At 57.8% G+C, this 48,851-nt stretch carries 51 protein-coding genes and 1 pseudogene; 34 read left to right on the top strand and 18 right to left on the bottom strand.

What is annotated here, in order from left to right; translation table 11 throughout:
- Positions 1–71 precede the first annotated feature (71 nt).
- Complete coding sequence (locus QMM04_RS03220; protein WP_282995625.1) at positions 72–1,448, top strand: aldehyde dehydrogenase family protein; 1,377 nt, start codon at positions 72–74, stop codon at positions 1,446–1,448.
- Between the two features lie 53 nt (positions 1,449–1,501).
- On the top strand, positions 1,502–2,086 hold the full coding sequence (locus QMM04_RS03215; RefSeq protein ID WP_104187654.1) for an NTP transferase domain-containing protein: 585 nt from the start codon (positions 1,502–1,504) through the stop codon (positions 2,084–2,086).
- A gap of 21 nt (positions 2,087–2,107) precedes the next feature.
- Here the strand turns inward: QMM04_RS03215 and QMM04_RS03210 are convergent, their stop codons facing one another.
- The 4 genes from QMM04_RS03210 to QMM04_RS03195 form a co-directional block, all read right to left on the bottom strand.
- A complete protein-coding gene (locus QMM04_RS03210) occupies positions 2,108–5,674 on the bottom strand; it encodes a molybdopterin cofactor-binding domain-containing protein (RefSeq protein WP_282995624.1) in 3,567 nt (1,188 codons plus the stop codon).
- The gene (locus tag QMM04_RS03205; protein WP_058780989.1) at positions 5,671–6,204 is read right to left on the bottom strand and encodes a (2Fe-2S)-binding protein; all 534 of its coding nucleotides are present in this window, start codon (positions 6,202–6,204) and stop codon (positions 5,671–5,673) included. Before QMM04_RS03205 ends, QMM04_RS03210 begins: the two co-directional genes overlap by 4 nt.
- Before the next feature lie 37 nt (positions 6,205–6,241).
- Positions 6,242–6,703, bottom strand: coding sequence for a MarR family winged helix-turn-helix transcriptional regulator (locus tag QMM04_RS03200; protein ID WP_021508807.1), 462 nt, complete (start codon positions 6,701–6,703; stop codon positions 6,242–6,244).
- Positions 6,704–6,781: 78 nt separating this feature from the next.
- Positions 6,782–7,834 carry a 2,5-dihydroxypyridine 5,6-dioxygenase gene (locus QMM04_RS03195; protein WP_136546994.1) on the bottom strand — a complete coding sequence of 351 codons (1,053 nt, stop codon included), beginning with the start codon at positions 7,832–7,834 and terminating at the stop codon, positions 6,782–6,784.
- 322 nt (positions 7,835–8,156) lie between these two features.
- Here QMM04_RS03195 and QMM04_RS03190 point away from each other — a divergent pair, with 322 nt between their 5' ends.
- The 8 genes from QMM04_RS03190 (at position 8,157) to QMM04_RS03155 (ending at position 16,731) form a co-directional block, all read left to right on the top strand.
- Entirely contained in the window at positions 8,157–9,305 is a 1,149-nt protein-coding gene (locus tag QMM04_RS03190) for an FAD-dependent monooxygenase (protein WP_282995623.1), read from the top strand.
- Positions 9,302–10,123: an alpha/beta hydrolase gene (locus tag QMM04_RS03185; RefSeq protein WP_282995622.1), complete on the top strand. Its 822-nt coding sequence runs from the start codon at positions 9,302–9,304 to the stop codon at positions 10,121–10,123. The genes QMM04_RS03190 and QMM04_RS03185 overlap by 4 nt, the downstream gene beginning before the upstream one ends.
- 47 nt (positions 10,124–10,170) lie before the next feature.
- Positions 10,171–10,872, top strand: coding sequence for an Asp/Glu racemase (locus QMM04_RS03180; protein ID WP_199188990.1), 702 nt, complete (start codon positions 10,171–10,173; stop codon positions 10,870–10,872).
- Positions 10,873–10,881: 9 nt separating this feature from the next.
- Positions 10,882–11,520: an isochorismatase family protein gene (locus QMM04_RS03175; protein ID WP_282995621.1), complete on the top strand. Its 639-nt coding sequence runs from the start codon at positions 10,882–10,884 to the stop codon at positions 11,518–11,520.
- Between the two features lie 108 nt (positions 11,521–11,628).
- Positions 11,629–12,939, top strand: coding sequence for an MFS transporter (locus tag QMM04_RS03170; RefSeq protein ID WP_021508813.1), 1,311 nt, complete (start codon positions 11,629–11,631; stop codon positions 12,937–12,939).
- Positions 12,940–13,449: 510 nt separating this feature from the next.
- Positions 13,450–14,724: a nucleoside permease gene (locus QMM04_RS03165; protein ID WP_031279949.1), complete on the top strand. Its 1,275-nt coding sequence runs from the start codon at positions 13,450–13,452 to the stop codon at positions 14,722–14,724.
- Between the two features lie 17 nt (positions 14,725–14,741).
- Positions 14,742–15,764: an ADP-ribosylglycohydrolase family protein gene (locus QMM04_RS03160; protein ID WP_215481406.1), complete on the top strand. Its 1,023-nt coding sequence runs from the start codon at positions 14,742–14,744 to the stop codon at positions 15,762–15,764.
- Positions 15,751–16,731: a PfkB family carbohydrate kinase gene (locus QMM04_RS03155; protein ID WP_150360121.1), complete on the top strand. Its 981-nt coding sequence runs from the start codon at positions 15,751–15,753 to the stop codon at positions 16,729–16,731. Before QMM04_RS03160 ends, QMM04_RS03155 begins: the two co-directional genes overlap by 14 nt.
- Here QMM04_RS03155 and QMM04_RS03150 read toward each other — a convergent pair.
- The 5 genes from QMM04_RS03150 to QMM04_RS03130 form a co-directional block, all read right to left on the bottom strand.
- Positions 16,718–17,458: a GntR family transcriptional regulator gene (locus QMM04_RS03150; RefSeq protein WP_058770409.1), complete on the bottom strand. Its 741-nt coding sequence runs from the start codon at positions 17,456–17,458 to the stop codon at positions 16,718–16,720. The genes QMM04_RS03155 and QMM04_RS03150 overlap by 14 nt on opposite strands.
- A gap of 92 nt (positions 17,459–17,550) precedes the next feature.
- Complete coding sequence (locus tag QMM04_RS03145) at positions 17,551–17,946, bottom strand: GFA family protein (RefSeq protein WP_059011473.1); 396 nt, start codon at positions 17,944–17,946, stop codon at positions 17,551–17,553.
- Between the two features lie 25 nt (positions 17,947–17,971).
- Positions 17,972–18,409, bottom strand: a complete 438-nt coding sequence (locus tag QMM04_RS03140; protein WP_238562187.1) for an acetyltransferase — start codon at positions 18,407–18,409, stop codon at positions 17,972–17,974.
- Between the two features lie 8 nt (positions 18,410–18,417).
- The gene (locus tag QMM04_RS03135) at positions 18,418–18,987 is read right to left on the bottom strand and encodes a GNAT family protein (RefSeq protein ID WP_211727212.1); all 570 of its coding nucleotides are present in this window, start codon (positions 18,985–18,987) and stop codon (positions 18,418–18,420) included.
- Between the two features lie 35 nt (positions 18,988–19,022).
- Entirely contained in the window at positions 19,023–19,463 is a 441-nt protein-coding gene (locus QMM04_RS03130; RefSeq protein ID WP_031279954.1) for a VOC family protein, read from the bottom strand.
- 269 nt (positions 19,464–19,732) lie between these two features.
- Between QMM04_RS03130 and gcvA the strand changes: the two genes are divergently transcribed.
- The 9 genes from gcvA (at position 19,733) to QMM04_RS03085 (ending at position 27,761) form a co-directional block, all read left to right on the top strand.
- Positions 19,733–20,617: a transcriptional regulator GcvA gene (gene gcvA, locus QMM04_RS03125; RefSeq protein ID WP_275029606.1), complete on the top strand. Its 885-nt coding sequence runs from the start codon at positions 19,733–19,735 to the stop codon at positions 20,615–20,617.
- A gap of 96 nt (positions 20,618–20,713) precedes the next feature.
- Positions 20,714–21,343, top strand: a complete 630-nt coding sequence (locus QMM04_RS03120; protein WP_282995620.1) for a LysE family translocator — start codon at positions 20,714–20,716, stop codon at positions 21,341–21,343.
- Between the two features lie 198 nt (positions 21,344–21,541).
- Positions 21,542–22,399, top strand: coding sequence for a MurR/RpiR family transcriptional regulator (locus QMM04_RS03115; protein ID WP_282995619.1), 858 nt, complete (start codon positions 21,542–21,544; stop codon positions 22,397–22,399).
- A gap of 127 nt (positions 22,400–22,526) precedes the next feature.
- A complete protein-coding gene (locus QMM04_RS03110; protein ID WP_058758950.1) occupies positions 22,527–23,855 on the top strand; it encodes an aspartate aminotransferase family protein in 1,329 nt (442 codons plus the stop codon).
- Positions 23,852–24,406 carry a carboxymuconolactone decarboxylase family protein gene (locus tag QMM04_RS03105; protein WP_176428143.1) on the top strand — a complete coding sequence of 185 codons (555 nt, stop codon included), beginning with the start codon at positions 23,852–23,854 and terminating at the stop codon, positions 24,404–24,406. The genes QMM04_RS03110 and QMM04_RS03105 overlap by 4 nt, the downstream gene beginning before the upstream one ends.
- 127 nt (positions 24,407–24,533) lie before the next feature.
- Positions 24,534–25,286: a glutamine ABC transporter substrate-binding protein GlnH gene (glnH, locus tag QMM04_RS03100; protein ID WP_058781013.1), complete on the top strand. Its 753-nt coding sequence runs from the start codon at positions 24,534–24,536 to the stop codon at positions 25,284–25,286.
- 51 nt (positions 25,287–25,337) lie between these two features.
- The gene (glnP, locus tag QMM04_RS03095; protein WP_021508828.1) at positions 25,338–25,994 is read left to right on the top strand and encodes a glutamine ABC transporter permease GlnP; all 657 of its coding nucleotides are present in this window, start codon (positions 25,338–25,340) and stop codon (positions 25,992–25,994) included.
- A gap of 2 nt (positions 25,995–25,996) precedes the next feature.
- Complete coding sequence (gene glnQ, locus QMM04_RS03090; protein ID WP_282995627.1) at positions 25,997–26,719, top strand: glutamine ABC transporter ATP-binding protein GlnQ; 723 nt, start codon at positions 25,997–25,999, stop codon at positions 26,717–26,719.
- A 19-nt stretch (positions 26,720–26,738) separates the two neighbouring features.
- Positions 26,739–27,761 carry a C45 family peptidase gene (locus QMM04_RS03085; protein ID WP_104093459.1) on the top strand — a complete coding sequence of 341 codons (1,023 nt, stop codon included), beginning with the start codon at positions 26,739–26,741 and terminating at the stop codon, positions 27,759–27,761.
- 92 nt (positions 27,762–27,853) lie between these two features.
- On the opposite strand, the gene QMM04_RS03080 is transcribed toward QMM04_RS03085, so the two are convergent.
- Complete coding sequence (locus tag QMM04_RS03080) at positions 27,854–28,252, bottom strand: tautomerase family protein (RefSeq protein WP_021508831.1); 399 nt, start codon at positions 28,250–28,252, stop codon at positions 27,854–27,856.
- Between the two features lie 5 nt (positions 28,253–28,257).
- Positions 28,258–28,560, bottom strand: a complete 303-nt coding sequence (locus QMM04_RS03075; RefSeq protein WP_088517450.1) for a carboxymuconolactone decarboxylase family protein — start codon at positions 28,558–28,560, stop codon at positions 28,258–28,260.
- A gap of 99 nt (positions 28,561–28,659) precedes the next feature.
- On the opposite strand from QMM04_RS03075, the gene QMM04_RS03070 reads away from it, so the two are divergent.
- Positions 28,660–29,568: a LysR substrate-binding domain-containing protein gene (locus QMM04_RS03070; protein ID WP_282995618.1), complete on the top strand. Its 909-nt coding sequence runs from the start codon at positions 28,660–28,662 to the stop codon at positions 29,566–29,568.
- Positions 29,569–29,593: 25 nt separating this feature from the next.
- On the opposite strand, the gene QMM04_RS03065 is transcribed toward QMM04_RS03070, so the two are convergent.
- Positions 29,594–30,448: a LysR family transcriptional regulator gene (locus tag QMM04_RS03065; RefSeq protein ID WP_104093456.1), complete on the bottom strand. Its 855-nt coding sequence runs from the start codon at positions 30,446–30,448 to the stop codon at positions 29,594–29,596.
- Positions 30,449–30,566: 118 nt separating this feature from the next.
- Here QMM04_RS03065 and QMM04_RS03060 point away from each other — a divergent pair, with 118 nt between their 5' ends.
- From QMM04_RS03060 to QMM04_RS03050, 3 genes are all read left to right on the top strand, one after another.
- Positions 30,567–31,313 carry a glucose 1-dehydrogenase gene (locus tag QMM04_RS03060; RefSeq protein WP_282995617.1) on the top strand — a complete coding sequence of 249 codons (747 nt, stop codon included), beginning with the start codon at positions 30,567–30,569 and terminating at the stop codon, positions 31,311–31,313.
- A gap of 12 nt (positions 31,314–31,325) precedes the next feature.
- Positions 31,326–31,628: an EthD family reductase gene (locus tag QMM04_RS03055; protein ID WP_088517447.1), complete on the top strand. Its 303-nt coding sequence runs from the start codon at positions 31,326–31,328 to the stop codon at positions 31,626–31,628.
- A 214-nt stretch (positions 31,629–31,842) separates the two neighbouring features.
- The gene (locus tag QMM04_RS03050; protein WP_264240605.1) at positions 31,843–32,154 is read left to right on the top strand and encodes a cupin; all 312 of its coding nucleotides are present in this window, start codon (positions 31,843–31,845) and stop codon (positions 32,152–32,154) included.
- Between the two features lie 19 nt (positions 32,155–32,173).
- Here QMM04_RS03050 and QMM04_RS03045 read toward each other — a convergent pair whose 3' ends face one another.
- Positions 32,174–32,659: a helix-turn-helix domain-containing protein gene (locus QMM04_RS03045; protein ID WP_104093453.1), complete on the bottom strand. Its 486-nt coding sequence runs from the start codon at positions 32,657–32,659 to the stop codon at positions 32,174–32,176.
- A gap of 127 nt (positions 32,660–32,786) precedes the next feature.
- Between QMM04_RS03045 and QMM04_RS03040 the strand changes: the two genes are divergently transcribed.
- Both QMM04_RS03040 and QMM04_RS03035 read left to right on the top strand, forming a co-directional pair.
- The gene (locus QMM04_RS03040; protein WP_282995616.1) at positions 32,787–33,998 is read left to right on the top strand and encodes an MFS transporter; all 1,212 of its coding nucleotides are present in this window, start codon (positions 32,787–32,789) and stop codon (positions 33,996–33,998) included.
- Positions 33,995–34,909 (top strand): EamA family transporter, encoded by a 915-nt coding sequence (locus QMM04_RS03035; RefSeq protein WP_282995615.1) that lies wholly within the window; start codon positions 33,995–33,997, stop codon positions 34,907–34,909. The genes QMM04_RS03040 and QMM04_RS03035 overlap by 4 nt, the downstream gene beginning before the upstream one ends.
- A 50-nt stretch (positions 34,910–34,959) precedes the next feature.
- Here QMM04_RS03035 and QMM04_RS03030 read toward each other — a convergent pair whose 3' ends face one another.
- Both QMM04_RS03030 and QMM04_RS03025 read right to left on the bottom strand, forming a co-directional pair.
- Positions 34,960–36,732: a methyl-accepting chemotaxis protein gene (locus QMM04_RS03030; protein ID WP_282995614.1), complete on the bottom strand. Its 1,773-nt coding sequence runs from the start codon at positions 36,730–36,732 to the stop codon at positions 34,960–34,962.
- 387 nt (positions 36,733–37,119) lie between these two features.
- Positions 37,120–38,058, bottom strand: a complete 939-nt coding sequence (locus QMM04_RS03025; protein WP_282995613.1) for an aromatic alcohol reductase — start codon at positions 38,056–38,058, stop codon at positions 37,120–37,122.
- A gap of 71 nt (positions 38,059–38,129) precedes the next feature.
- Here QMM04_RS03025 and QMM04_RS03020 point away from each other — a divergent pair.
- A pseudogene (locus QMM04_RS03020) lies at positions 38,130–38,444 on the top strand (helix-turn-helix domain-containing protein); the annotation flags it as partial.
- Between the two features lie 83 nt (positions 38,445–38,527).
- On the opposite strand, the gene QMM04_RS03015 reads toward QMM04_RS03020, so the two are convergent.
- Positions 38,528–38,944, bottom strand: coding sequence for a helix-turn-helix domain-containing protein (locus QMM04_RS03015; RefSeq protein WP_282995612.1), 417 nt, complete (start codon positions 38,942–38,944; stop codon positions 38,528–38,530).
- An 18-nt stretch (positions 38,945–38,962) separates the two neighbouring features.
- Here QMM04_RS03015 and QMM04_RS03010 point away from each other — a divergent pair, with 18 nt between their 5' ends.
- The 4 genes from QMM04_RS03010 to QMM04_RS02995 all read left to right on the top strand — a co-directional run bounded on the left by QMM04_RS03010 (position 38,963) and on the right by QMM04_RS02995 (position 42,814).
- Positions 38,963–39,772, top strand: coding sequence for an SDR family NAD(P)-dependent oxidoreductase (locus tag QMM04_RS03010; protein ID WP_282995611.1), 810 nt, complete (start codon positions 38,963–38,965; stop codon positions 39,770–39,772).
- Between the two features lie 242 nt (positions 39,773–40,014).
- The gene (locus QMM04_RS03005; protein WP_282995609.1) at positions 40,015–41,031 is read left to right on the top strand and encodes an ABC transporter substrate-binding protein; all 1,017 of its coding nucleotides are present in this window, start codon (positions 40,015–40,017) and stop codon (positions 41,029–41,031) included.
- On the top strand, positions 41,028–42,059 hold the full coding sequence (locus tag QMM04_RS03000; RefSeq protein WP_282995608.1) for an iron chelate uptake ABC transporter family permease subunit: 1,032 nt from the start codon (positions 41,028–41,030) through the stop codon (positions 42,057–42,059). The genes QMM04_RS03005 and QMM04_RS03000 overlap by 4 nt, the downstream gene beginning before the upstream one ends.
- Complete coding sequence (locus QMM04_RS02995; protein WP_215787973.1) at positions 42,056–42,814, top strand: ABC transporter ATP-binding protein; 759 nt, start codon at positions 42,056–42,058, stop codon at positions 42,812–42,814. The genes QMM04_RS03000 and QMM04_RS02995 overlap by 4 nt, the downstream gene beginning before the upstream one ends.
- 12 nt (positions 42,815–42,826) lie before the next feature.
- Here QMM04_RS02995 and QMM04_RS02990 read toward each other — a convergent pair whose 3' ends face one another.
- Positions 42,827–43,012: a tautomerase family protein gene (locus tag QMM04_RS02990; RefSeq protein ID WP_021508848.1), complete on the bottom strand. Its 186-nt coding sequence runs from the start codon at positions 43,010–43,012 to the stop codon at positions 42,827–42,829.
- 200 nt (positions 43,013–43,212) lie between these two features.
- Here QMM04_RS02990 and QMM04_RS02985 point away from each other — a divergent pair, with 200 nt between their 5' ends.
- Genes QMM04_RS02985 through QMM04_RS02970 form a run of 4 tightly spaced genes read left to right on the top strand, consistent with a single transcriptional unit; the run spans position 43,213 to position 47,852 of the window.
- Positions 43,213–44,745: an ABC transporter substrate-binding protein gene (locus tag QMM04_RS02985; protein WP_282995607.1), complete on the top strand. Its 1,533-nt coding sequence runs from the start codon at positions 43,213–43,215 to the stop codon at positions 44,743–44,745.
- On the top strand, positions 44,738–45,673 hold the full coding sequence (locus QMM04_RS02980; RefSeq protein WP_282995606.1) for an ABC transporter permease: 936 nt from the start codon (positions 44,738–44,740) through the stop codon (positions 45,671–45,673). Before QMM04_RS02985 ends, QMM04_RS02980 begins: the two co-directional genes overlap by 8 nt.
- 2 nt (positions 45,674–45,675) lie before the next feature.
- A complete protein-coding gene (locus QMM04_RS02975) occupies positions 45,676–46,452 on the top strand; it encodes an ABC transporter permease subunit (RefSeq protein ID WP_081049434.1) in 777 nt (258 codons plus the stop codon).
- Positions 46,452–47,852 carry an ATP-binding cassette domain-containing protein gene (locus QMM04_RS02970; protein WP_282995626.1) on the top strand — a complete coding sequence of 467 codons (1,401 nt, stop codon included), beginning with the start codon at positions 46,452–46,454 and terminating at the stop codon, positions 47,850–47,852. Before QMM04_RS02975 ends, QMM04_RS02970 begins: the two co-directional genes overlap by 1 nt.
- On the opposite strand, the gene QMM04_RS02965 is transcribed toward QMM04_RS02970, so the two are convergent.
- The gene (locus QMM04_RS02965) at positions 47,849–48,370 is read right to left on the bottom strand and encodes a GNAT family N-acetyltransferase (protein WP_211726805.1); all 522 of its coding nucleotides are present in this window, start codon (positions 48,368–48,370) and stop codon (positions 47,849–47,851) included. The genes QMM04_RS02970 and QMM04_RS02965 overlap by 4 nt on opposite strands.
- Positions 48,371–48,851 lie beyond the last annotated feature (481 nt).

Below are 48,851 nucleotides of genomic sequence, written 5' to 3'. Positions count from 1 at the left end.
TTTCATCTCCTGATGGCTGGCGTAAGGTAGATCTCACTCTGAACAACCCGATTTTGTGACGAAGGCATCCTATGACTGATCAAGTTATTTCTCGTAATCCCACCAGCGGCGAAATCATTGCCACTTATCCCCTGCAGAGTGCAGCCGAGCTGGAAACGGCTTTACAGCAAAGCGCCAGCGCCTTTGCGCAGTGGCGTAAGACAGAGATGGCACAGCGCGTGAAGGTACTGCGTCAGCTGGGTGAGCAGCTGCGCCAGCGTCAGGATCAACTGGCTACGCTCGCCACGCTGGAAATGGGTAAACCCATTGCGCAGGCGCGTGCCGAAGTCCTGAAATGCGCCAGCCTGTGTGACTGGTATGCTGAACACGGGCCGGCAATGCTGGCCGATCAGCCCACGCTGGTGGAAAACCAGCAGGCCTGGCAATCGTTTCGTCCACTCGGTGTGATCCTCGGGGTGATGCCGTGGAATTTTCCCTACTGGCAGGTTCTGCGTGGCGCGGTCAGCATGCTGCTGGCGGGCAATACTTACCTGCTGAAACACGCTCCGAGCGTCATGGGCTGCGCCTTGCTGATGCAGGAACTGTTTGCCGCAACCGATTTGCCGCGTGGCGCATTCAATGTGATCAACGTCGATAACGACGGTGTCTCTGCCGCCATTAAAGATCCGCGCGTCGCGGCCATCGCCGTGACCGGAAGCGTGCGTGCTGGTGGGGCTATCGCCGCTCAGGCCGGTGCGGTACTGAAAAAAACCGTGCTGGAGTTAGGCGGCGCCGATCCTTTTATCGTACTGGCGGATGCCGATCTGGATGCAGCAGTGGCCTCAGCGGTCACAGGACGCTACCAGAACAGCGGGCAGGTGTGTATGGCAGCCAAACGCTTCATCATTGAAGAGAGCATCGCAGAAGCGTTTGAGGCGCGTTTCAGCGCAGCCGTGCAGGCACTGAAAGTGGGCGATCCGCTGCAGGAAGAGACTTATATCGGTCCGATGGCACGCTACGATCTGCGTGATGAACTGGATCATCAGGTGCAGGAAACCCTGCAACAGGGTGCACGTCTGGTGCTGGGCGGCCACAAGATCGAGGGCGTCGGCAACTATTATGCGCCAACCATTCTTGCCGACGTCACGCCCGCGATGACCGCTTTTCGTCAGGAGATCTTCGGGCCGGTGGCGGCGATCACCGTCGCGCGCGATGCGCAACATGCACTGCAGCTGGCGAATGACAGCGAGTTTGGCCTGAGCGCCACCGTGTGGAGCGGCAATGAAGCGCTGGCGCAGGAACTGGCAGAGCAGCTGGAAACCGGCGCGGTGTTTATCAACGGCAACGGCGCCTCAGATCCGCGCGTCGCTATCGGTGGCGTGAAGAAGAGTGGTTATGGCCGCGAACTCTCCAGCTTCGGCGTGCACGAGTTCTGTAACATCCAGACGGTGTGGAAAAACCGTCGCTAACCCGGTCGGGGCGCGCCATACTGTGCGCCCCAACTTCCGGAAGCCATCCTTGTATGCAGACGCCAGGCATCCTCATTCTTGCTGCCGGTCTCGGCAGCCGCTTTCGTCAGGCCGGCGGTACCGGGCACAAACTGCTGGCACCGTATCCTGACGATAATGACGTACCTCAGCCGCTGCTGAAGCTGACGCTGCAGCAGGCGCAGCGCAGCGGTTTGCCGCTTCTCCTCATTATTCGGCCGGAAGATCGCGCCATTCAACAGCTGGCACAGCAGTGCGGCGTCGCGACCTGCACTATTGCCAGCGCCGGCAGCGGTGAAAGCATTGCCGCTGGCGTGCGGGCCACCGCCCACTGGCATGGCTGGCTGATCGTACCGGGTGATATGGCGTGGGTGAGGGCGGAGGATCATCAATGCGTGGCGCAGGCGCTGCGCAACGGCGCGCCGCAGGTACGGCTCAGCTGGCAAAACCAGCCGGGCCACCCGGTGGGATTTGCCGCGCACTATGGCGCGGCGCTCGCTCAACTGCAGGGCGACAGCGGTGCCCGCGCGCTGCTCGATCCGGCCATTCTCATCACTCTGCCGGCCCATCAGGGCACGATCCGCGACGCGGATCTGCCACGATCCGGGGCAAGCCGCTGACCGGCAGCGCGCCTGAATGGGTCAGTGGCTGCCGGGATTAGCGCGTACCTGCGCCACTTTTTCGCTCAGATTCTGCCACGCCGGTTGGTCAGATGCGTAGCGCTGGCGCAGCCAGGCGGCAATATCCGCAACCTGCTTATCCGACAAACTGGCGGCAAAGCCGGGCATATAACCGAGCGCATCGGTTGCCGGTTTGTCGATACCGTGCAATACCACCTGTAACAGATTATCCGGCGTCGCGCTGGTTATGCTGCTGCTGTTGGCCATCGATGGGCTGACGCCAAACAACTGCGGTCCGCCCTCGCTGGCGCTGTGGCAGGCCTGACAGGCACCTTTAAACAGCCGTTCCCCTGCGGCAGTGTTCCATGCCGGTTTTGCCGCCGGTGCAGCGACAGGGCGCGCTGCCTGACCATTGATATCCGCCAGATAGCTGGCCATGGCGCGCACATCGGCTTCCGGCAGGGTGGCGAGATGGCTTACCACCGGAGCCATTGGTCCGGCGGCAACGCCGTGCTGCGCATCGTAACCACTGCGCAGGTAGTTATACAGCGACTGCGCCGTCCACGGCTGCGGGGCTTTACTCAGCTGATTAAGCGCGGGCGCTTCCCAGCCGTCCACCCAGCCACCGACGAGGAAATTGTCCCCGCGTTTTTCCGCGCCCAGCAAATTACGCGGCGAGTGGCAGGCACCGCAGTGTCCGGCTCCGTTCACCAGATAGGCACCGCGATTCCATTCGGCGCTTTTGCGGGGGTCAGGCTGGAATTCGCCGCGCCCGAGGTAGAGCGCGTTCCAGCCTGCCATCAGGAAGCGCAGGTTATAGGGGAAGCGCATCTGGTTTTCTGCTGGTGCCTGCTGTACCGCCGGCTGCGACATCAGCCAGGCGTACAGCGCCTGCATATCGCCTTCGCTCAGCTGGCGAAAGCTGGTGTAGGGAAACGCCGGATAGAGATGATGGCCGTCGCGGCTGATGCCCTCGCGCATGGCGCGATCGAAGGCGTTAAATGACCAGCTGCCGATGCCGGTCTGTTTATCCGGCGTGATGTTGGTGGTGTACAGCGTGCCAAACGGCGTCTCCATCTTCAGGCCGCCGGCATTGGTCGCGCCGCCTTCCGTGGTATGGCATACCGCGCAGTCACCGGCGGCGGCCACCTGACGGCCACGTTCCAGCATCTCCGCCGACCAGCTTCCGGCGGCCGGGGGTGTCACGGGCGCAATCGGTGCGCGCCACGGCAGCGCGTTAATCGCCACGCCAGCGGCGAGACCGAGCAATCCTGTTACGCCACCCAGCGCCCATTTTCGGCTGCGGCGGCGGACGGTTTGGGCCGGTGCGGCCAGCTGTGGCTCCGGCTGCGGATCGGGGCCGTTCAGCGCCTGACGCAGTTTGTCAGCAGTAATGGGCAATTCGCGAAAACGGATACCGGTGGCATCAAACACCGCGTTAGCGATGGCCGCGGCGCTGGGCACCGACGCGGACTCCCCCGCGCCCAGCGGCGGTTCGTGCGGGCGCGGCACCATCATTACGTCGATATCCGGCACTTCCGGAAACGTCAGGATCGGGTAGCTGCCCCATTCCTGGCTGGCGATCAGGTTGCTTTCAATCGTCACCTGTTCTTTGAGCACCCGGCTGGTGGACTGAATGACATTGCCGTGAATCTGATGCTTTACCCCTTCCGGGTTGATCATCATGCCGGCATCATGGCCTACGGTGATGCGCGTAACGGCGATCTCGCCGCTCTGCTTATCAATCGCGACATCCGCGACCCAGGCAGCCCAGGCGGCGCCGAAGCCGGGAAATTTGCTGTGAATATAGCGTGCGTAGGCAAAACCGCGTCCGCGCAAAATGCCGGGTTCGCTGGCGGTCTGCTGAATGGCGGTGCGCGGCGTCCAGTCTGCGCGCGCAGCGGTGGAGCGCATTAGCTCGGCGGCGCGATCGTCCTGAATGTAGCGCAGCCGGTACTCCACCGGATCGACGCCTGCCGCGTGGGCCAGCTCATCCATATAGGATTCATGGGCAAAGGTGTTGGGCAGGGCTGAAACGCCGCGCATCCACGCGGCGCGTACAATCGGCGCCACGTCCTCAATGGTGACGCGCAGATGGGGAAAATCGTAAGGTGGAATGGAGGTGCGATCGCCCATTTCATACGCCAGCGCCACCGGATCGACACGGCCGGTTAGCAGCAGTGCCAGGGTGGGTGCGCCGTTGGACGGATAAGACGTAGTGAAATCATACACCTGCGGATTACCCTGCGCGTCCAGCCCGCCGTCCACCTCCATCAGCTGCGCAGTGCCTTTCGGCTCCCACACGTGTTCCTGGGCGCGCGTCAGCTGGACCCGCACCGGCTGGCCTACTGCGCGTGACAGCAGCGCCGCATCGGCGGCCACGTCATCGGCGCAGTTGCGACCGTAGCAACCGGCGGCTTCCATGCGGTTCACTTCAATGGTCTCTTCCGGCCTCTCCAGCAGCCATGCCAGATCGGCGCGCAGCAGGTGCGGGTTCTGCGTGCCGCTCCACACCTGCAGCGAATCAGGCTGATAGTCGGCCACCGCGCAGGAAGGGCCAATCGACGCATGCAGCTGATAAGGCCAGACATAGCTGCGGGTAAAACGCTGCGCGACATTCGCCAGCGCGGCATCCACTTGACCGCTGTCATGCACCACGCGCGAGGTGCGGGGATTATCACGAATAGCCTGTTCGATATCGCGCAGGTCCGGCAGGCTGTGTTCCCACGGCTTCCAGCGCACCTGTAATGCGTCCATCGCGGCGATAGCCTGCTCCTCGCGCTCGGCCACCACGCCGACAAAATCCGCGATCTGCACCACTTTCACGATGCCTTCGAGATGCGCGATCGAGCTTTCGTCAATGCTGAGCAATGAGGTGCCGACAAAGCTACCAGTGTCATAGCCCGCATACGGTGGACGGATGACCCGGCCGTGCAGCATACCGGGCACGCGCAGGTCATGCACCCACGTCAGTTCGCCGGTGGCTTTGGCGGGAATATCCACCCGCGCCGAGCTGGTACCAACCAGGCGATATTCACTGGCGGGCTTGAGTGTTACCTGATGATCAATCGGCACGATGCTGCGCTGCTGCTGCACCAGTTCGGCAAATGACAGTTGCACCCCGTTGGGGTGCTGCAGGAAACCGCCGTCCAGAGTGATGCTCTCCACCGGTAGCTGCCAGCGCGCGGCGGCCTGCTGTAACAGCCACTGGCGCGCCGTTGCAGCCGCTTTACGCAGTGGTACGGCAGAAATTTGCAATGTGGCGCTGGCGATGGTGGCACCCTGGTTGGGCACGCGTAGCGTATCGCCCAGTACCATTTGCACCTGATCCATGCGCAGATTGAGCTCTTCGGCGACGATTTGCGTCAGCGCGGTTTTCACCCCGGTGCCGAGATCGACATGGCCATTGAAGGCCCAGACGCTGCCGGAACCGTCAATAGCCAGAAACAGTGCCCGCTCTTTGGCTTTCAGCGTCGGCGTCTGGCCTTTGGGTACCAGCCCTGGCGGCGGCTGAATCTCATCGACAATCAACAGGATGTCGCTGGCTGCCAGCAACTGCTGCTGCGTGGGGACGTTAGCCGCACTCATGATGCCGCCTCCGCCTGCTGCAGGCATAAGGTGATGGCACGCTTCACCGCGCACAGAATCTCCTGATGGGTGCCACAGCGGCACAGGTTACCGCTCAGCGCCGCACGTATTTGCCGGTCATCAGGGCAGGGCTGAGCGCGCAGCAGCGCGGCGGTGGTCATGATCATGCCGTTAAGGCAGTAACCGCATTGTGCGGCCTGCGCCTCGATAAACGCCTGCTGCACCGGGTGCAGTGCTTCGCGGTTGCCCAGCCCTTCCAGCGTGGTGATAGCGCGCTGACGCACGCCATACGCCGGGATGACGCAGGCGCGCGCGGCAACGCCATCGATCAGCACGGTGCAGGCGCCGCATTCGCCCAGGCCGCAGCCATATTTGGGTCCGTTAAGCTGGAGTTGATTACGCAGCACCAGCAGCAGCGAGGTATCGCGATAGCTGCTGATGGAGTGAGTCGCGCCGTTCACCTCAAGGGCGTAATGGCACGTGGATGCAGGTGAAACCGGTGTGGCAGTCTGATGTGCCAGCATTTTCATTATTAACCGCCTTAGCGAGGCGGCTAAGCGCCCCGGGTTAGGGCTGGCTCGTATCGTCCAGCATTTTCTTCAGCAGATAAATCAGCGCGACCCGTTCGGCCGGATTCAGCTGCCCGTAAGTCATTTCGGTGATGCGCATCGCGTTGTCAGTCGTGCTGTCAATCAGGCGGTGGCCTGCATCGGTCAGCATGACAATCACTTTGCGTTTGTCGGTGGGATCGGGACCCAGACTGACCAGATCGCGCGCCTTAAGACGCTCAACCACACCGCGAATGGTGGCCTGATCGACGGCGGTATAGCGCACTAAATCGTTCTGTGCGCTCGGACCGCGATCGCGCAGCGCACAGAGGGTAATAAATTGCACGGCGGTGATCTGTGAATCACCGACGTGTTGCTGAAAAATCGCCGCATGGCGTTGATACACCTTGCGCAACAGATGGCCAACCTGCTCGGTATAGTCATAGCGCTGGTCTGCGCGCGGATCCTGCTGGTGCGACATGCCTTTATCCTTTTTCCCGGAAACTGTCAGGCAGTGTAATGCATTGTCACTGTGCTGACAGCCGTTCCCTGCGCACGATTAACGCGCGCGTGAGGCCTCCGGTGCCACCACTTCACCTTCCGCCACCACCAGCAAATCGTCCACTTTGATGTCGCAGCGGCGCAGAGCAATGTCCATATGGCACGGCGTTTTGCGCTTACCGCCCACTTCGGTGTTCGGTCCGGTCGAAAACAGGAAGTTGCCGTAAAAGGCGCGCGCGTCCATACACATGCCGTCGTTTTTGTCGTGTAATCCCATCGCTGTCCACTGCGCGCGCGGCTGCAGCCCCCAGCCGATGTGGGAAATACCGTACACTTCCGGATCGTTGAAGTAGCGCATGTAATCGCGCAGATACTCGGCTTCAAAGCCACCGTGGATGCGGGTGACAAAACCTTTCTCGATCTCCAGCGTGATGCGTTCACGCGCGTAAGATTTAAACGGCAGCAGGATGTCGCCGACGTCCAGCACCAGCACGCCTTCAGCCTGATCTTCATTCGGCCAGGTAAACAGGAAGCCACTCGGCCAGTGATCCCAGCGGCCCGGCTCATCCGCGTAGCCATATTCCGTTACCGTGGGGTACTGGCCGAGCGGGGCGCGAAAATCACTGCCGGCCGGCGACTTCACCGTCATCATGCGCGCTTTTTCCAGCACTGCCGCCGCGGCCAGCACGCGCGACTTGTCCTCTTCAGTGGGCAACATTCGTGCCAATACTTCCGGCGGCTCAACCGCCAGCAAAATTCGCGTCCCGGTTTTCAGGATTTGCTCCTGCTCCGGCGAATGCAGCAGCATCATGGTATCGACGATCAGGTCCGCCGCTTCCAGCGCGCGCTGTGCGGCAATGTTGCCGGTAAGCGCGGTATCACCACAGTAGGCGGTCATGTCGTTACCCATTGCCGTCGGGTGATTGAAGGCCGGCAGCTCAATGCAGTACACCTTCGCGCCCAATCGTAGTGCAGCATCAGTGGCGGCCTGCACGGTGCGTGCATCGGAATAGTGACTTTTCAGGATGGCGACACTCTGGCTGGCGTCGACTTTCGACAGCCGTAAAACCTGCTCGAACATCTGGCCTAACTGGCTCTGATTTACTGCCATAGCGGTTTCCTCTCAGGGTTAGATGTCAGACAATTTGCTGCGCAAAACTTCAGCTATTTATAGCGAACACGCTTTATGTGTTTGTTATAGACGTGTTGCGAAGAACAGTGCAAGCATTTCTTTTTGACATAAGAAAAGCCTATTTAACCTTATCATCAGGCTGTGATTAACATCATGTTATCGAGTTTTCACTGTAAATACGGTTGCTTTTAACAGTGTCATAACCTCAATAATTAAAGTGTATGCACTATAAATTCAGCGTCGGATTTGATCGTTTATCCGTGTGCATACCTTCAAATCAGCGTCAGTGTGAGAGGAAAATATGAGCAATATGAAACGCATCGCGGTAATCGGCGCCGGGCTGGGCGGGCTTGCCGCCGGCTCGCTGTTACAGAAAGCGGGATTTCATGTCACGGTCTACGAACAAAGCCCGGCTTTCTCCCGTCTGGGTGCCGGCATCCACATGGGGCCGAACGTGCTCAAGGTGTTTCGCCGCATGGGCATCGAACAGCAGCTGGAGGATCTGGCTTCGCATCCCGATTTCTGGTTCAGCCGCGACGGCGAGACCGGGGAGTATTTGTCACGCATTCCACTGGGCGCTTATGCGCGCAAAGAGTACGGTGCGGCTTATGTCACGGTGCACCGGGGCGATTTGCAGGCCATGCAGATGACCAGTCTGCAGCCGGGCAGCGTCCAGTTCGGCAAGTGCCTGAGCAGCGTCGAAGACAGCGGCAGCGATGTGGTGCTGCGTTTTCAGGATGGCAGCGAAGCGCGCGCGGATATCGTGATTGGTGCGGATGGTATTAATTCAAAACTGCGTGAGCATCTGCTGGGAGTGGAAGCGCCCATTTACAGCGGCTGGGTGGCGCACCGTGCGCTGATCCGCGGCGAACAACTGCGCAAATACAACCTCAGCTTTGAAGATTGCGTGAAGTGGTGGTCTGAAGATCGTCATCTGATGGTCTATTACACCACCAAAGCGCGCGACGAATATTATTACGTCTCCGGTGTGCCGCACCCGGCGTGGGATATCAAAGGCAGCTTCGTTGAAAGTAGTCAGCAGGAGATGCTGGAAACCTTTGGTCACTACCATCCGGTGGTACAGGCGCTGATCGAGTGCAGCGAATCGGTCACCAAATGGCCGCTGCTCAACCGCCAGCCGCTGCCGGTATGGAGCGAAGGGCGCATTGTGCTGCTGGGTGATGCCTGCCATCCGATGAAACCGCACATGGCGCAGGGCGCTGCGATGGCCATCGAAGATGCCGCCATGCTGTCGCGCTGCCTGACGGAGACCGGTCTTGATGATTATCGCACCGCGTTCCGCCTGTATGAAGCCAACCGCAAAGAACGTGCGTCGCGCGTGCAGTCCGTCTCTAACGCCAATACTTTCCTGCGCACCCAGGAAGACCCGGCCTGGGTGTACGGCTACGATGTGTTTGCCGCGCCGCTGAAAAGCGAGGTGACCTCATGAGCCGTTTTATGCACGGCGGTCAGGTACAGGCCAACGGCATTCGCCAGCACTATCTGCGCTACGGTGGCAGCGGGCCCGCGCTGATCCTTATACCGGGCATCACCAGCCCGGCAATCACCTGGGGTTTTGTGGCGGAAGTTTTTGCACAGCATTTTGATACCTGGGTACTGGACGTGCGCGGTCGCGGGCTCTCCAGCAGCGGTGAAGGGCTGGATTACGGCATGGAAAGCTGCGCCGATGACATCAACGCCTTCGCGGATGCGCTGGGGCTGACGCGCTATCACCTGGTTGGCCATTCGATGGGCGCGCGCTTCATCATGCGTGCGGCGGTGAAACAGCCAGCCGGCGTGCTGTCGCTGTCGCTGATCGATCCGCCGGTTTCCGGTCCGGGCCGGCGTCTCTATCCGGGGCAGTGGCCGTGGTATGAAGATTCCATTCGCGACGCGCAGCGTGGCATGGATGCTGAAGCCATGAAGCAATACTGCCCGGCCTGGAGCGATGACCAGCGTCAGCTGCGCGCCGAGTGGCTGCACACCTGCTATACGCCGGCCATCCGTCGCGCCTATGACGATTTTCACCAGCTCGATATCCATCAATATTTCCCTCAGCTACCGGCAAAAACCTTGCTGATGGTGGCAGGCAAGGGCGGCGTCATTCAGGCGGAAGATGAAGCCGAAATCCGCGAGCTGCTGCCGACCATTGAGATCAGTCGGGTAGCCGGCGCCGGTCACATGATCCCGTGGGATGATTTTCACGGCTTCTTTAATGCCTTTGGCACCTTCCTTGGCCCCTCACTGAATCCGGAGACGCAGCCATGACGCGTTCGTATCGTATCGGCCAGATTGTGCCGAGTTCCAACATCACCATGGAAACCGAAATTCCCGCCATGCTGCAGGCGCGCCAGCTGATTCGCCCGGAGCGGTTTACCTTCCACTCCAGCCGTATGCGCATGAAACATGTCAATAAAGATGAGCTGGCGGCGATGGATAAAGAGTCCGACCGCTGTGCGCTGGAGCTGTCCGACGCGCGCGTTGACGTGCTCGGCTATGCCTGTCTGGTGGCGATCATGGCGATGGGCCCGGGCTATCATCGCCAGTCGCAGCAGCGCCTCACACAGGTCACGCGCGACAACGAGGCGCTGGCACCGGTGATCACCAGTGCCGGCGCGCTGGTCGATGCGCTGCATATTATGGGCGCGAAGAAGATCGCGCTGGTGGCCCCCTACATGAAGCCGCTGACCGAGCTGGTGGTGGATTACATCCAGCGCGAAGGGATTGAGGTAAAGCAGTGGCGCGCGCTGGAAATTGCCGATAACCTCGCCGTCGCCCGCCACGACCCGGCCAATTTACCCGGCATCGTGGCGGACATGACGCTGACGGATGTTGATGTGGTGGTGCTGTCGGCCTGCGTGCAGATGCCATCGCTGCCGGCGGTGGCAAAAGTGGAGGCGCAGACCGGCAAGCCGGTAATTACGGCCGCCATTGCCACCACGTACGCTCTGCTGAAGGCGCTGGAGCTGGAGCCGGTGGTGCCGGGCGCGGGCGCACTGCTGTCCGGTGCGTGGTAAGGAGAAACCATGAGCCAGAGTGTCAGTGATAACTACGCCGGTGTCTGGGGCAACCGCATCGGTTTTGGTCAGCGTCCGGCGCTGCTGCTGATCGACTTTCTGCAGGGTTACACCACCCCGGGCGCCGCGCTATTTGCCCCGGGCGTGGTAGAGGCGGTGGCCGCTGCACAGGGCCTGCTGGCGGCGGCGCGCCAGTGCGCGATTCCGGTGATCCATACGCAGATTCGCTACCACCCGCAGCATCAGCAGGACGGCGGGATCTGGGTGCAGAAAGCTCCGGTAATGCGTGACATGGTGGAAGGCAATCCGCTGGCTGAGTTTTGTCCGGCGGTGCAGCCGCTTGCCGCAGAAGTGGTGATCACCAAACAGTATGCCAGCGCGTTTTTTGGCACGTCTCTGGCATCGATGCTGGTGGCGCAGGGCATTGATACGCTGCTGATCGCCGGCTGCTCTACCAGCGGCTGCATCCGCGCCAGCGCAGTGGATGCGTTGCAATACGGTTTTCGCGCCATGGTGGTGCGCGAATGCGTGGGCGATCGCCATGATGCGCCGCATCAGGCCAATTTGTTTGATATCGACAGTAAATATGGCGACGTGGTAAGTAAAGCCGCGGCGCTGGAGTATCTCGGGAAGTTCAGCGCCCGTTAAGGGCGCGTTTCACCTGCACGGAGTGCGCACAAACAGTCCGTTTCGGCTGCGGCTGAGACGCATAACAACATCTCCCCGACGACGGGGTTATTGCGCCCGGAGAACACCATGACTGACGTTTCAACCCGTCCTGCTGCGCTGGCAGCCGAAGACACCGCTTCGATTTATCGCAAAATCACCTGGAAGCTGATTCCGTTTCTCTGCCTGTGTTATCTCGCGGCCTACCTTGATCGCATCAATATCGGCCTGGCTAAGCTACAGATGGCGAGCGATCTGGCGCTGAGCGAGACCGCGTTTGGTCTGGGTGCCGGGCTGTTTTTTGTCGGCTATATCCTGTTTGAAGTGCCGAGCAACCTGATCCTGCAGCGGGTCGGCGCGAAGATCTGGATCGCGCGCATTATGATTACCTGGGGCCTGCTCTCGACCGCCACGCTGCTGGTGCAAACGCCGACCCAGTTCTACATCATCCGCTTTTTCCTCGGCGCGGCCGAAGCCGGTTTTCTGCCTGGCGTGCTGTTCTATCTCACCAAATGGTTTCCCTCGTGGCGCCGCAGCCGCATTATTGCGCTGTTTATGATTGGCCTGCCGCTCTCCAGCCTGATTGGCGGACCGCTTTCCGGCTGGATCATGGGGCATTTTCATGAGGTTTACGGCATGCGCGGCTGGCAGTGGCTGTTTCTGCTGGAAGGTCTGCCCAGCGTGTTACTGGGTGTGCTGACGTTCTGGCTGCTGCCGAACAGCGTCGAGAGCGCCAGCTGGCTCAGCAGCAGTGAGAAGCAGGCGGTGCTGCGCGAACTGGCGCGCGACGAAGGTGACGCCAAAGGGCTGAAACACAGCCTGCGCGATGGTCTGCTGAATATTCGCGTGGTGATGCTCGGCGGCATCGACTTCTCGATTCTGCTCAGCGCTTACGCCATGGGTTTCTGGATGCCGACCTTTATTAAGAATGCCGGCACCACCGATATCACCACCATTGGCTATCTGACGGCGATCCCCAGTCTGGCGGCGTTGATTGGCATGCTGGCGATCGGTGCCAGCTCAGACCGCCTGCGTGAACGCCGCTGGCACATCATCGTTCCGTTTATTATTGGTGCGGCGGCGATGGGCACCAGCACCTTCTTTGCTCATAACGTGGCGATGACCGTGCTGCTGTTCTCGATTGCGCAGGCGATGATTATCGGGGCGGTGCCGGTGTTTTTCAGTCTGCCCGCTACGTTCCTGAAAGGCACGGCAGCCGCGGCGGGTTTTGCGCTGGCCTGTTCGATCGCCAATATCGCCGGACTGGTGAGTAATTCCGTGATGGGCGTGGCGCTGGATCTCACCGGCAGCAGCAACGGCGCGCTGTGGTTCTTCGCCGTGTGTCTGCTGCTCAGTTCGCTGTTGGTGGTCGCGCTGCCAGCGAAGCTGGTGAATCGGTAGAAGATACCTGCGCGTTAAAGCACTTGTTATTCCCTGGTGCGCATCAATGCGCACCCTACAAAACAGTGCGAATTCGTTGTAATTATCGCCGTAGGGTCGCCATTCATGGCGACCTGGTTGCATAATCTGCATAACCAGGCGCACATCAATGCGCACCCTACAAAACAGTGCGAATTCGTTGTAATTATCGCCGTAGGGTCGCCATTCATGGCGACCTGGTTGCATAATCTGCATAACCAGGCGCGCATCAATGCGCACCCTACAAAACAGTGCGAATTTGTTGTAATTATCGCCGTAGGGTCGCCATTCATGGCGACCGCCTCACAGCCGCAGAATGCAGCTCCACACCCCGCCAGACCGTCACGCCCACCCGCACCCAATCCTCCTCGCTTATCGGTTATCCATAAGGTAAAAATCTTGTGGGATAGCTCAAACTATCAGCTAAAGGTATTATAAAGGTATCTATTCTGGTGCTAGATTGGTTCTACCAACACCGGGGAGTCTATTTCGATGAAAACTACAATTCCAAAGCTGTCGTTCATGATGTTCTTAGAGTGGTTTATCTGGGGGGCATGGTTCGTGCCGCTGTGGGCATTTCTCAGCAAAAACGGCTTTTCGCCGGTTGAGATCGCCTGGTGCTACGCCTGTACCTCCATCGCTGCCATCCTGTCACCGATTCTGGTCGGCTCGCTGGCTGACCGTTTCTTCCAGGCACAGAAAGTGTTATCGCTGCTGACAATCGCCGGCGCGATTCTGATGTTCTTTGCCGCACAGCAGACGCACTTCAGCAGCTTCTTTCCGCTGCTGCTGCTGTATGCGCTCACCTATATGCCGACCATTGCGCTGACCAACAGTATTGCGTTTTCCCACGTCGGTGACGTGGAGCGCGACTATCCGCGCATCCGCGTGATGGGCACTATCGGCTGGATCGCCTCCGGCATCGCCTGCGGTTTTCTGCCGCCGCTGCTCGGCTTTGGCGATATCTCCGCCAGCAACGTACCGTTGCTGATCACCGCGGCCAGTTCGCTGTTGCTTGGCCTGTTCGCCCTGACCCTGCCAGCCACCGAACCCAAAAGCACCGGCAAGTTCAGCCTGCGCGTGGCGCTCGGCCTCGACGCACTGCATCTGCTGAAAGATCGCAGCTTCCTCGTATTTTTCGTCTGTTCATTCCTGTTCAGTATGCCGCTGGCGTTCTACTACATCTTCGCTGAGGGATATCTGACCGAAGTCGGTCTGCCCCACGCCACCGGCTGGATGACGCTCGGCCAGGTATCAGAAATCTTCTTCCTGCTGGCGCTGCCGTTCTTCATTAAACGCTTTGGCATCGGCAAAGTGCTGCTGCTCGGTCTGGTCACCGCCGCGCTGCGCTACGTGTTCTTTGTCTTCGGCGGCGATCAAAACCTGCTGACCTTCGGCCTGCTGTTTATGGGCATTCTGCTGCACGGCGTCAGCTACGACTTCTACTTCATCACCGCCTACATTTACGTGGATAAGAAAGCGCCGGTGGCGATGCGTAACGCTGCGCAGGGCCTGATCACCCTGGCCTGTCAGGGCATCGGCAGCCTGCTGGGTTACCGCCTCGGCGGCTATCTGATGCAGGAGATGTTCGCGTATGACCAGCCGCGCAACGGCCAGACCTTCAACTGGGCGGGGATGTGGATGTTTGGCAGCGTGATGATAGTCATCATCACCATCGCCTTTATCGTCCTGTTCCGCGACGGCAAAAAACGCAGTGATGAATTAACCGCTTTTGAAAACTCAGCAACCGCTGACAGCCATAAATAAGAGATGTAACCATGACGATGACACACCAGGAAAAACGGATTTTGGGCGCATTTTACGGCCAGGCATTGGGCGATGCGATGGGCATGCCATCGGAACTGTGGCCGCGCAGCCGCGTGAAACAGCACTTCGGCTGGATTGATCGCTTCCTGCCCGGCCCGGCAGAAAACAATGCCGCCTGCTACTTTGGCCGGGCGGCTTTTACTGATGACACCTCAATGGCGCTGGCGCTGGCCGATGCCATTATCAGCCACGACGGCGAAATTGATGCGGAAACCATCGGCGCCAATATTCTGCGCTGGGCGGAAGCGTTTGATGCCTTTAACAAAAATGTGCTCGGGCCGACCTCCAAAATCGCGCTTAACGCGCTGAAAAACGGTACGCCGGTGGCGCAGCTGGAAAATAATGGCCTGACCAACGGCGCGGCGATGCGCGTGTCACCGCTGGGCTGTCTGCTGCCAGCGTGTGACCTGCCGGCTTTTATTGACGCTGTCGCGCTGGCCTCCAGCCCGACACACAAATCCGACGTGGCGATTGCCGGTGCCACCGCGATCGCCTGGGCAATCTCCCGCGCGATTGACGGTAGCGACTGGGCAACAATTCGTGACGAACTGCCGGCGATTGCCCGCGCGGCGCAGGAGCGGCGCGTCACCACTTTCAGTGCGGCGATGGCGGCCCGCATCGAACTGGCGTTGCAGGTGGTGGCGCAGGGCAGGGGCACCGAGTCGACCATGCAGCAGATCTACGATCTGGTCGGTACCGGCACCAGCACCATTGAATCGGTACCAGCAGCGATCGCCATGGTCGAACTGGCAGCCACCGATCCCAATCGCTGCGCCATTCTGTGCGCCAATCTGGGCGGCGATACGGATACCATCGGCGCGATGGCGGTTGCTATCTGTGGCGCGCTGCACGGTATCGACGCGATCGATGCGCAGCTAAAAGCGGAGCTGGATGCCGCTAACGCGCTGGATTTCACCCATTACAGCCGCGCGTTTGTCCGTTTCCGCCAGCAGCGCGAGGCCGCCTATGCTGACGCCTGACGATCTGTCCCGACTGGCGGGCCGGTTGCCAGTGTGCGTGGTGGGGGCGGCGGTAGTGGATGTGATTGCCGATGCCTGGACGTTGCCGTATCGCGGCAGCGACATCGAACTGCATCAGCAGGGCGTGAACGTTGGCGGCTGTGCGCTTAACGTCGCCATTGCGCTGCATCGTCTCGGCATTCCTTCTATCAACGCGCTGCCGCTGGGGAACGGTATCTGGGCCAGTATCGTGCGACAAAAGCTGGCGGAATACGGTGTGCAGAGCGTACTGGAAAATGCGCACGGTGATAATGGCTGGTGTCTGGCGCTGGTCGAGCCGGATGGCGAGCGCACCTTTCTTTCCGTTAGTGGCGTGGAAAACCAGTGGGACGCCGCGCTGTTGCGCACATTGCCGCAGCCGGCGCAGCGCTGGATCTATCTCTCCGGTTATCAGCTCACCAGCAAAAGCGGCGAGGTGCTGATCGACTGGCTGGAGCAGCAGGCACCGCCGTATCAGCTGCTGGTGGATTTTGGCCCGCGGCTGGCGGACATCGGCGAGGCGCAGTTTGCGCGCATCATGGCGTTGCAGCCACTGATTACAGTGAACAGGCAGGAAGCGGAGCTGCTGTGGCATGAGCGTCTGCGCGCATCCGAACCTTTCGACGCCCATCAGCTGATGGCGCGCTGGCAGCAGCAGTTTGGCGGCGCAATGGTGTTAAGGCTGGACAGCGAAGGTGCCGGATACATCGACGCTGAGGCGCAGGGCTGGGTGCCCGCACTGGCGACAACGGTGGTTGATACTATCGGCGCGGGCGACAGCCATGCTGGCGGATTACTGGCGGGATTAGCGTCCGGCTGGTCACTGGCGGAGAGCGTTGCGCTGGGCAACGCAGTGGCGTCGTATGTGGTTTCCCGGCGCGGTGGCGACTGTGCGCCCGATCGCGCCACCCTGCGCGCTTACTGGCAGCAACGCCTTACTCAGCAATAAACACGTACATATCGCTGCGGCAGTAGCTGATGCTGTACTCCAGCGGATTGCCCTGTGCGTCGAGTGCCAGCTGCTTAATCACCAGCACCGGCACATTGGCGGGCAGGGCAATTTGCTGCTGCAGGGCTTCGTCCGGCATACGCGCACTGACCCGGCTCTGGGATTTCACCGGCAGGATCTGCTGGCGATGAAAATAGTCATACAGCGAAATACCAATCTCATCGGCATCGGCAATGTAGCGCGCCGGCACCCATGACTCTTCAACCGAGACCGCCTGGCGGTCAACATAGCGAATACGTTTCAGCAGATAGACATCGCTGCCCGTGCTCAGCCCCAGTTTTTCGGCGATCTCTGCGCTACAGGCAATTTTGCTTTTATTGATCCACACGGTGTCCGGCGTTTTACCGCGCAGCACCGCCTGCTGCGACAATCCTTTTGGCTCTTTGAGTGAATATTCAAACTGGCTGCAAATCTGCGTGCCGTAGCCGCGGGAACGGAACACGACGCCCTCTTTTTCCAGCTCGTCCATGGCTTTACGCACGGTGATGCGCGAAATGTTCAGCGACTGGCTGAACTCGCGCTCGCCCGGCAGGATCTCTTCGTGCACCAGCGTGCCATCGCGCACCGCATCTTTAATCGCACTGGCAAAGCGTTTGTACAGCGGCGTGCGGCTCTCTGCCGCCAGTGTGGTGGTCAACCGCGCCAACAGCGCATTGTGGTCAGTCATAGCGGGCAGGGCACTCACTCGGGTCAGCGGCAGGAACCGCTATAATACTGAATTTTAATGCGGCGCGCAGCCAGCGGCGTTTTGACCAGCCATCATGTCTCTTTATCCTGCTGATACTGAGGCACATCGTCGCGTTCTGTTAGCCACGGCACGGTGTGCGAGCACCAGATATAGGAAACCGGCGTCTGAGCGGGATCGTCGTCCAGCGTGGCCACACGCAGAATCACGTGGCTCTGATGAGGTCTTTCAGCCATCAGATGAGATCCGCAGACTGAACAGAAATAACGCAACTTATCCGGGGAAGAATTAAATGCCGTCAGAAATTCTTCTCCCTGGGTCCACCTGAAATCCTCACGCCGCACGCGCGCTGTGGAGGTATAAGCGGCGGCGTGCGCTTTCCTGCAGGTATGACAGCAGCAATGCGTAATGCTGCCCGCCAGGCGATCGCATTCGTAGCGCACACGTTTACAGAGACAACTTCCGTTCATTTTTTCTCCTGATTCCTGTGCCGGATTATTGCATCAGCTTCAGATGGAGGAGGGGAAACGGTTTCCCCTCACCATCAACGGAAGACCGTCCCGTCATCTGAAAGCCCAGATGCTGATAAAACCCGAGCGCGGCGGTATTTTGTTCGTTAACGTCCACTTTCTTCGCTGAAAGATGACGGATAGCGTAATGGACTAACCGTGCACCGATCCCTTTTTTGTGATGAGCGGGCGAGACGAAAAGCATCTCGATATTCTCATCCTGTAAGCCGATGAATCCAACAATGTCATGGTTTTCATCGGTCATCTTTCTCAGAACAACGGCGTCAAAATAATTTTCCAGAATAAGCTGTCTGAGCCGCAGGATATCCTGTTCATTCAGGAAATGATGCGTTGCCCGGACGGCAGCCTCCCAGACCTGAATCAGTAAGTGATACTCTTCCTTGCTTACTTCGCTAATTGTCACTATGTCTCCTAAACATGCCTACGCGATGGCTTAACGCAATGCCTGCGCCAATCGCTGGCCAGCCGCGCATAAAGATATTCATCGCCCCACATCCCTTTGAAAAAAATATTCTGCCGGTAGTGCGCTTCACGGCGAAAATTCAGCTTTTCCAGCAGGTTTATGGCGCGAATATTACGTGTGTCTACTACGGCTGTAAGCCGGTGTTTTGCAAACTGCGTGAAAAGCAGAGTAACGATGGCACTCATTGCTTCAAGCGCAAAACCCTGTTTCTGAAATCCGGCATCAAATGTCATGCCGAGTTCAGCTTGTCTTCCTTCATCAAAAAAATGAATTCCGATGTCCCCTATTAGCCGGTCGTCTTCCTGGTGTGCTACGGCAAGCTGAAACCAGGTGTTATCGCTGTTGAATGGCAGCGCATCCTGCTGCGCATATAATTTCTCAGCGTCCTGCCAGGTAAATTCTTCCCAGCTCTGATAACGAGCAACGTCTGGCAGATTGCGATAGCGCGACAGATGCGGCAAATCAGCCACTGTCAGCTTGCGCAACACCAGGCGTTGAGTATAAATCGGCAACGTCAGTGCCATATGTTCTCCGCTGCCTGCGTGCAGGCGAGTTAAAGTAAACCGGGAGCGGTGCGTATCGCTTCAAGCCCGACGCGCTGCCCGAAAGACAGCTCCAGCGTATTGCCATCAGGATCGGCAAAAAATACGTAATATCCCACCGGTTCGCCAGCCTCTTCGGGGGCTTTGCGTAACACGCCTTCGGCGACGGCCATCGCTGTTTTACGATCGATCTCTTCGCGTGACGCACAGGCAATGCCTAAGTGTCCAAATTTACCCAGTGGCGTATCTGACACGTCATCCGCCTGCACCAGAACCAGCGCGAAAGGACGGGTATGATCGCTCAGCCATGCCACCTTGCGGGCAGCCGGGACGTCAGGTTCACGGGTGTGTATCACCTTCATTCCTGCATAGCGGCGGTAGAAATCCATGCTCTTCTCCAGATCCCTCACCATAAACGCAACGTGGGTAAATCCAACATCGATATCCTTCATCTGCATCCTGTCTCCATTTATTGCCTCCCTGACACGACAAAAACTCAAGCCTGGTAAAGGTTAATTGCCATAAAGGGCCTGGTCGCTGATCATTTTTCCGTGTGGAGGCGTGATGCGTGAAACGGTAATTTCTCTTAAAATTTCATTGTAACTCAACAGTTTTTGAATAAAAACGACACGGCATCGCGTGCTATTTGCCTATTAATAACGTTGACGGAGAGGAAATAAAAACGATTTAATTTCCGCCTGTTTTTTAGGAAAACTAAACAATGCGAAACAGCCTGCCTTCTCTTAACGCCCTGAAGGCGTTCGAATCCGTTGCCCGGCACCTCAGCATGACCCTTGCAGGCCAGGAGTTGCACGTCACGCCCGGCGCGATCAGCCTGCACATCAGGGAACTGGAACGGCAGCTGGGCCTGCCCCTGTTTCAGCGAAATGGACGCAAGCTGGCACTGACGGCATCCGGTCAGGGCTATTACTACTCGATTGCTTCGGCTTTCAGCCTGATGCGTGAAGCCACTGAAACGCTGGTGCAAGAGACACAAAAAAATACCATCACGCTGGCCTGCACCACCGGATTTGCGACTCACTGGTTACTGCCGCGACTGACTGATTTTGAACGTGCCTGTCCGGATATTGACCTGCGCATCAGTGCCACTTCCCGCATTCAGTCTTTCGCCACGGATGGTATCGACCTGGCCGTACGGCATGGTAATGGTTTTTGTGAGGGTTGCGTGAGTGAGAAGCTGATCGACGACGACTACCTTGCAGTCTGCATTCCTGCTGTGGCGCAGCAGCTGGGGGAACCGCCGGCACTTGCCGCACTCGGTCGCGTCACGTTACTGCATGATATGCACCGGGAAGACTGGCAGCGCTGGCTCGCTGAAGCCGGTGTCGGGCATATTGATTCCGGTAAAGGGCCTTTGTATAGCGATGGCAGCGGGGCGTGGCTGGCGATGCTTGCCGGCATGGGTGTAGCGCTGATGCGCAGACGATTTGTTCAGGCGAATCTGGCATCCGGTGAAGTGGTGGCACCGTTTCCAAATACGCTGAATACCGGACACGCGTACTGGCTTATTACGCCTCACGAAGCGCTGCTGCGTTCTGCCGTGGTAAAAGTAAGAGCCTGGCTCATGCAGCAGTCCACAGAATAGAACAGCGTCCGGCATTTCTTCATATCAACAAGACATAGTAAATTTCTGAGCAAGCCGATATAACAGGTTCAGGATATTTCACCTGCAGAGGATATCATGGCGCTTTCACACGAATTAATGCTGATTTACACCACTTATTTTGTGGCAACGGCCAGCCCTGGTCCGAGTAATATGGCGATTATGGGAACGGCGATGAATAAAGGGCGCGGTGCCGCCTTAGCGCTTGCGGGCGGGGTAATTGGCGGCTCAATGCTGTGGGCGCTGCTGGCGGCCTGCGGGGTATTAACCGTTTTGGCGACGTTTGCCCAATTGCTGCTGGTGTTGAAAATCGGCGGCGGGTTATATCTGTTGTGGCTGTCGTACAAAGCCGGTAAATCTGCGTTAACCCGCACCGCTGCCGATAAAACCGTTATCAGCGATTACCGCGTTGCATATGGCGCGTTATTTCGGCAGGGAATTTTGATGCACGTCGGTAATCCTAAAGCCATTTTAACCTGGGTCGCAATCATGTCCGTCGCGCTCAAACCGGACGCCGCAGCCTCGACCTTACCGCTGATTATTCTCGGCTGTGCGGCAATTTGCGTCGCGGTATTTTGCGGCTATGCGCTGATATTTTCCACCGCAGCAATGAACGCGTTTTACCGCCGTATCCGCCGGGGATTAGATGCGCTATTAGCCTGCTGTTTTGCCATTGCCGGACTGAAACTGGTGTTGAGTCGTCAATAAAGCAAATTTTTAACCTCAGGTTCGCCCTCCATAGCAACAGGCCGCTCAGTTAAGTAAACCACCATGAGCAGCCTGATTGTCGCGGCGCGATGCATCGCGCCCTGCTTCAGGCCGTCACTCCGGTGTGATATCCGCGCCTAGAGTCTTGATCTCAAATGTGTTTAGATACCTGAACGTCAAAGCCTGTGAATCGTTGCCATGAATCTAAAGGAAACTATCGTCCGCGAGTTCAGTGAATTATCGCCAGAACTACAGCGAGCTGCCGAATTCTCACTGCAGAATGCCAATCAACTGGTGGTGCAATCCATGCGCACCTTTGCGCAGCAGGCCGGGGTGAAACCGGCAACGCTGCTGCGCCTGGCGAAACGGCTGGGCTATAACGGCTGGAGTGAACTCAAAGACGCATTCATCGATGACATCGGCCTGCGCAATGATACCTATGTCTCGAAAGCGGAAAAGCTGGTGGCCGCCGGCACGCAACCGCAGCTGTATGATGCGATGTTTCAGGCCCATCAGACCAACCTGGCCTTTACGCAGAACGAAAACCGCCAGGCAATGGAACAGGCCGTGACCTTACTCGATGCGGCTGACAATGTTTACATCTGCGGCTTCCGCGCCAGCTTTCCGATCGCCTGGTCATTATTTTATGTATATCGGCTGTTCAATCGTCAGGTGTCACTGGTGGATGGTCTGGCGAGCAACATCGAAGTTTTCACACGTGAACTGACCGCCGCCGATTGCCTGTTGCTTACCAGCTTTGCCCCTTATTCACGCGAATCACTTGATGTATTGCGCGCAGCACAGCAGGCGGGCGCAAAGATCATCGCCATCACCGATTCACCGGTCTCGCCGCTGGCGCAGGCCGCTGATTGCTCGCTCCAGTTTTCACTGGACAGCCCATCGTTCTTCCCGTCTGTCGTCTCTGGCATGGGCCTGGCAGAGTGCCTGCTGGCGATGCTGGTGGCCCGTCATGGACGTGATGCGGTCAGTAAAATTGAAAATGCCGAACGCTATTTAATCGATTCCGGCGCTTACGTGCATGCCGGCAAATCCTGACAGATGATTCATTTGTGTCTGTCATAAGAATATTGAATGCGATTGAATCATTATTGCGTTGACGTGATTCAAATGGATCCTGCAAGATACGTTTCAACAACGAAGCGTATTCAGGAGCAGGACCAGCATGAGCCGTATCATTCACCGCAGTCTGCGCAGCGTGCCCGCCGTGGCTACGCGCGCACACGGGGCCTACATTTTTGATGCACAGGGAAAACAGTATCTTGATGCCTGCGGTGGCGCCGCCGTTTCCTGCCTGGGCCACGCCCATCCTGACGTCCTCGCAGCCATGCATCGTCAAATCGATCAACTGGCTTATGCGCATACCAGTTTCTTCACCAGCGATACCGTTGAACAGCTCGCCGAACAGTTAACGCGCACCGCACCGGGCGATCTTAACTATGCCTATTTCGTATCGGGCGGTTCTGAGGCGGTGGAAACCGCGCTGAAACTGGCCCGGCAATACTTTGTTGAGATCGGACAGCCCGCGCGTACCCGTTTCATCGCCCGCAAACAGAGCTACCACGGCAATACGCTGGGCGCGCTGGCGGTGGGTGGCAACGAATGGCGCCGGCGTCAGTTCGCACCCCTGTTAATCGACGTGATTCGCGTTTCCGCCTGCAATGAGTATCGCGATCGCCGTGCCGATGAAACCCAGCAGCAGTATACCCAGCGGCTATTGAGCGAGCTGGAGCAGGCGATTGTCGATGCGGGCCCGGAAACGATTATTGGCTTCTGCGCGGAGACGGTGGTCGGTGCGACCAGCGGTGCCACGCCGCCGACGCCGGGCTATCTGCAGGGTGTACGTCGCCTGTGCGAAAAGTACGACATTTTGTTTATCGCCGATGAGGTGATGTGCGGAATGGGGCGTACCGGCACACTGCACGCGTTCGAACAGGATGGCGTGGTACCTGATTTGGTCACCATCGCCAAAGGACTGGGTGGCGGTTATCAACCCATCGGCGCGGTGCTGGCCAGTGAGAAGATCGTGTCTGCGCTGCAGGCTGGCAGCGGTCTGTTCCAGCATGGACACACTTATATTTGTCATGCGACAGCCGCTGCGGCGGCGTTAGCAGTACAGCAGGTGATTGAGCGCGACCATCTGCTGGAGGCGGTTCAGCAGCAGGGCGCTTATCTGCACAAGGCGCTTCGCGACGTGCTGGGGGAGTTACCGCACGTGGGTGATACGCGCGGCCGCGGCTTGTTTGCCGGTGTGGAGCTGGTGCGTGATAAAGCCACAAAAACCCCGTTCGATCCGGCGATGAAACTTCACGCAGCCATCAAGGCCAACTGTATGGCGCGCGGTTTGCTGGTCTATCCGATGGGCGGCACGCTGGACGGGCAATATGGCGACCATATTTTAATTGCCCCACCGTTTATCGTCACCCCGCAACAACTGGATTTTGTCGTGGATACGCTGAACACCGTGATACGTGAAGAGACCGGCAAATTATGATTAACCGATTACCGCCGCTGGCGGAGCAGGACTGGGATGAGCAGCAACGTCCGCTCGCGGAAGAGATTATCAACGGGCCGCGCGGTGCGCTGCTACCTCCGTTTGAGCCGCTGCTGCGCAGCCCAGAGTTAATGGCACATGCACAGCGTATGGGGGAATATCTGCGCTATCGCAGTGCGCTGGGCCAGCGGTTATCGGAACTGGCGATTTTAATGACGGCAAGGCACTGGTCACAGCCGGTAGAGTGGGCAATCCATGCGCCGATAGCGCGCGAAAAGGGGATTTCTGCTGCAGCAGTGCAGGCCATCAATGAAAAACGTCAGCCCGCGGATTTGCAGCCTGATGAGTGGGTGATTTATCAGTTTTGCCAGCAGTTACATCAGCAACAGAAAATCAGTGATGCCACCTGGCAGCAAGCCATCGAATTATGGGGCGAGAAGGGCGTGGTGGATTTGATAGGCATTAACGGCTATTACAGTTTTCTCTCGATGATCATGAACGGCGCACAGACGCCGGTACCCTTTACGCAGGATCACTTGCTTCCTGCATAAGTTGTCGCATTACTCCGGGCGTACCTGATACGCCCATTATATTAACCACCTTCTTTGACCATGTCCGCCGGGTTATTTCGCTGGATGACAATCATTGCACGCTACATTACTGACGCTGAGGGTTATTATGTCTGCATTTTTAAATAAATTAAAAGTTACACTGGCATTGGTTGCCTGTTCCGCCAGTTTTACCGCTGCGGCGCAGGAGAAATTAACCGTCGGGGTTGATACGGCTTTTGTTCCTTTTGAATTTAAGCAAGGTGATAAATACGTCGGCTTTGACATTGATTTATGGGATGCCATCGCGAAGAAAATGCATATCAGCTATGAATTACACCCAATGGACTTTGGTGGCCTGATTCCGGGGCTGCAATCGCGGAATCTGGATGTCGCGATGGCAGGCATTACCATTACCGATGCGCGTAAGCAGGTGGTGGATTTCAGCAACGGTTATTATGATGCCGACTTATTAATGGCTGTCAAAAGCGATGATAACAGCATTAAGAAATTCAGCGATTTAACCGGCAAGAAAGTGGGTCTGAAACAGGGCACGGCCGCAGCCAGCTTTATGAAAAGTAAATACAAGGCAAATTATGTTGAGTTTCCTAATATCGACAACGCCTATCTGGATTTGCAGGCCGGCAACCTTGATGCGGTGGTCCATGACTCGCCCAATGTGCTGTACTACGTGAAAACGGCGGGCGATGGCAAAGTCAAAGCCAGCGGTGAAAACGACACGATTCTGCCGCAGCAGTATGGCTTTGCCATGCAGAAAAACAGCAGCCTGACACCTAAGATCAACGCCGCGCTGCAGGCCCTGCGCGCGGATGGGACTTACAGCAAAATCTACGTGAAATGGTTTGCTAAGCAGCCGAAATAATCCTGCCAGGCCGGAGCCCTCCGGCCTTATTTAGCGTTTACAGGTTAAATTATGAATTTTGACAGTAAATATATCTGGGAATCTCTGCCGCTACTGCTGCAGGGGCTGCAGCTGACCTTGATTATTTCGCTGTCAGGTCTGCTGGGCGGTTTTATTATTGGCTTACTGGCGGGAACCTGCCGTGCTCTGGGCGGAAAAATCGCCAAAACGCTGTCACTTATTTTTGTCGAGCTTATTCGCGGTACGCCCATCATGGTGCAGGTAATGTTTATCTATTTTGCACTACCGATGGTGTTGCCGATAAGAATTGATCCCGTCACCGCCGCGATCGTGACCATTGTGATTAACTCCGGTGCCTACATTGCTGAAATTACCCGGGGCGCGATCCTCTCAATCAATAAAGGCTTTAAAGAAGCGAGTCTGGCGATGGGCTTATCGCAGCGCAGTACGCTGTGGTATGTCATCATGCCTTTAGCGTTACGCCGCATGATTCCGGCTTTAGGTAACCAGTGGATTATCAGTATTAAAGATACCTCACTGTTTATTGTGATTGGCGTGGCAGAACTGACGCGTCAGGGGCAGGAGATCATTGCGGGTAATTTCCGTGCGCTGGAAGTGTGGACGGCGGTGGCCATGATTTATCTGCTGGTGACGTTATGCCTGAGCTTTTTACTGAAGCAGCTGGAAAAAAGGATCCATATTTTATGAGCATGGTTGAATTTAACGCAGTGTCGAAAAATTTCGGTGCCACGCAGGTCCTGCACAATATCAATTTAAAAATTGAGTCCGGCGAGGTGGTGGTGATTATCGGCCCTTCAGGTTCAGGAAAATCAACGCTGCTACGCTGCATCAACAAACTGGAAGAGATCTCATCCGGGACGCTGCTGGTCGCCGGAATGCATATCACCGATCCGCATGCGAATGAATGTGATATCCGCCGCGAAGCCGGCATGGTGTTTCAGCAGTTCCACCTGTTCCCGCATCTGACTGCACTGGAGAACGTGATGTTCGGCCCGATTCGCGTGCGTCATCAAACGAAAGCCGCGGCGCGCGAGCAGGCGCTGGCGCTGCTGGAGCGCGTTGGCTTGCGCGATCGCGCCAGCCATTATCCGTCTGAACTTTCAGGGGGCCAGCAGCAGCGCGTGGCGATTGCCCGGGCACTGGCCGTCAGGCCGAAAATGATGCTGTTCGATGAGCCGACCTCCGCGCTGGATCCGGAGTTACGTCATGAAGTGCTGAAAGTGATGCGCTCGCTGGCTGAAGAGGGCATGACCATGGTGATTGTGACGCATGAGATTGGCTTTGCCCGCGATGTGGCTTCGCGGCTGATCTTTATTGATGGCGGTACCATTGTCGAAGATGGGCCACCTGATATGCTGCTGACTGCCAGCCGTAATCCGTGTCTGAAAGAATTTTTGCAACATGTATCCTGAAATGAAGTGAAATAACGCTATGAAAAAACTCGACTTCCGTGGTTCGGCTTTTGTTATTGGTCAGCAACTCGGTGACTTTGGCCGTGATGCCTGGCATAACAAACTCAGACATACCCGTCTCTGGCAAACGGTCACCGCCATGAAAGATACGCAGCAAATCCGCAGTATGCGCGCGCGGGTTCAGCGCCAGTTCCCGCTGATCTGGCAGGAGCTGGAAGGACTGGCTGAAGGATTACAGGCACCGATTGACGAGGTGTTTGCGTGGAACTGCCGGGGCGATCTGGTGCGTTCAACTTCGGATGGTTGCACCACGGTGGCGGGGAAAAGTGCCAGCGGGGAGTTGATCATTGCGCACAACGAAGATGGTTTTCCCCAGCTGCGTGACGACTGTGCGCTGGTCACCGTGACCCCCGATGACGGGCTCGCGTTCACCAGCTTCGCCTATCCGGCATCACTTTGCGGTCATACTTTTGCCGTTAATGAGAAGGGCATCGTTAATACCGTCAATAACATTCGCGCACAGCATCGTCCGGATGGCGTGCCGCGCCAGATCATTGCCCGCGCGTCGCTGAACGCGACCACGCTGGATGAAGCGATCGCCATACTTAGCGCCATACCGCGCGCCGGCGCGTTTCACCATACGCTGGGGCAGCAGGGCGATAGCCGCCTGATCAGTATTGAAGCGACAGGCTCAGGCTGTTCAGTGATCGCACTGACTGCGCCTTTCGGGCACGCTAACCATCTTATTCACCCGCAGCTTGCCGCCGTCGAACAGGTGGTCACCGCCAGTTCCGGCTCGCGCCAGCAGCGTCTGGAGACATGGCTGACGACGCAAACGGCGGTAGATGGCGCGGCGGCCAGGGCGATTTTATCGGATCAGCAGGATGCAGCGTTGCCGATTTACCGGCTGTCGCCGCATGATCCGGATGAGGAAAATACCCTCGCCACGGCTATTTTTACCCTGAGTGATGACGCGGTGACGTGGCAGATCTTCACGCGCGACCGCCAGCGCGCCGCTTTGCAATCTGCTGGTCGTCAATGAGTTGTTATTTTTAATCTCCACAGCCCATCACTGAAGCCGTACAGTGATTGCTGGCAGCGCGCTAACCTGCGCTGCCAGCAATACTGACTATGTTACTCGTGGAAACGCGCTTCTTCGGACATCAGACATCCGTCGCTGAAACTCCAGTCATCGACGGTGTTAAACTGAATAATCACCATCACATCCTGCGGATCGATATCCAGCGATTGCGAGAGTTGCTGACACAATCTGCGACACAGCTTGTGCTTCTGTTCGCGGCTGCGCGGCTTGCCCGCAGTAATCATGAACTGAACAAAATTCTCTGAACGCCCGCGACTTTTATAGTGGCGATCAAACACCCTTAGCCGCGCCGGCAGTTCTTCAAATACCTGAAAGCGGTCGCCGGGTGGAACGGCAAATTCGTCCTCCAGACTCTGTTGCAGGATGTCGGAAATCTGCGTTAATTGCGCGTCGCTATAACCCTGACGCAGTATGATGCGGGTAAAAGGCATGAGGGTTACGCCTCTTCCAGACAGCTTAGCGCTGACACCGCCGCCGGCCAGCCGGCATAAAAGGCCAGATGGGTGAACACTTCGACGATCTCTTCTCGTGCCAGGCCATTCTGTAGCGCGAATTCGATATGCCACGGCAGCTGTTGCACCCGCCCCAGCGCCGTCAGTGCGGCCAGCGTAATCAGGCTGCGTTCGCGCGGCGTAAGCGCGTCACGTTGCCAGATGTCATCGAAAAGAACCTGCTGACTGAGTTCGGCCAGCTTTGGCGCGATGCGCGCCAGCGTTTTACTATCGAGTGTTTTTGCCATGATGTTTCTCCGTATTGACTCAGCCGCGATTGTGGCGAAACATAACCATCCTGAAAATCAAATAAAACACCGTCATTCATCCCATAAATCAGGACGATCATGCAAAAGTTAGCTCAGACGCTGGATCTCGATGCGCTGCGCAGTTTTGTCACCGGCATGGAGTGTGGCAGTTTTGCGCAGGCCGCCGTGCGGCTCTGTCGATCCACTTCGGCGGTCAGCGCCCAGCTGAAAAAGCTGGAGCAGCAATGTGGCAGCAAGCTGGTGGAGAAAAGCGGGCGTCATCTGGCGTTAACCCGTGAGGGGGAAGTGATGATGGGTTATGCCCGCCGTCTGCTGGCATTGAACGACGAAGCACTGTGCACCTTCAGCGGTGTAGGGCTGCAGGGGGAAGTGCGCCTGGGCATGCAGGAAGATTTTGGTGACACTCTGATGCCCGGTATTCTGGGCGAATTTACACGTCACCATCCCGGGCTGCAGATTATCGCCCGCGTGGCGCGTAATCAGGAGCTGCTTGCAGCGCTGGACAGCGATGCTCTTGATATGGCGCTGTTGTGGCAGGCACAACCGCTGCAGCGTAAAGGCGTGTTGATCGGCCAGTTCCCGCTGGAGTGGATCGCCCACCCCGACTGCGACGTCAGCGCGATGATAAGCCAGGGCGAACCGCTGCCGCTGGTGATGTTTGATAATCCCTGCCTGATGCGCTCGCGCGCCATCGACAGTCTGGACCGGGCGGGCATTGCATGGCGAATCGTGTTTGTCAGCCATAGCCTGAGCGGCATCTGGGCGGCGGTGCGGGCCGGTCTGGGGATCACCGTGCGCACGCGGGTCGGCATGCCCGCTAACCTGGTGAGCGCCGGCAATGTTTTGCCGCCACTGGGCGCGCTGGGCGTTACGCTGGAACAAAAAAGTGGCAGCCAGACTGAACCGAACGCGCAAAACCTGCTGGCCAGACTGATGGAAAATGCGCTGCGCAGCATAGAGCCGTTGCCGGGTCTGAGGCCTGCCTGAATTGCTGCGCTAATCGCTGCGACAGTTACTTCGCAATCAGCAGCGCATCGGCGATATCCAGCATGGCGCGCAGGCGATCCATGTGCCGCAGATCCTGATGATAGCCTACCCAGATATCGCGTGAAGGCGGCGGCTGTGGGGTAGGAATCCGCTGCAGTCCGGCGGTGGCATCGCCCAGCGGCTGGGGTAACACCGCCACGCCCATGCCGCGCCGGCACATCTGCGCCTGCACCGCCCGGCTGGTGCTGGTAAAAGCCCGCTGTGACTGTGGAAATTGATCGAGCAGCCAGACGACGTCCGGAAAATGGGCTTGTGCGGTATTCATCAGGATCAGCCCCACTGAGGCGGGGTCGTGTTGCAATGCGCGGGCATTTTCAGGCGTGCCGTATAACGCATAGGGCATGCTCATCAGGCGCCGCTGGACAATATCCGGCTCGGTAAAAGGCACAATGCGAAAAGCCACGTCGGCGTCGCGCCGCGACAGATTGAGCAAACGGTAGCTGGCGATGATTTCCGGCACGATAGCGGGATGGCGCTGTGTCAGCTCGCTCAGTACCGGCGCCAGCACGGCGGTGGCAAACCACTCGGCACAGGAGATGCGTAAAATACCTTCCAGTCGCGGGTGATTGCCCGCAAGCCGTCTCTCCATCGCCAGCGCAGCATTTTCCATGCTTTCCGCCAGGCCCAGCACGGCGTCACCGGCATCAGTTAACACCAGGCCATCCGGCGTGCGGCGAAACAGCGCCTGATGGGCCTGCGCTTCCAGCACCTTAATGCGACGACCCACGGTCGGATGGCTGACGCCGAGCCGGCGCGCGGCCTCGCCATAGGATCCGCTGCGCATCACTGCCAGAAAGATCCGTACATCGCTCCATTCCATTGCGCTCGCCCCGTTCAAAAATGAACGTCGAATATACAAAAATGGCAGTTCTCAAACAACTTTGTAGCTATCACCATAACGGCATCATCCAGACTGAACTGATTGAGGATTGCAGAACATGAAGAAGCTTCAGGACAAAGTCGCCCTCGTAACCGGCGCATCTAAAGGCATTGGCGCGGCAATTGCCCGCCAGCTGGCCGCCGACGGCGCAGAGATCGTCGTCAACTATGCCGCGGATAAAAACGGGGCGGATAAGGTGGTCGCCGCTATTGAGGCCGCCGGTGGCACGGCGGTGGCGCTGGCAGCGGATGTCACCGATCAGCCGCAGGTTGAGGCACTCATTCAATCTACCCTCGCGCAGTTTGGCCGGCTGGACATCGTGGTGAACAATGCCGGTGTGTATCAGTTTGCGAAGATTGAAGAGAGCAGCGAAGCGCTGTATCGCAAGCAGTTTGACATCAATGTGCTCGGCCCGCTGCTGGTGACAGGCGCCGCGGTGCCACATCTGGGCAAGGGCAGCAGCATTATCAATATCAGCTCATTTGTGACGCGGGTATTTCTGGCGGGGAGCGCTATCTACAGCGGCAGCAAAGGCGCGATTGATGCCATTACCGGCGTGCTGGCGCGCGAACTCGGTCCGCGCGGCATCCGCGTCAACGCGGTCAATCCGGGGTTAATCGAAACCGAAGGCACGCACAGCACCGGCGCGATGGGATCGGAGTTTCAGCGCTGGAACGAAAGCCAGACGCCGCTTGGCCGTATTGGCCAGGTGCAGGATATTGCGCCGATTGTGGCTTATCTCGCTTCCGACGATGCCGGATGGGTGACGGGCGAGGTGATGATGGCGTCAGGCGGCATGCGTTAACGGGAGAAAAGGATGCATCAGATGATGGTGGTGTGCGTCGGCGATGAAACCCATCGCTTTGACCGCGACTATTATACCCACACGCACCTGCCGCTGGCGCTGGCGTGCTGGCAGGATTATGGGCTCATTTCGGCGGAAGCGTTCTATCCCGCTTCAGACCGCAGCGGCTGGCTCTCCATCGGTGTTTACACGTTTGCCTGTCAGCAGGATGTCAACCGGGCGCTGGAGTCCGAACAAACCAAAAGGGTGATGGCCGATGTGGTGCATTTTACCGATGCCCCCACGGTGATCCGCAGCCATTTTATTCCCTTCTGAACGGCAGCGACGCCGCCGCGCGCTTATACCCTCCATTCACCGGTTTGATAGCCTGCTTAATGAACGCATTGTGCATTAAGCAGGCATCCCGGCAGCAAAAACGGGACGCGCTGGTGCCAAATCAGGACAAACCAATCCCTGAATCTGGTACGTGGCGCTGCCTTTTGCTATTTCATGTGTGAGCTATCACCGCAGCAGCACACAGGATGCAAACATGAATTTTTACAGCAGCAGAGAATTTACGGGTTCCAAAGCCTGGGAGTCTCAGCATATTGCCAACTTCGATAACACCAGCGTTAAACTGCACTGGACCGATCAACCCTATAAATGGCATATCAATGACGGACAAGAGGTGTTTGCCGTTATGGATGGTTGCGTTGACATGTTCTACAAACAAGCGGGTGAAGTGAGAACCCAACGATTAACCACCGGCGATATTTTTTATGCCAGCGAAGGCACTGAACACGTCGCACATCCACAGGGCGTAGCCCGGGTGCTGGTGATTGAACAAGCGGGATCGGTTTGAAGCGACTTCTCAACCCCGGTTATTTCACGATCGACGAAGCCTGATCAGCGCGATTACCGGCTATGACGCGCCGGCGATGGCAGTCGGCGGGATCGAGCCGTTCTCCCCGGGCAGAATACACGGCCAGTTCAGGTAACGGTTCGCCGTTGGCGTTATCCAGCAATACCGAGTGAGTCTCGCCTTTTTCAAACAGATAACGCTCTCCCCACTGGCGCATCGCCACGACGATTGGGAAGACGGCTCGTCCCCGTTCGGTCAGCAAATATTCCTTGTAGGCGCTGCCATCTGACGCCGGACAACTCTCAAGCACGCCGACTTCGACCAGCAGTTTCAGCCGTGACGCCAGGATATTTTTTGCCAGCCCAAGGTTTTTCTGGAAATCACTGAAGCGGCGCACATCATCAAACGCTTCACGGATGATCATCAGACACCAGCGTTCGCCAATCACCTCCACGGTCCGGGCGACCGGGCATTCGCTGGTTCTGAGCGCTTCCTGTTTGGCCATCTTCTCTCTCACTCTGCTGATTTACTGACGGCAGCTTAGCCTTCTGCAAAACAAGTTGCAAAAAAAAACCACCGCTGCTACTTATAGAATAAATCGGTTTCAAATAAAAACCACATAAGGATGCAACATGACTTGCACCAGTGATACCCCTGCAACCTCTGAGGCGCCTCTTTCGCCGGCGACGATCTCAGTGCTGTCGCCCCACATCATTTTTCTGTTCTCACTGACCTGCGCGCTGGCTGTCGGCAATGTCTATTCTGCCCAGCCATTGCTGGAATCCATCTCCGCAACGCTGCAGGTTTCGCCCGGCACTATAGGCCTGGTCATCACGGCAACGCAGGCGGGTTATGCCATAGGATTGTTCTTGCTGGTGCCGCTCGGCGATCGCTTTGATCGCAAAAAGCTGGTGGTCACGCACCTGCTGCTGTCGGTGCTGGCCCTGATCGCGGCGGCGTTAGCAGAGAGTTTGCTGGCGCTGCTGGTGGCGATGCTGCTGGTGGGGCTGATGGCGGTGGTGACGCAAACCGTGGTGGCGTGGGCCGCTATCCTGTCGGCACCGGCTCAGCGTGGCAAGGTGGTAGGCAGCGTCACCAGTGGCATCGTCATGGGCATACTGCTGGCGCGGCTGGTCTCTGGCATCATCGCCGATATCGCCGGCTGGCGGGCGGTGTATATGACCTCAGCCGCGCTGATGCTGCTGATTACCGTGCTGCTGGTGAAAGTGATACCTGCTGCCGGTCCGCAGAACACAGCCACTTCCGTGGCCGGGCTGCTGGGGTCTGTCCCGCGTCTTTTTGTCACCGAGCCTTTGTTGCGTCAGCGCGGCGCGCTGGCTCTGCTGATTTTTGCCGCGTTCAGCATGTTGTGGAGTTCCATGGTTTTGCCGCTCACGGCCATGTCGCTTTCCCATACGCAAACAGGGCTGTTTAGTCTGGCCGGGATAGCCGGAGCGCTGGCGGCTTCCAGAAGTGGCGCCTGGGCTGACAGGGGAATCGGCCAGCGCGCCAGCGGATGCGCACTGGTTTTATTAACGCTCTCGTGGCTCCCGATCGCCTTCGCGCAGACCTCTTTATTGTTGCTGGTTATCGGCGTGATCATGCTGGATTTCGCCGTACAAACGGTGCATGTCATCAACCAGAGCATGCTGATTGCTGGCAAACCCGCTATCACCAGCCGGCTTATCGGTGCCTATATGTGTTTTTATGCGACAGGCAGCGCGCTGGGCGCTATTACTGCCACCCAACTCTATGCGCACTGGGGATGGTATGCCGTGTGCGGCGGCGGGGCACTGGTCAGTGCCTGCGCACTTATTCTCTGGTATGGAACACGTCAATCATGAAATTATCACACCTGCTGCTGGCCATCGGTATTACCACCATCTGGGGCATTAATTTTTCGGTGATTAAATTAGGGTTGCACGCCATCGATCCATTTATTCTGGCAGGGCTGCGTTTTACGCTGTGTGCCATCCCGGCGCTCTTCTTTATTAAAAAACCTGACGTCCCGTGGCGCTACCTTATTGGCTACGGACTGGTGTTCGGCATTGGCTTGTGGGGCCTGGTGAATCTGGGGATAAAAACCGGGCTGTCGGCGGGGATCGCCTCGCTGGTGCTGCAGTTCAGTGCCTTTTTCACTCTGCTGCTCGGCAGTTATGTGTTTAAAGAACAGCTCAGCCGCTATCAGATCGCTGGCTTTGTGCTGGCGTGCAGCGGATTGATGAGCATTGTGTTTATTACCGACGGCTCGGTGACGTTTGCCGGGTTGCTGCTGGTGCTGGCAGGCGCCATAGCCTGGAGTATTGCCAATATCATCATGAAAAAAGCCGGCACGAAGCAGGTATTCGCGTTTCTGGTCTGGTCGAGCGCCTTTTCGCCGCTTCCGCTTTTTCTGCTGGACGGATTAATTAATGGCAGCGCGGGCTACAGCGCATTAATCAGCCATATGGATACCCGTGCGATATTGTCCATTCTGTTTCAGGTCTACCCCAATACGTTATTAGGCTACTGGATCTGGAATTCATTGCTTAAGCAGTATCCTGTCTCCACCGTCGCGCCATTATCGCTGCTGGTGCCGGTATTCGGCATTCTCGGTTCGATGATGATATTTGGCGAAGTTATTTCTCCGATGAAAATCGTGGCGCTGGTACTGATTATTACCGGGCTGGCGGTTGGCTTATATGGACAACGCATCAAACGTTATTTCATCCGCAGTCGGATTCGCTGTGATCGGCAGCCCGCTGATGAGCCGTGATCCGACAAGAGCGGGCATCCCGCCCGCTCTCTCTGTCAGTGAAAATCCGCTTACTGCACCACGAAACGCGCGACTGAGCCTTCCAGTGTCGACGCCTGATCGCGCAGTGCGCTGGCGGCGGCCGATGATTCCTGCACCAGCGCGGCGTTCTGCTGCGTCACGCTGTCCATCTGAACGATAGCGACGCCAACCTGCGAAATGCCGCGATTCTGCTCATCGGAAGCCTGCGCGATTTCGGCGAGGATGCTGGTTACGTTGCCAACGGAATGCACAATTTCATCCATGGTTTTACCGGCCTGACCCACCAGCTGTGAACCACTGCTGATACGCGCGACCGATTCGCCAATCAGGGTTTCGATCTCTTTGGCCGCCTGAGCGCTGCGCTGCGCCAGACTGCGCACCTCGCTGGCGACCACGGCAAAGCCGCGTCCCTGCTCACCGGCGCGCGCTGCTTCTACTGCTGCGTTTAACGCCAGGATATTGGTCTGGAAAGCAATGCTGTTAATGACGGTGGTGATTTCAGCGATTTTACCGGAGCTGGCGCTGATCTGGTCCATGGTTTCAACCACGCCTTTGACCAGCGAGCCGCCCTGATTGGCCTTCTCCGAAGTGGCGCGCGCCAGTTCGCTGGAGTGATGAATGTTTTCAACGTTCTGCTTCACGGTAGCGGTTAACTGCTCCATGCTGGCTGCCGTCTGCTCCAGCGCGGCCGCCTGCTCCTCGGTGCGGGCGGAAAGATCGTTATTGCCTGCAGCAATTTCTGCGGAAGCGTGGCTGACCTGCATCACGCCGCTGCGAATGTTACCAATGATGCCGCGCAGATCGTTGCTCATCTCACCGACCGCCTGCATCAGCTCGCCCAGTTCGTCCTTACGCGAAGTGTGCAGCTGTACGCTCAAGTCTCCCTGCGCAATCTGCCGCGCGACGTTCAGTGTTACCGCTAAAGGACGGGTAATCTGCCGGGTGATAAACACCGCAATCAGAATGCTGATTACCACAGCCGCCGCCAGGATCAGCGACATCCACAGGATTGCCCGGGCGATATCCTGGTGCGTGGCGGCCAGCTGCTGGGTAAATAATTGATTACTGGTATTAGTCAGATGCAGGCCCGCGATGGCAAGCTGGCGGGTCGCTTCCACTTCTTCTTCCGCGGAGGCGTTGTAGTCCTGCACGCTGTCGCGTCTGGCCGCCAGCGTTACGGCAATTTTATCCAGCGCGTTGCTGTCATCAGCGCTCAGGCGTGGTCGAGCCTGGTCAATGAGTTGAATCGTTTCAGCTATAAAGCCTGACAAAGCCAGACGGTTTTCCTCAGTGTTGTCCAGCGCCATCAGCTTTACGCGAATACTAATACCGTTCAGATATTTAGCGATTTCAGTGAGCGTAGCTGCCGTATCCTGCTGTGTGCTGACGTAGTTTCTGGCCAGCGCGGCAATCGCCGTGGTTTCGTCACTGAAGCGCAGCGCCTGCAGAATGCTCTGGCGCTTATGCACTTCGTTCACCGTTTCTGCACGATGCTGACGATAAAGGTTCATCGCAGCCGGCAGAGAGGCAATCAGCGCGGTCTGCGCGCTATCCCATCGCCAGGTTTTCAGCTGGTTGATACTGCCCTCAATCGCCTGCAGTCGCGATTCGTTGTCGGCAATGAATTTTTCATCGTGGGTTTTAACGTATTGCAGGCGGGCATCTTTAGCCTGCGCGAACTGATCGTTGATGCCTTTCAACTGGCTGAGTTTTTCCGCACGTTCCGCGATGTCGTGCAGGTTTTTGATGCCACAGGAAGCTACAGCAATGCTGAGGATAAGCAGCACACCAAACCCGAGCATGAGTTTTCTGCTGACTCTGATATCTTCCAAAAAAACACGTATTTTTTTCATTAAGGTGAATCTCCCTGGTTGTTGTTGTCCACGCTTTTGCCTGATGGCAATGGCGTTATCGGCAGGGAGATGATTAATTTCAATTAAAATAATTAAAAAACATATAATCACCTAAATTTATTAGATGAGCTATGCGGGGGAGGGCTGCAACGGTGGGGCAGGCGGGGAGCTCGAATTTTCTGTTTTAGGGTGGTACTGATTTTGGTGGATAGCGGTGCGGGGGAAAGTATTGACGCAACCTGCCGGTTTGTCAAAGCGCCGGGATTTCAGGCGAAGGGCCCGATAGCCCTCAGGCCAGGCGTTGCGCCTGAGGACATTCCGCTACGCCTGAAATCCTCAGGACTCCGCTGGCTGATTCGTCAGCCACTGAGCGGCGCTGGTGGTGGCAATGTGTTCGCGGTAATTAAACGTTTCCTGTTTAGGCCATGCCACACCGTCCGGACGGGCAAAGGCCAGCCGATAGGCCGCGCCAGTGTCATGGGGATGACGCTCTGCATCTTCCTGTAGCCTTTCCCGGCTAAGTAATACTCGCCTGACTGCGCTTTTCCAGTGAGATTGCATCAGGTCAGCCAGCTCTGCATAAGTCAGCGTATCGCCAGCGATATAAACAATGGCGTTCTGAAAAGCGGGCTGATGAAAGAAGATATCGGCTGTCAGCTGCCCGATGTCGTCTGGCGTGGTGAGTGTCAGGGCATAGTTCCAGTCGCCGAGGGCATAAACCGTTTTATTCCCGGCATCGATCACGCCAAAATCGGGTTCAAACAGATAGCTGGTAAAAATACCGGTCGAAACAATTACCCAGTCAGTGTTGCTTTGGGCGCGCAGCAGGTGGCGCACTTCAAGCTGTTCATCCCACACCGGTTGCCCACTCTCTTTGCCGATAACGTCATAATCCACGCCAAACTGCCAGGGAAAATAGCGGGCGACACCCGCCTCGATTACGGCCTGAGTGATTCTGAGCTGCGTTCCCGGCCCGCCGACAAAACCACTGCAATTAATGATGGCATCATAAGAACGAAATAATGCTGAGAGTTCGCTCAGGCTATTTTTCTGCAGGTCGCCTTCCGTCACGGTGATATTTAGCTTTTGCAGCGCATCCAGCCGGGTTTTAAGTGGGCCGGACGTGGCATGTGCAGCCTCGCTTCTGAGTAATACACTTATTTTGATCAGCGGATGCTGCTGCACTTTTTTAGCCATGGCGTTTAACACCGCCATGCCTAATTCTCCTGCGCCAAGGATAAGAATATTTTCGACATGTTGATCAACGGGTAGCATGCTTGTCTCCTTAGGTTATATCCGTCATCCTGACAGCGGACAAACCCTGATTCAATCAGGTACACCCGTGATCACACGCCGGCAATCGCTGGTCGCTGGGTATATTGCATATTCTGGTCACCCATGGACCGTTGCGCCATGCAGAAATGGGTCGTTTATTGCATGGTGTCACACAACGAATGCTGACGCGCACACTGCGAACGCTTGAGCGTGACGGCCTTATTTCCCGTTGTGATTATCAGGAAAAAGTACCGCGTGTCGTCTATACGGCCACGGAAGCGGGCGAAGAAATGATGATGAAAATGATGCCGCTCTGGGCGTGGATTATTTCGTCGGCCGACTATTTTAAGCAAAGCAGGATTACGTTTGATACTCCTCATCAGTAATCGCATTAAATTGCGTGATGACGAACTTGCTGAGGATGCGTGATTATTTCCCTGCTGCCAATAGTGCAAATTTTTTTGCACTATTAATCCTGTCCCGGTTTTGACAGGTTGTCTCGTGAGAATTCACGCATTGAGAGCAGCACGGGCATCAGATTATGGCCCGCATGCGTGAGTGCGTATTCAACACGCGGGGGCTGCTCACCAAAATCAGTGCGGGTTATCAGCCCATCACGTTCAAGCTTACGCAGATGTTGAGTCAGTACTTTATGCGATATCTCCGGCATACTCTTCATGAATTGCGAGTGACGCATCACAGGCTCCGCAAATAATCTGAATAAAATCTGCAGTGTCCATCTGCCGGAAATAATAGTTAAACATTGCGTGACATAAGCGACCGAACCTTCTGGTCCAAGACAACGTGTTTTCTCATCATCGCCTACAGGCACTTTCAGGTGCGTAATTGATTCATTCATCAGTTTATTTTCCAATAGATTTTTCACGTATCCTGGAGAACAGTAATGGATCTGAAACTCGACGGCAAAATTGCTTTGATAACGGGTAGCACCAAAGGTATTGGAGAAGCGGTAGCCAGAGGGCTTGCCGCTGAAGGCACCCGCGTTATTATACATGGCCGGGATCAGGCTAAAGCTGAAAATATCGCCAGCGATATCATAAAGCAAGGTGGACAAGCGTACGCAGTAACGGGAGATTTAACCCGTGAGGCAGATATTCAACTGCTTTATCAGCAAGTCTGTTCGCTTGTACAATGCGTTGACATTGTTGTTAATAATGCGGGTGGCTCCGGCCCCACAGAGGACTGGACGTCTTCTTTGCCAGAAACCTGGGCGGCTGGGTATGATAAAAATGTCCTTTCAGCCTTACGTGTCATTAATCTTTTTCTTCCTGGGATGCGTGAACAAAAGTGGGGCAGAATCATTAATATTTCGAGCCTGGCAGCGTTGATGCCTCCCGCCAGGCGTCCGGATTATGCTGCTGCTAAAGCAGGGATTATTGCCATGACCTCATCGCTGGCAAAAGCGGTCGCACACGATGGCGTAACCGTAAATACTCTCTCACCGGGTACTATTCATAGTGCAAGCCTGGAAAAAGCGTTTCGTCAAACGGCCAAAGATACAGGGCTTTCAGCTGACGCGCCCTGGGAAGATATTGAACAGGCCGTATTGCCCCTGTATGCCAATGTGCCCATGGCGCGCGTAGGGACGCTCAAAGAAATAGCGGACGCCATCACCTTTCTGGCCAGCCCGTTGTCGGGTTACATAACGGGTTCCAATTTAAGGCTTGATGGCGGTATGTGGCCCGGACTTTAAAACCAGCCGCACAACATCCTGAATAAAATCTCTGTTTCAGCTACTACTTCATTCGATGACATCATCAGAGCCGATTTAATTATCAGAACTGGGCGGGCTGCTGTTGCAGCCCTGCTCATACCCTAACGTCATCCTCTTCATGATGCGCGCAGTCCCGGTCGGTATGCCCAATCCTGTTTATTGACAGTCCACACCTGGTCATGCATATTGTTATGTTATAACGTAACAATGAAAGTACCATAATGAAAAACTCGCTCTCCCTGATTATTGCGGCGCTGCTGTCGCTTCCTGTATTCAATGCTAATGCCAGTAACTATCCGTTCACCGTTGATAACTGCGGTGTCCAGGAGACCTTCGCTCATCCGCCTGCGCGTGTCGTCACCGTTGGCCAGCATGAAACGGAACTGTTGCTGGCGCTCGGTCTGGCAGATAAAATTGCCGCAACCTCGGTGTGGTTTGGCGCGCTGCCCGCCGATTTGCAAGGGCAGGGCAGCCAGCTTAAACGGCTGGCCGATAACGCCCCAGGCTTTGAAGCGGTGGTGGCGCAGCGCCCTGAACTGGTGCTGGCGCAGTACAGCTGGCACGTCGGGCCGCAGGGTGAAGTCGCCACGCGTGAACAGTTTGAACAGCTCGGCATCCGAACCTGGATTTCGCCTGCCGACTGCATCGGCAAAGCCGTCACCGCAACCTCCAATAGCGATGGTGCACGTACCACACCGTATGGGATCGAGGTGATCTTTGCGGAAATCAGCGCGCTGGCGCGCATTTTTGATGTGCCGGCGCGTGGCGATGCGCTCAAACAGCAGCTGGCCGCTCGTATAGCACAGGTTCAGCAGCAGCTGCACAAATCGCCGTCAGCGCCGCTGAAGGTGGTTTACTGGTTTTCCAGCCCGCGCCTGAAAGGCGATCCCTGGGTCGCCGGCAATAAAGGGGCGCCGGGCTGGATCAGCCAGACGCTCGGTCTGACTAACATTATCGCTTCAGACGAAGAGTGGCCGGCGGTTACCTGGGAACACATCGTCTCCGCGCAGCCGGACATCATCGTTATTGCCAGCATGGCGCGGCGGCTCTATCCCGCCGATGACGTCGCGGTTAAAAAACACTTTCTGCAAAGCGATCCGGTGACGCGTGAAATGCCAGCGGTGAAAAACGGCCACATTGTGGTGGTACCGGCCATGTCACTGAATCCCTCGTTGCGCAACGTAGAGGCCGTGGAGCTGATCGGTCAGCAGATCGCTGCTTTCGCACCTGCCCGATGAGCGCTCACGCTGTCTGTTACTGGCGCACCGGCCTGCTGATTGCTGCGGGCGCGCTCAGCCTGCCGGTGATGATGACGCTGGCCGCGGCGACCGGCGATGTCGCGATCAGCTTTACCCTGACCGCACAGGCCATCACCAATGGTCTTGGCATCACGCATTACGACCTGCCGGCGCTGGAAGCCGGCATCGTCTGGCAATACCGTATGAGCCGCGCGCTGATGGCGGCGAGCAGCGGCGGCGGGCTGGCACTGTGTGGGCTGGTGTTGCAGTCGTTGCTGCGCAATTCGCTGGCCGACCCTTATCTGCTGGGGATTTCCGCCGGCGCATCAACCGGCGCGGTGTGCGTGATGCTGCTTGGCATCGGCGGCGGGGCCATCACCACCGGTGCCGGCGCGTTTGGCGGTGCCTGTCTTGCATTTATGCTGATTGTTCTGCTCTCCGGCGGCATGCGGGAAAACACCGCGCGCATCATTCTGGCCGGTATTGCCGGGACGCAATTATTTAATGCGCTGACCGCCTACATTGTTAGCACGGCGGCCAATGCTGAGCAGTCGCGCGGCGTGATGTTCTGGCTGCTCGGCAGCCTGAGCGGTGTACGCTGGGCAGATGCATTACTGTGTTTTGCCGTGACCCTCGCCGGTTTGCTGACTGTGCTCTACCATGCGCGCGCGCTGGATACCTTCTCCTTTGGCGCGGAAGTCTCCGCGACGCTGGGCACGCAGGTAGCAGCGGTGCGCATCGTATTACTGCTGACCACTGCGTTAGTGACGGCGGTGATCGTCAGCGCGATTGGTGCGGTCGGTTTTGTCGGGCTGGTGATCCCGCATATCACCCGCATGATTGCCGGGCCGCGTCATCTGGTGACGATTCCCCTCGCGTTTCTGGGTGGCTGCCATTTCATGGTGATTGCCGACCTGGTATCGCGCACGTTAATCACCCATCAGGTGCTGCCGATAGGCGTGGTGACGGCGTTAGTCGGCGCCCCGGTGTTCGCCCTGATTCTGTATCGCAACCGGGAGAAATCATGAAGTATGTCGCGGTGGATAAACTGAGCGTGACGCTACAGGCGCGCAGCGTGTTATCTGACATCAGTTTTGCGGCGCAGCGGGGACAAACGGTCGGGTTGCTCGGCCCCAATGGCTCGGGCAAATCGACGCTCATCCGTGCGCTGGCGGGCGTTCAGCCCTGTGCTTATGACGGGCTGGAGATGGGCGGCACGCGGCTGAACCAACTCAGCCGGCGGCAGCGTGCCCGTACGCTGGCCTTCGTGCCGCAGCATGCCGAAATGGAAGCTGAGATGTGCGTCAGCGACATCGTGCGTCTGGGACGGGCGCCGCATCGCAACGCGTTCAGCCCGTGGCGGACGGCAGATGAAACGGCGGTGCAGCACGCGCTGTCGCTGATGAAACTGGATGCGCTGGCCGGGCGGTCGTGGCAGCGCCTGTCCGGTGGTGAACGCCAGCGCTGCCAGATCGCGCGTGCGCTTGCGCAGCAGCCGGATATCCTGTTGCTGGATGAGCCGATTAACCATCTGGATATTCAGTTTCAGCTCGAGCTGATGCGGCTGATTGCCGCACTGCCGGTCACGGTGATTGTGGCCCTGCACGACCTGAATCTGGCGGCAAAATTTTGCCAGCATCTGGTGGTGCTGCAGCACGGGCAAGTGGTGGCGAGCGGTGAGCCCGCCGCCGTGCTGACGCCTGCCCTGATTCAGCGGACGTGGCAGGTCGAGGCCATCGTCAACCGCAGCGAGCGCGGCACCATGAATATTCAGTACGCCTGAACCAGGCTGATCTTAACGTTCGTCGAACGGCACGCCGCCTTTGGATTTATGATGCTTCGGCGTTTCGATAATCGACACGGTGACCACATCAGCATCGATCTCAAACGAATCCACCACCGCCTGGGTGATGGCTTTGAGTAACTTTTTCTTCTGCTCAACGCTACGGCCTTCCGCAGCATAAACGACAATCTCTGGCATAACGGCGTTTCCTCACGGGTTAGAGTTCTTCTCAAGCATACCTCAGCCACGCTGCCGCGCGCAGCGTTAACCTGTCGCGACGGTTAAAAGGCAACAAGCGCCTGACGAATTCCCTGCAATCACCGTGTGTTAAAGTGTGAATTGTTATGTTATAACGTAATTGATTCGATGATGGTGTAACGGTTTATTCGGAAAATTTAATGAAATCAATGCAAAAATTGCTGATCGCTGCGGCGCTCGGCCTGGCTTCCTGCGCCGTTGTGGCGGCGAGCACCCCCGAAAAACCGGTGCGGATTGCCGCACCGTTTGAAATTAAAGGCAGCGATCCGGCGCTCTCCGGCGACATTCTGTTGCGCATGGATGTGGTTGAAACGCTGGTAGAAGTGAACGAACGCGGTGAGCCGGTGGCGGCGCTGGCGCAGCGCTGGCAGGTCTCTGACGATGGGCTGCGCTGGCAGTTCCAGCTGCGCGACGGCGTGCATTTTCACGATGGCTCGCTGCTGGATGCGGTTGCCGTGGTGAAATCACTCAACACCGCACGCGGCAAAGCGGGCTTACTGGACAAAACGCCAATCGCCGACATCAGCGGGGCAGGGCAGCTTGTCACCATCACGCTGCGTGAACCCTTCACGCCGCTGCTGTCGGTCCTGGCGGAAAGCCGCTCGCAAATCCTCGCACTGGCCAGCTGGGATGCGCAGGGCAACATCACGCGCATTATTGGCAGCGGGCCGTTTACGCTTACTTCCTTCCAGCCGCCGCAGTCGCTGACGGTGGCGCGCTTCGCGGATTACTGGGGCGAGAAACCGGCGATTGCCGCCGCCAGCTATCTGGCGACCGGCCGCGCGGAAACCCGTGCGCTGCTGGCAGAAAGCGGTGATGCAGATTACGTGTTTAACCTTGATGCCGCCAGCCGGCAGCGGCTGGCACGCAAAGCGTCGCTGCACATCCCGGCGATTCCGGTGCCGCGCACGTTGATGCTGAAGCTTAATCTGGCCGATCCGCTGCTGGCGGAACTGCCGGTGCGTGAGGCGATCAGCATGGCGATCGATCGCAACGCGCTGGCGCAGGCGGTGCTGCGTTATCCGGGCGCAGCCAGCCAGCTGTTTCCCCCTAACATGGCAGAGTGGCACAACCCGGCACTCACGCCGCTGCACTATCAGCCGCAGCAGGCTGCTCAGTTATTACAGTCGGCCGGCTGGCAACGCGGCGCGGATGGCGTACTGACGCGCAACGGCCAGCGCTTTAGCCTGACGCTGCTGACCTATCCCGATCGCCCTGAGCTGCCGCTGATGGCGATGGTGATTCAGCAGCAGCTGCGTCAGGTTGGCATAGACGTGCGAATCAACGCGACCAACGCCAGCGAGATCCCGGCGCAGCACCACAACAACCGTCTGCAGCTGGCGCTGTTTGCGCGCAACTTTGCCCTGACGCCCGATCCGACCGGAACGCTGCTGCAGGATTATGGCACCCACGGCGGTGACTGGGGGGCGATGAACTGGCATGCGGCAGGCTTCGACGCGGCGCTCCACACGCTGACGCAATCCACCGATGGCGCAGCCCGCGCCGGGGCGCGCAGCGTCATCACCCGCGCGCTGCAACAGGATCTGCCGGTGATTCCACTGGCCTGGTATCAGCAGTCGGCGGCGGTTAACAGCCAGCTGCAGGGCGTCAAACTCGATGCGTTTGAACGCCACTTCGGCCTGCGCCAGATGCACTGGGGGAACCATGATTAAACAACTCAGCTGGCGTATGGCGCAGGCGCTGTTCGTGGTGCTGGCGGTAGGATTACTGACCTGGCTGCTGGTGCAGGCGCTGCCGGGCGACATGGCGTGGCGCATCGCTTCGGGGCGCTATGGTTATGATCGCGTCGATGCCGACGCGGTGGCGCGGGTACAGCAGGAGCTGGATGGAGCGCTAAACGGCGGCAGTGCGTTGCTGCACTGGCTGTTCGATCTGCTGCAGTTTAACTTTGGTCGCTCGCTGGTTTCCGGTGAGCCGGTGATGGATGAGCTGCGCTGGCAGCTGGGCCAGACGCTGGCGCTGGCGGGCGTCTCGCTGCTGCTGGCGTTACTGCTGACGCTGCCGCTCGGCATCTGGGCCGGTTGCCACGCCAACGGCCGGCTCGACCGTGCGCTGTTCTGGCTGACCGCCTTGCTGAAATCGGTGCCGCATTTTGCACTCGGCATGCTGCTGATCCTGCTGTTCGCGCTGCAACTCGACTGGCTGCCGAGCGCCGGTCACGGCGAGCTGCGCCATTTCCTGTTGCCGGCACTGACGCTGGCACTGTCGCTGACGGCCGTCGGCGTGCGCGTGGTGCGCGAAGCCACCTGGCAGGTGGTATCGTCCGGCTATTATCGCTGGGGAGCGCAAAAAGGACTGGCACCCGCGCGCCTGCTGCTGCGTCACGGCCTGCGTAATCTGAGCGCGCCGGTGCTGACGTGGTTTGGCATGCAGTTTGTCTGGCTGGTGGAAGGCGTGGTGGTGGTGGAAACCCTGTTTGCGTGGCCGGGAATCGGTCACGCTCTGGTGCACGCCATTTTTGCGCGTGACGTACCGGTGATTCAGGCCAGCGCCATGACGCTCGGCCTGCTGTTTGTCCTGCTGAACATGCTGGTGGATGCCGGTTGTCATCTGCTCGATCCCCGGGGGGCGCGCGCATGAAGATGACGCTTTCACGCTGGGTGGGTCTGGTACTGCTGGCGGCGCTGCTGGCTTACGCGTTTGTGCTGCCGCTGATTCAGCACGGCGATCCGCTACAGCAGGATTTGCTGCAGATGCTGCAGACGCCGAACCGCAGCCATTTGCTCGGTTTCGACCATCTCGGTCGCGATATGCTAACGCGCCTCAGCGCCGCGCTGCGCCTGTCACTCGGGCTGGCAGCCCTGTGCGTGATCAGTGCGCTGATTGCGGGCGTGTTCACCGGTGTGCTCAGTGCGCTGTATGGTGGCTGGCCGGAGCGATTGCTGAGCATCGTTGGCGATATGTGCCTCGCGCTGCCGGGATTACTGTTGGTACTGCTGCTGGCCGCCATTGCGCCAGACGCGCCGCAGATGCTGTGGCTGGGTATTTCGCTGGTGCTGTGGGTGGAATTTTTCCGCGTCACGCGTGCCACGCTGCGGCCAATTGTGCAGGCGCCCGGTATGCAGGCCAGCAAACTGCTCGGGTTCTCTGCCTGGTATCGTTTTCGTCATCATCTGTGGCCTGCGCTGGCACCGGTACTGCTGACGCTAACCTTGTTCTCTTTCAGCAGCGCCATCATGGCGGTGTCGGCGCTCGGTTTTATCAGCGTTGGCGTGCGTCCGCCCACGCCGGAGCTGGGCCTGATGATGACCGAACTGCTGCCGTTTGCGTGGGAAGCGCCGTGGCTGCTGATGCAGCCGGTAGCCGCACTGTTTTTACTGTTGATCAGCCTCAATCTGCTGATGAAAAAGGAGCGATGATGAAGGGATTACAGATCACCGGGCTGAGCGTTGCCACAGCGACTGAAACACTGGTTGAGCCGGTGGATGTGCGGCTACAACCCGGTCAGCCGCTGACGCTGCTCGGCGAAACCGGATCGGGGAAAAGTCTGCTGGCGCAGGCGATCATGGGGATATTGCCGCCATCGCTGCTGGCCAGCGGTGAGTTGATGATCAACGGCAGACGCTATCAGCTGCCGCTGGATACGGCGCAGCTGCGTCGGCTGTGGGGCAATACGCTGGCTTCGCTGCCGCAGGAGCCGTGGTTGTCGCTCGATCCGACCATGGCGATTCAGCAACAGGTGGCGGAAGGGCATCGCTTCGTGCGCGGTTTGCCGCCCGCCGCCAGTGCTGCAGCGGCGCAGCAGGATCTGCAGCAGCTGGGTCTGGCCGCGGCGGCACGGCGTTATCCGTGGCAGCTTTCCGGCGGCATGGCACAGCGCGCCGCGTTTGCGGCAGCCCGTGCCGGTGGCGCGCAGGTTCTGATTGCCGATGAGCCGACCAAAGGGCTGGATGTGGCGCGCCGCGATGAAGTCAGCCAGCTGTTACAGCGTGAAGTGGCCGACGGCGGCATGCTGTTAACCATCACCCACGACATCGCCCTGGCACGCCAGCTGGGTGGCGACGTGCTGGTGATACATAAAGGCAGCGTGATTGAACAGGGCCCGGCGCAGCAGGTGTTGCAGTCACCGCAGCAGCCTTACACGCGTGCGCTGCTGGCTGCCGATCCGGCCGTCTGGCCCGCCCGACAACAAACGGTGATCGGTGCCAGGCCGGTCATCAGCGCCCAGGACATTGTGCTGGCGCGCGGGGGAAAAAGGCTGGGTGTGCCACGCGATTTCACGCTGCACGCCGGTGAAATCGTTGGCCTGCACGGTGCCAGCGGCAGCGGCAAAAGCAGCTTCGGCGACGTGCTGTTGGGGTTGCTCGCGCCGCAGCAGGGCCGCGTAACGCACCACGCTGATGCGGATGCGCTGAAATATCAGAAAATCTATCAGGATCCTTCCGCGCTGTTTCCGCCACAGCGCACGCTGGGGCAAAGCATCAACGATGTGCTGCGGCGTCACGCTCTCCCGCCGGCACAGCGCGATGCGCTCATGACGCGGCTGGCCTTGCATCCCGCGCTGCTGACGCGGCGACCAGAGGCGCTCTCCGGCGGCGAACTGCAGCGCTTCGCGCTGCTGCGGGTGATGCTGCTGCGGCCGGTATTTCTGTTTGCCGATGAGCCGACGTCACGCCTCGATCCGCTGGTGCAGCAGCAAACATGGCAGTTGATCGCGGAACTGGCGCGCGAGCAGCAGTGCGCGGTGCTGCTGGTGAGTCATGACCGCGATCTGCTGGAGAAAGGCACGCATCGGGTGATCGCCATGGAAGCGGCTTAGCGATCGGGCGGCTGGCTGTCACCCGGCCCGAGACTCCGCTGCATTACCACGGTGTCCAGCCAGCGGCCATGTTTGTAACCCACCGATTTCATCACGCCGGTGTGCTCAAAACCGAGCGCCCGGTGTACTCCCAGCGAGCCCTGGTTGGCGCTGTCACCGATAATCGCGATGATCTGGCGAAAGCCAGCGGCTTCGGCCTGCGCCACCGCTTTTTGCAGCAGCGCCTTACCGATGCCGCGTCCGGTTTGCTGCGGGTCGAGATAGATAGAGTCTTCCAGCGTGAAGCGGTAGGCGTAACGCGGACGATACGGCGCGAGATAGCAGTAACCCAGCACCTGATCCTGCTCCTCAGCCACCAGCCAGTAACCGCCGCGCTCATGCACATCATTAATGCGCCGCAGCATTTCACTCTCCGCCGGCGGTTCCGTTTCGAAGGTTGCGGTGCCGTGCAGCACGTGCCAGGCGTAAATCTTCTGTATCGCCGCCGCGTGATGCGGCTGCGCGGGAATAATGTCCATATGTTCCTGCTGTTCTGCCAATGATGCTGACAGCATGCCACCGCGCCGCAGCGCAATCATCCGCCTTAGTCATAGGAAATTGTGATAGTGGTATTGCTAATGGGTTTTAAGACGATGCGCATCTCGCTCAAAGCCTTGCGGCAGTACCCTGTACTAAAAATAGCTGGAAATTAGTACGGGGTACGATTAAAGTGATAGGTAATTATCTGGAATTTATCGAAACACGCGTGTTTTCAAAAGCTCGTAAAAGTCTGCTGGCAGACGATAACGAATTTCAGGAACTCCAGGTTTTTTTGCTGGAGCATCATGAGTCGGGTGCCACCATCAGTCAGACCGGAGGATGCAGAAAGATCCGCTGGAGCCGGGCCGGAATGGGGAAACAAGGCGGAACAAGGATCATTTACTAAAACCGCCTAAGTTCAGGCAGAATTTATCTGTTACTCATCTATCCCAAAAATGCGAAGGATGATTTAAATTAAAC

The sequence above is a fragment of the Pantoea sp. Pa-EAmG genome (assembly GCF_030024295.1).
Classification (GTDB): domain Bacteria; phylum Pseudomonadota; class Gammaproteobacteria; order Enterobacterales; family Enterobacteriaceae; genus Pantoea; species Pantoea dispersa.
Note: the sequence above shows the minus strand (reverse complement) of the source record. Positions and strands in the feature narration are given on the sequence as shown.

Bases quoted from the DNA above. Each gene is read 5' to 3' on its own strand.
- QMM04_RS02995 (WP_215787973.1), top strand. From the start codon at position 42,056: ATGAAGTATGTCGCGGTGGATAAACTGAGCGTGACGCTACAGGCGCGC.
- QMM04_RS03000 (WP_282995608.1), top strand. From the start codon at position 41,028: ATGAGCGCTCACGCTGTCTGTTACTGGCGCACCGGCCTGCTGATTGCT.
- QMM04_RS02965 (WP_211726805.1), bottom strand. From the start codon at position 48,370: ATGGACATTATTCCCGCGCAGCCGCATCACGCGGCGGCGATACAGAAG.
- QMM04_RS03220 (WP_282995625.1), top strand. From the start codon at position 72: ATGACTGATCAAGTTATTTCTCGTAATCCCACCAGCGGCGAAATCATT.
- QMM04_RS03035 (WP_282995615.1), top strand. From the start codon at position 33,995: ATGAAATTATCACACCTGCTGCTGGCCATCGGTATTACCACCATCTGG.
- QMM04_RS03085 (WP_104093459.1), top strand. From the start codon at position 26,739: ATGAAAAAACTCGACTTCCGTGGTTCGGCTTTTGTTATTGGTCAGCAA.
- QMM04_RS03030 (WP_282995614.1), bottom strand. From the start codon at position 36,732: ATGCTCGGGTTTGGTGTGCTGCTTATCCTCAGCATTGCTGTAGCTTCC.
- QMM04_RS03120 (WP_282995620.1), top strand. From the start codon at position 20,714: ATGGCGCTTTCACACGAATTAATGCTGATTTACACCACTTATTTTGTG.
- QMM04_RS03180 (WP_199188990.1), top strand. From the start codon at position 10,171: ATGGAAACCGAAATTCCCGCCATGCTGCAGGCGCGCCAGCTGATTCGC.
- QMM04_RS03080 (WP_021508831.1), bottom strand. From the start codon at position 28,252: ATGCCTTTTACCCGCATCATACTGCGTCAGGGTTATAGCGACGCGCAA.
- QMM04_RS03205 (WP_058780989.1), bottom strand. From the start codon at position 6,204: ATGAAAATGCTGGCACATCAGACTGCCACACCGGTTTCACCTGCATCC.
- glnH (WP_058781013.1), top strand. From the start codon at position 24,534: ATGTCTGCATTTTTAAATAAATTAAAAGTTACACTGGCATTGGTTGCC.
- QMM04_RS03010 (WP_282995611.1), top strand. From the start codon at position 38,963: ATGGATCTGAAACTCGACGGCAAAATTGCTTTGATAACGGGTAGCACC.
- QMM04_RS03045 (WP_104093453.1), bottom strand. From the start codon at position 32,659: ATGGCCAAACAGGAAGCGCTCAGAACCAGCGAATGCCCGGTCGCCCGG.
- QMM04_RS03065 (WP_104093456.1), bottom strand. From the start codon at position 30,448: ATGGAATGGAGCGATGTACGGATCTTTCTGGCAGTGATGCGCAGCGGA.
- QMM04_RS03050 (WP_264240605.1), top strand. From the start codon at position 31,843: ATGAATTTTTACAGCAGCAGAGAATTTACGGGTTCCAAAGCCTGGGAG.
- glnQ (WP_282995627.1), top strand. From the start codon at position 25,997: ATGGTTGAATTTAACGCAGTGTCGAAAAATTTCGGTGCCACGCAGGTC.
- QMM04_RS03070 (WP_282995618.1), top strand. From the start codon at position 28,660: ATGCAAAAGTTAGCTCAGACGCTGGATCTCGATGCGCTGCGCAGTTTT.
- QMM04_RS03055 (WP_088517447.1), top strand. From the start codon at position 31,326: ATGCATCAGATGATGGTGGTGTGCGTCGGCGATGAAACCCATCGCTTT.
- QMM04_RS02985 (WP_282995607.1), top strand. From the start codon at position 43,213: ATGAAATCAATGCAAAAATTGCTGATCGCTGCGGCGCTCGGCCTGGCT.
- gcvA (WP_275029606.1), top strand. From the start codon at position 19,733: ATGCGAAACAGCCTGCCTTCTCTTAACGCCCTGAAGGCGTTCGAATCC.
- QMM04_RS03025 (WP_282995613.1), bottom strand. From the start codon at position 38,058: ATGCTACCCGTTGATCAACATGTCGAAAATATTCTTATCCTTGGCGCA.
- QMM04_RS03195 (WP_136546994.1), bottom strand. From the start codon at position 7,834: ATGGCAGTAAATCAGAGCCAGTTAGGCCAGATGTTCGAGCAGGTTTTA.
- QMM04_RS02970 (WP_282995626.1), top strand. From the start codon at position 46,452: ATGAAGGGATTACAGATCACCGGGCTGAGCGTTGCCACAGCGACTGAA.
- QMM04_RS03005 (WP_282995609.1), top strand. From the start codon at position 40,015: ATGAAAAACTCGCTCTCCCTGATTATTGCGGCGCTGCTGTCGCTTCCT.
- QMM04_RS03210 (WP_282995624.1), bottom strand. From the start codon at position 5,674: ATGAGTGCGGCTAACGTCCCCACGCAGCAGCAGTTGCTGGCAGCCAGC.
- QMM04_RS02975 (WP_081049434.1), top strand. From the start codon at position 45,676: ATGACGCTTTCACGCTGGGTGGGTCTGGTACTGCTGGCGGCGCTGCTG.
- QMM04_RS03170 (WP_021508813.1), top strand. From the start codon at position 11,629: ATGACTGACGTTTCAACCCGTCCTGCTGCGCTGGCAGCCGAAGACACC.
- QMM04_RS03160 (WP_215481406.1), top strand. From the start codon at position 14,742: ATGACACACCAGGAAAAACGGATTTTGGGCGCATTTTACGGCCAGGCA.
- QMM04_RS03165 (WP_031279949.1), top strand. From the start codon at position 13,450: ATGAAAACTACAATTCCAAAGCTGTCGTTCATGATGTTCTTAGAGTGG.
- QMM04_RS03130 (WP_031279954.1), bottom strand. From the start codon at position 19,463: ATGAAGGATATCGATGTTGGATTTACCCACGTTGCGTTTATGGTGAGG.
- QMM04_RS03190 (WP_282995623.1), top strand. From the start codon at position 8,157: ATGAGCAATATGAAACGCATCGCGGTAATCGGCGCCGGGCTGGGCGGG.
- QMM04_RS03150 (WP_058770409.1), bottom strand. From the start codon at position 17,458: ATGACTGACCACAATGCGCTGTTGGCGCGGTTGACCACCACACTGGCG.
- QMM04_RS03185 (WP_282995622.1), top strand. From the start codon at position 9,302: ATGAGCCGTTTTATGCACGGCGGTCAGGTACAGGCCAACGGCATTCGC.
- QMM04_RS02980 (WP_282995606.1), top strand. From the start codon at position 44,738: ATGATTAAACAACTCAGCTGGCGTATGGCGCAGGCGCTGTTCGTGGTG.
- QMM04_RS03110 (WP_058758950.1), top strand. From the start codon at position 22,527: ATGAGCCGTATCATTCACCGCAGTCTGCGCAGCGTGCCCGCCGTGGCT.
- QMM04_RS02990 (WP_021508848.1), bottom strand. From the start codon at position 43,012: ATGCCAGAGATTGTCGTTTATGCTGCGGAAGGCCGTAGCGTTGAGCAG.
- QMM04_RS03040 (WP_282995616.1), top strand. From the start codon at position 32,787: ATGACTTGCACCAGTGATACCCCTGCAACCTCTGAGGCGCCTCTTTCG.
- QMM04_RS03175 (WP_282995621.1), top strand. From the start codon at position 10,882: ATGAGCCAGAGTGTCAGTGATAACTACGCCGGTGTCTGGGGCAACCGC.
- QMM04_RS03115 (WP_282995619.1), top strand. From the start codon at position 21,542: ATGAATCTAAAGGAAACTATCGTCCGCGAGTTCAGTGAATTATCGCCA.
- QMM04_RS03200 (WP_021508807.1), bottom strand. From the start codon at position 6,703: ATGTCGCACCAGCAGGATCCGCGCGCAGACCAGCGCTATGACTATACC.
- QMM04_RS03060 (WP_282995617.1), top strand. From the start codon at position 30,567: ATGAAGAAGCTTCAGGACAAAGTCGCCCTCGTAACCGGCGCATCTAAA.
- QMM04_RS03155 (WP_150360121.1), top strand. From the start codon at position 15,751: ATGCTGACGCCTGACGATCTGTCCCGACTGGCGGGCCGGTTGCCAGTG.
- QMM04_RS03075 (WP_088517450.1), bottom strand. From the start codon at position 28,560: ATGGCAAAAACACTCGATAGTAAAACGCTGGCGCGCATCGCGCCAAAG.
- QMM04_RS03145 (WP_059011473.1), bottom strand. From the start codon at position 17,946: ATGAACGGAAGTTGTCTCTGTAAACGTGTGCGCTACGAATGCGATCGC.
- QMM04_RS03215 (WP_104187654.1), top strand. From the start codon at position 1,502: ATGCAGACGCCAGGCATCCTCATTCTTGCTGCCGGTCTCGGCAGCCGC.
- glnP (WP_021508828.1), top strand. From the start codon at position 25,338: ATGAATTTTGACAGTAAATATATCTGGGAATCTCTGCCGCTACTGCTG.
- QMM04_RS03105 (WP_176428143.1), top strand. From the start codon at position 23,852: ATGATTAACCGATTACCGCCGCTGGCGGAGCAGGACTGGGATGAGCAG.